Origin of the sequence: Paenibacillus sp. JJ-223 (assembly GCF_927798175.1) — a bacterium.
Classification (GTDB): domain Bacteria; phylum Bacillota; class Bacilli; order Paenibacillales; family Paenibacillaceae; genus Paenibacillus; species Paenibacillus hubeiensis.
The window spans coordinates 56,451-114,121 of the sequence record NZ_CAKMMP010000013.1 but is presented as its reverse complement, the minus strand read 5'-3'; the positions used below and the strand labels follow the sequence as shown (position 1 = coordinate 114,121).

At 50.3% G+C, this 57,671-nt stretch carries 58 protein-coding genes (2 of these 58 cut by a window edge); 14 read left to right on the top strand and 44 right to left on the bottom strand.

Annotation, left to right across the window (positions count from 1 at the left end; all coding sequences use genetic code 11):
- Together L6H98_RS21805 and L6H98_RS21800 are read right to left on the bottom strand one after the other, a co-directional pair.
- Positions 1-566: the 5' end (the start) of a multidrug effflux MFS transporter gene (locus tag L6H98_RS21805; RefSeq protein ID WP_236419427.1), read on the bottom strand. The gene continues 661 nt to the left of window position 1, outside the view; the window shows 566 of its 1,227 coding nt (coding positions 1-566); its start codon is at positions 564-566; its stop codon lies beyond the left edge, outside the window.
- Positions 567-610: 44 nt separating this feature from the next.
- The gene (locus tag L6H98_RS21800) at positions 611-1,354 is read right to left on the bottom strand and encodes a GTP pyrophosphokinase family protein (protein WP_236419636.1); all 744 of its coding nucleotides are present in this window, start codon (positions 1,352-1,354) and stop codon (positions 611-613) included.
- Between the two features lie 254 nt (positions 1,355-1,608).
- Here L6H98_RS21800 and L6H98_RS21795 point away from each other — a divergent pair, with 254 nt between their 5' ends.
- Positions 1,609-2,331 (top strand): YoaK family protein, encoded by a 723-nt coding sequence (locus L6H98_RS21795; RefSeq protein WP_236419411.1) that lies wholly within the window; start codon positions 1,609-1,611, stop codon positions 2,329-2,331.
- A gap of 81 nt (positions 2,332-2,412) precedes the next feature.
- Here L6H98_RS21795 and L6H98_RS21790 read toward each other — a convergent pair whose 3' ends face one another.
- Complete coding sequence (locus L6H98_RS21790) at positions 2,413-3,318, bottom strand: LysR family transcriptional regulator (RefSeq protein ID WP_236419409.1); 906 nt, start codon at positions 3,316-3,318, stop codon at positions 2,413-2,415.
- Positions 3,319-3,464: 146 nt separating this feature from the next.
- Between L6H98_RS21790 and L6H98_RS21785 the strand changes: the two genes are divergently transcribed.
- On the top strand, positions 3,465-4,151 hold the full coding sequence (locus L6H98_RS21785) for an O-methyltransferase (protein WP_236419407.1): 687 nt from the start codon (positions 3,465-3,467) through the stop codon (positions 4,149-4,151).
- A 104-nt stretch (positions 4,152-4,255) separates the two neighbouring features.
- Positions 4,256-5,578 (top strand): MFS transporter, encoded by a 1,323-nt coding sequence (locus L6H98_RS21780; RefSeq protein WP_236419397.1) that lies wholly within the window; start codon positions 4,256-4,258, stop codon positions 5,576-5,578.
- Positions 5,579-5,766: 188 nt separating this feature from the next.
- On the opposite strand, the gene L6H98_RS21775 is transcribed toward L6H98_RS21780, so the two are convergent.
- The 5 genes from L6H98_RS21775 to L6H98_RS21755 form a co-directional block, all read right to left on the bottom strand.
- The gene (locus L6H98_RS21775) at positions 5,767-6,030 is read right to left on the bottom strand and encodes a YkgJ family cysteine cluster protein (RefSeq protein WP_236419388.1); all 264 of its coding nucleotides are present in this window, start codon (positions 6,028-6,030) and stop codon (positions 5,767-5,769) included.
- 80 nt (positions 6,031-6,110) lie between these two features.
- The gene (locus L6H98_RS21770; protein ID WP_236419386.1) at positions 6,111-6,959 is read right to left on the bottom strand and encodes a chemotaxis protein; all 849 of its coding nucleotides are present in this window, start codon (positions 6,957-6,959) and stop codon (positions 6,111-6,113) included.
- Between the two features lie 251 nt (positions 6,960-7,210).
- Positions 7,211-9,226, bottom strand: a complete 2,016-nt coding sequence (gene treP / locus L6H98_RS21765; RefSeq protein ID WP_236419384.1) for a PTS system trehalose-specific EIIBC component — start codon at positions 9,224-9,226, stop codon at positions 7,211-7,213.
- Positions 9,226-10,983, bottom strand: coding sequence for an alpha,alpha-phosphotrehalase (gene treC / locus L6H98_RS21760; RefSeq protein ID WP_236419369.1), 1,758 nt, complete (start codon positions 10,981-10,983; stop codon positions 9,226-9,228). Before treC ends, treP begins: the two co-directional genes overlap by 1 nt.
- Positions 10,984-11,147: 164 nt before the next feature.
- Entirely contained in the window at positions 11,148-12,446 is a 1,299-nt protein-coding gene (locus L6H98_RS21755; RefSeq protein ID WP_236419353.1) for an MFS transporter, read from the bottom strand.
- Between the two features lie 143 nt (positions 12,447-12,589).
- Between L6H98_RS21755 and L6H98_RS21750 the strand changes: the two genes are divergently transcribed.
- The gene (locus tag L6H98_RS21750) at positions 12,590-14,419 is read left to right on the top strand and encodes an ABC transporter substrate-binding protein (protein WP_236419343.1); all 1,830 of its coding nucleotides are present in this window, start codon (positions 12,590-12,592) and stop codon (positions 14,417-14,419) included.
- Positions 14,420-14,639: 220 nt separating this feature from the next.
- Here L6H98_RS21750 and L6H98_RS21745 read toward each other — a convergent pair whose 3' ends face one another.
- From L6H98_RS21745 to L6H98_RS21730, 4 genes are all read right to left on the bottom strand, one after another.
- Positions 14,640-15,332, bottom strand: a complete 693-nt coding sequence (locus tag L6H98_RS21745; RefSeq protein ID WP_236419341.1) for a metal-dependent hydrolase — start codon at positions 15,330-15,332, stop codon at positions 14,640-14,642.
- Between the two features lie 137 nt (positions 15,333-15,469).
- Entirely contained in the window at positions 15,470-17,164 is a 1,695-nt protein-coding gene (locus tag L6H98_RS21740) for an alpha-glucosidase (protein ID WP_236419323.1), read from the bottom strand.
- 159 nt (positions 17,165-17,323) lie between these two features.
- On the bottom strand, positions 17,324-17,779 hold the full coding sequence (locus L6H98_RS21735) for a VanZ family protein (protein WP_236419321.1): 456 nt from the start codon (positions 17,777-17,779) through the stop codon (positions 17,324-17,326).
- A gap of 44 nt (positions 17,780-17,823) precedes the next feature.
- On the bottom strand, positions 17,824-18,693 hold the full coding sequence (locus L6H98_RS21730; RefSeq protein WP_236419319.1) for an effector binding domain-containing protein: 870 nt from the start codon (positions 18,691-18,693) through the stop codon (positions 17,824-17,826).
- A 188-nt stretch (positions 18,694-18,881) separates the two neighbouring features.
- Between L6H98_RS21730 and L6H98_RS21725 the strand changes: the two genes are divergently transcribed.
- Entirely contained in the window at positions 18,882-19,583 is a 702-nt protein-coding gene (locus L6H98_RS21725; protein ID WP_236419317.1) for a pentapeptide repeat-containing protein, read from the top strand.
- A 295-nt stretch (positions 19,584-19,878) separates the two neighbouring features.
- On the opposite strand, the gene L6H98_RS21720 is transcribed toward L6H98_RS21725, so the two are convergent.
- The 6 genes from L6H98_RS21720 to L6H98_RS21695 form a co-directional block, all read right to left on the bottom strand.
- Positions 19,879-22,311: a glycogen/starch/alpha-glucan phosphorylase gene (locus L6H98_RS21720; protein ID WP_236419315.1), complete on the bottom strand. Its 2,433-nt coding sequence runs from the start codon at positions 22,309-22,311 to the stop codon at positions 19,879-19,881.
- Between the two features lie 143 nt (positions 22,312-22,454).
- Entirely contained in the window at positions 22,455-23,558 is a 1,104-nt protein-coding gene (gene glgD, locus L6H98_RS21715; protein WP_236419313.1) for a glucose-1-phosphate adenylyltransferase subunit GlgD, read from the bottom strand.
- A 26-nt stretch (positions 23,559-23,584) separates the two neighbouring features.
- Entirely contained in the window at positions 23,585-24,748 is a 1,164-nt protein-coding gene (locus tag L6H98_RS21710) for a glucose-1-phosphate adenylyltransferase (protein WP_236419283.1), read from the bottom strand.
- Between the two features lie 507 nt (positions 24,749-25,255).
- Positions 25,256-26,407, bottom strand: a complete 1,152-nt coding sequence (locus L6H98_RS21705) for an iron-containing alcohol dehydrogenase (RefSeq protein ID WP_236419280.1) — start codon at positions 26,405-26,407, stop codon at positions 25,256-25,258.
- A 343-nt stretch (positions 26,408-26,750) separates the two neighbouring features.
- A complete protein-coding gene (locus tag L6H98_RS21700; RefSeq protein WP_236419276.1) occupies positions 26,751-27,611 on the bottom strand; it encodes a GNAT family N-acetyltransferase in 861 nt (286 codons plus the stop codon).
- Positions 27,612-27,771: 160 nt separating this feature from the next.
- Complete coding sequence (locus L6H98_RS21695) at positions 27,772-29,466, bottom strand: M3 family oligoendopeptidase (RefSeq protein WP_236419247.1); 1,695 nt, start codon at positions 29,464-29,466, stop codon at positions 27,772-27,774.
- Between the two features lie 692 nt (positions 29,467-30,158).
- Between L6H98_RS21695 and L6H98_RS21690 the strand changes: the two genes are divergently transcribed.
- A complete protein-coding gene (locus tag L6H98_RS21690; RefSeq protein WP_236419232.1) occupies positions 30,159-30,893 on the top strand; it encodes an LPXTG cell wall anchor domain-containing protein in 735 nt (244 codons plus the stop codon).
- Positions 30,894-31,029: 136 nt separating this feature from the next.
- Positions 31,030-31,242, top strand: a complete 213-nt coding sequence (locus L6H98_RS21685; RefSeq protein WP_236419223.1) for a hypothetical protein — start codon at positions 31,030-31,032, stop codon at positions 31,240-31,242.
- Between the two features lie 209 nt (positions 31,243-31,451).
- Here L6H98_RS21685 and L6H98_RS21680 read toward each other — a convergent pair whose 3' ends face one another.
- The 5 genes from L6H98_RS21680 to L6H98_RS21665 form a co-directional block, all read right to left on the bottom strand.
- Positions 31,452-33,959, bottom strand: a complete 2,508-nt coding sequence (locus tag L6H98_RS21680; protein WP_236419210.1) for a PAS domain S-box protein — start codon at positions 33,957-33,959, stop codon at positions 31,452-31,454.
- A 456-nt stretch (positions 33,960-34,415) separates the two neighbouring features.
- Positions 34,416-34,544 carry a hypothetical protein gene (locus tag L6H98_RS31280; protein WP_290371474.1) on the bottom strand — a complete coding sequence of 43 codons (129 nt, stop codon included), beginning with the start codon at positions 34,542-34,544 and terminating at the stop codon, positions 34,416-34,418.
- Positions 34,545-34,702: 158 nt separating this feature from the next.
- Positions 34,703-34,981: a YolD-like family protein gene (locus L6H98_RS21675; protein WP_236419208.1), complete on the bottom strand. Its 279-nt coding sequence runs from the start codon at positions 34,979-34,981 to the stop codon at positions 34,703-34,705.
- A gap of 15 nt (positions 34,982-34,996) precedes the next feature.
- On the bottom strand, positions 34,997-35,290 hold the full coding sequence (locus L6H98_RS21670; RefSeq protein WP_236419205.1) for a helix-turn-helix domain-containing protein: 294 nt from the start codon (positions 35,288-35,290) through the stop codon (positions 34,997-34,999).
- 13 nt (positions 35,291-35,303) lie between these two features.
- Positions 35,304-35,495, bottom strand: a complete 192-nt coding sequence (locus tag L6H98_RS21665) for a hypothetical protein (protein ID WP_236419191.1) — start codon at positions 35,493-35,495, stop codon at positions 35,304-35,306.
- Between the two features lie 232 nt (positions 35,496-35,727).
- On the opposite strand from L6H98_RS21665, the gene L6H98_RS21660 reads away from it, so the two are divergent.
- From L6H98_RS21660 to L6H98_RS21625, 7 genes are all read left to right on the top strand, one after another.
- A complete protein-coding gene (locus L6H98_RS21660; RefSeq protein ID WP_236419175.1) occupies positions 35,728-36,585 on the top strand; it encodes an ATP-dependent DNA ligase in 858 nt (285 codons plus the stop codon).
- A 27-nt stretch (positions 36,586-36,612) separates the two neighbouring features.
- Positions 36,613-37,281 (top strand): SOS response-associated peptidase, encoded by a 669-nt coding sequence (locus tag L6H98_RS21655; protein ID WP_236419173.1) that lies wholly within the window; start codon positions 36,613-36,615, stop codon positions 37,279-37,281.
- 100 nt (positions 37,282-37,381) lie between these two features.
- A complete protein-coding gene (locus L6H98_RS21650; protein ID WP_236419159.1) occupies positions 37,382-37,717 on the top strand; it encodes a zinc ribbon domain-containing protein in 336 nt (111 codons plus the stop codon).
- 170 nt (positions 37,718-37,887) lie between these two features.
- On the top strand, positions 37,888-38,220 hold the full coding sequence (locus tag L6H98_RS21645) for a zinc ribbon domain-containing protein (RefSeq protein ID WP_236419123.1): 333 nt from the start codon (positions 37,888-37,890) through the stop codon (positions 38,218-38,220).
- Positions 38,221-38,905: 685 nt separating this feature from the next.
- A complete protein-coding gene (locus tag L6H98_RS21635) occupies positions 38,906-39,370 on the top strand; it encodes a hypothetical protein (RefSeq protein WP_236419103.1) in 465 nt (154 codons plus the stop codon).
- 215 nt (positions 39,371-39,585) lie between these two features.
- Entirely contained in the window at positions 39,586-40,503 is a 918-nt protein-coding gene (locus L6H98_RS21630) for a hypothetical protein (RefSeq protein WP_236419100.1), read from the top strand.
- Between the two features lie 111 nt (positions 40,504-40,614).
- Positions 40,615-41,508: a hypothetical protein gene (locus tag L6H98_RS21625; RefSeq protein ID WP_236419097.1), complete on the top strand. Its 894-nt coding sequence runs from the start codon at positions 40,615-40,617 to the stop codon at positions 41,506-41,508.
- 258 nt (positions 41,509-41,766) lie between these two features.
- Here the strand turns inward: L6H98_RS21625 and L6H98_RS31430 are convergent, their stop codons facing one another.
- The 21 genes from L6H98_RS31430 to L6H98_RS21520 all read right to left on the bottom strand — a co-directional run.
- Positions 41,767-43,101: a GH25 family lysozyme gene (locus L6H98_RS31430; RefSeq protein WP_356723902.1), complete on the bottom strand. Its 1,335-nt coding sequence runs from the start codon at positions 43,099-43,101 to the stop codon at positions 41,767-41,769.
- Positions 43,088-43,516, bottom strand: a complete 429-nt coding sequence (locus L6H98_RS21610; protein ID WP_236419094.1) for a phage holin family protein — start codon at positions 43,514-43,516, stop codon at positions 43,088-43,090. Before L6H98_RS21610 ends, L6H98_RS31430 begins: the two co-directional genes overlap by 14 nt.
- Positions 43,517-43,584: 68 nt before the next feature.
- Complete coding sequence (locus tag L6H98_RS31220) at positions 43,585-43,710, bottom strand: CD1375 family protein (protein WP_253074919.1); 126 nt, start codon at positions 43,708-43,710, stop codon at positions 43,585-43,587.
- A gap of 58 nt (positions 43,711-43,768) precedes the next feature.
- Positions 43,769-44,158, bottom strand: coding sequence for a hypothetical protein (locus L6H98_RS21605; protein WP_236419084.1), 390 nt, complete (start codon positions 44,156-44,158; stop codon positions 43,769-43,771).
- A 14-nt stretch (positions 44,159-44,172) separates the two neighbouring features.
- Complete coding sequence (locus L6H98_RS21600; RefSeq protein WP_236419053.1) at positions 44,173-45,846, bottom strand: pyocin knob domain-containing protein; 1,674 nt, start codon at positions 45,844-45,846, stop codon at positions 44,173-44,175.
- Positions 45,839-46,162, bottom strand: a complete 324-nt coding sequence (locus L6H98_RS21595; protein WP_236419050.1) for a hypothetical protein — start codon at positions 46,160-46,162, stop codon at positions 45,839-45,841. The genes L6H98_RS21600 and L6H98_RS21595 overlap by 8 nt, the downstream gene beginning before the upstream one ends.
- Entirely contained in the window at positions 46,162-46,815 is a 654-nt protein-coding gene (locus L6H98_RS21590) for a hypothetical protein (RefSeq protein ID WP_236419048.1), read from the bottom strand. The genes L6H98_RS21595 and L6H98_RS21590 overlap by 1 nt, the downstream gene beginning before the upstream one ends.
- Positions 46,812-47,636, bottom strand: a complete 825-nt coding sequence (locus L6H98_RS21585; RefSeq protein ID WP_236419045.1) for a baseplate J/gp47 family protein — start codon at positions 47,634-47,636, stop codon at positions 46,812-46,814. The genes L6H98_RS21590 and L6H98_RS21585 overlap by 4 nt, the downstream gene beginning before the upstream one ends.
- Complete coding sequence (locus L6H98_RS21580) at positions 47,633-48,076, bottom strand: DUF2634 domain-containing protein (RefSeq protein ID WP_236419042.1); 444 nt, start codon at positions 48,074-48,076, stop codon at positions 47,633-47,635. The genes L6H98_RS21585 and L6H98_RS21580 overlap by 4 nt, the downstream gene beginning before the upstream one ends.
- A 3-nt stretch (positions 48,077-48,079) precedes the next feature.
- Positions 48,080-48,403 (bottom strand): DUF2577 family protein, encoded by a 324-nt coding sequence (locus L6H98_RS21575; protein WP_236419038.1) that lies wholly within the window; start codon positions 48,401-48,403, stop codon positions 48,080-48,082.
- A complete protein-coding gene (locus L6H98_RS21570) occupies positions 48,403-49,383 on the bottom strand; it encodes a hypothetical protein (RefSeq protein ID WP_236419035.1) in 981 nt (326 codons plus the stop codon). The genes L6H98_RS21575 and L6H98_RS21570 overlap by 1 nt, the downstream gene beginning before the upstream one ends.
- Before the next feature lie 12 nt (positions 49,384-49,395).
- Positions 49,396-50,055, bottom strand: coding sequence for a hypothetical protein (locus L6H98_RS21565; RefSeq protein ID WP_236419020.1), 660 nt, complete (start codon positions 50,053-50,055; stop codon positions 49,396-49,398).
- Between the two features lie 3 nt (positions 50,056-50,058).
- Positions 50,059-53,484, bottom strand: coding sequence for a tail tape measure protein (locus tag L6H98_RS21560; RefSeq protein WP_236419007.1), 3,426 nt, complete (start codon positions 53,482-53,484; stop codon positions 50,059-50,061).
- Between the two features lie 158 nt (positions 53,485-53,642).
- Positions 53,643-54,053: a hypothetical protein gene (locus L6H98_RS21555; protein WP_236418990.1), complete on the bottom strand. Its 411-nt coding sequence runs from the start codon at positions 54,051-54,053 to the stop codon at positions 53,643-53,645.
- Positions 54,054-54,112: 59 nt separating this feature from the next.
- Positions 54,113-54,556 (bottom strand): phage tail tube protein, encoded by a 444-nt coding sequence (locus L6H98_RS21550; protein ID WP_236418987.1) that lies wholly within the window; start codon positions 54,554-54,556, stop codon positions 54,113-54,115.
- A 3-nt stretch (positions 54,557-54,559) separates the two neighbouring features.
- Complete coding sequence (locus tag L6H98_RS21545) at positions 54,560-55,912, bottom strand: phage tail sheath subtilisin-like domain-containing protein (RefSeq protein ID WP_236418984.1); 1,353 nt, start codon at positions 55,910-55,912, stop codon at positions 54,560-54,562.
- Positions 55,893-56,141, bottom strand: coding sequence for a hypothetical protein (locus L6H98_RS21540; protein WP_236418981.1), 249 nt, complete (start codon positions 56,139-56,141; stop codon positions 55,893-55,895). Before L6H98_RS21540 ends, L6H98_RS21545 begins: the two co-directional genes overlap by 20 nt.
- The gene (locus L6H98_RS21535; protein ID WP_236418976.1) at positions 56,138-56,605 is read right to left on the bottom strand and encodes a hypothetical protein; all 468 of its coding nucleotides are present in this window, start codon (positions 56,603-56,605) and stop codon (positions 56,138-56,140) included. The genes L6H98_RS21540 and L6H98_RS21535 overlap by 4 nt, the downstream gene beginning before the upstream one ends.
- Positions 56,605-57,021 carry an HK97 gp10 family phage protein gene (locus L6H98_RS21530; protein ID WP_356723890.1) on the bottom strand — a complete coding sequence of 139 codons (417 nt, stop codon included), beginning with the start codon at positions 57,019-57,021 and terminating at the stop codon, positions 56,605-56,607. Before L6H98_RS21530 ends, L6H98_RS21535 begins: the two co-directional genes overlap by 1 nt.
- Positions 57,022-57,118: 97 nt before the next feature.
- On the bottom strand, positions 57,119-57,442 hold the full coding sequence (locus L6H98_RS21525; RefSeq protein WP_236418954.1) for a hypothetical protein: 324 nt from the start codon (positions 57,440-57,442) through the stop codon (positions 57,119-57,121).
- On the bottom strand, positions 57,439-57,671 hold the 3' portion of the coding sequence (locus L6H98_RS21520) for a hypothetical protein (protein WP_236418950.1). The gene runs 154 nt beyond the window's last position; 233 of the gene's 387 nt are visible here — the last part of the coding sequence; its start codon lies beyond the right edge, outside the window; its stop codon occupies positions 57,439-57,441. The genes L6H98_RS21525 and L6H98_RS21520 overlap by 4 nt, the downstream gene beginning before the upstream one ends.

The following is a 57,671-nucleotide window of genomic DNA, read 5'->3' as shown; positions in this document are numbered from 1 at the left end:
ATGACGGCAAGCAGCGTAAGGACTCCGATCAGCGACAGCAATATGAATACGCCTCTCCATGACGTAAATGCGAGCAATTGCCCGCCGATAATAGGCGCCGCGATTGGAGCCACCCCGTTAACCAGCATCAGCAGCGAGAAAAACCGGGTCAGTTCCGGTCCCTCGTAAGCATCCCTGGCCACCGCGCGGGAGATGACGATGCCGGCAGCCCCGGCAGCTCCCTGGATGAACCGCAGTACGATGAACGAACCCATCGTTGGGCTAACCAGACACAGCACGGAGGCGAGCGTATATAGAATCAGTCCGAAAATAAGAGGTGTGCGTCGTCCGCGAACGTCGCTCATCGGTCCGGCCAGCAGCTGCCCTGCGGCCAAACCTACCATGCAGGCCGTCAGGCTAAGCTGGGCATAGGATGGCGAAGATTGAAAATCCTCGGCCAGCACGGGCAGCGCAGGCAAATACATATCGAGGGACAACGGTCCAAAGGCGGACAAGGTTCCCAAAATCAGTGCCATGCGTACCCGCGACGCAGGCTGGGGAGTTAATGAAACCAACGTTTTTTTCATCAATTGTTACAAATTCCTTTCCGCGGTCACCATTCCTGCTTGTGCTATTCCCCGTCTCCGAGCAATCTCAGCAAATTGGAAGGCAGCGTAAACTGCTGATTGTTGATGATGATGCGCCGCATCTGTTCTTCGTCGCGTTCGCTCTCGGCATCCTTGATCTCCTGGATTTCGTTATGCAGCCGTTCCATCTGTTGATCCAGGGCATTCGCCGAATCGGCCGCGCTTTTCAGTTCCTTGAGCAGACGCTCGGGCACTTCTTTGTTGTATTTATAAAAAATTTTGTGCTCCAGGCTGGCCCAGAAATCCATGGCGATGGTACGAATCTGGATTTCCACGCAGGCGCGCTCTTCCCCGTTGGACATATAGACCGGAATTTCCACCAGCAGGTGCAAGCTTTGGTAGCCGTTCGGTTTCGGGTTTTTGATGTAATCCTTTACTTCCAGCACGCGCAGATCGCTTTGGTTGCATAACATATCTTTGATCCGGTAAATGTCGGAAATGAACGAGCAGGTAATGCGCACGCCCGCAATGTCCTTGATGTTCTTTTTGATGCTCTCGAACGTCAGCTCATGATTTTTGCGGAACATTTTGTTCATGATGCTCTCTGGCGATTTCAGTCTGGACTTGGTATGCTCAATCGGGCTGTAGTCATGCAGTGACTGGAATTCTTCCTTCAGCACCTCGATTTTCGTTTCCATCTGATCCAGGGCGAATTTATAGATCATCATAAATCTCGTAATTTCGTATTTAAACTTCTTGAACTGGTCAATCGGATTTGGAGCGTTCATCATGATAGCTCTTCCTTTCTCTAAGCACGCAAAATGGTTTGGAGACAAGCCAGCACGCTTCTCTCCCGCTCTATTATAAAACATCTTGAGCCAATAAACGAATTTACAGCGTCATCCAGCTCCCCGCCAAGGCCGATGATGCGCCCTCCCTGTCCTGCTTTAGAGAGATCACCGACAGTTTGCACCAGCCTTTATTTTGGGCCTCATTGCGGTATACTTGAATGGTTAGCGCTTCTCAGGAAAGGAAGATTGGCATGTCCCGAACGGCTCAGCAAAAATTCGCGCTATTATCCCTATGTATGGCAGCCGGGATGGCCGACGTCATCGGTTATCTTGGACTTGGACACGTGCTCACGGCAAACATGACAGGCAACATCGTGCTGCTTGGCATCGCGATTGCCCATGCCCAGGAAATCGTCGTGATCCGCTCTCTGCTCGCTTTGGCAGGTTTTATCGCAGGCAATGCATTTGCGGCAAAATTGATCGGTCCAGGCCAAAGCGGCTGGTCCAAACGAGTTACGCGTGTATTGATCGCGGAGAGCCTGCTGCTGCTTTTCTTTGCAATCGTTATGATGACTCATTTCAGCATGCACTGGCCTGGCCTGGTTATTGTTGTGCTCGGCGCAGCCATGGGCATGCAGACGACGGCAGCCCGCAAAATCGGCATGGCCGGCATTTCGACGACGGTGCTGACCAACAATTTGGCTGCGGTCGTCGAAGACGCGGCCAACATGTTCCGGCGTTTCGGCAAGGTGGACAGACAGGCTGCGCGAAACCGTCTGTCAGGAGACGACAGCCTGCGCGTTATGGCCGTAGCCATTTATTTGACAGGCGTCATCATCGCAGCATTTTTGTTCCACCATGTTCCGAAAGTGGCAGTCTGGCTGCCCGCTTTGCTCGTCGGCGGCGTGGCGATCCGAGCCCGAATGGGCTTTGGCTCGGATCGACGGCAACCCTCCGGAGCTTCGGGCAACTAACGGACTACGCATGAAGCAGCTGGCATCTACAGTCCAAGCACGAGGTTGGATTCCACCGGCATAAGCATGTGCCGGGGTTCATCACTCTTTCCGATGCAGCTCGGCTGCCTCCTGCCGGATCAGTTCCACGAGATGTTGGGCGGCGGGAGACAGCTTCTCCCCGGCCCGGGTACAGACGGCCAGTTTGTTTTTCAAATGTACGCCCTTTACCCGCACGCGGGCCAGCCTCCCGTGCCTCACATCCTCCTTCACCACCAGTGAAGATATGAAATTGGCTCCGTACCCCGCTTTGACAGCACTGATGGTTTCGTTGAGTCCGTTGAACTGCAGCGCGATGCGGGGCGCCGCCACATTAAACGTACTGCACAGGGAAAATAAACGCTCCCTCGTCGCACTGCCTTCCTCGCGCATGATGAACGGCTCTGCCACCATATCGCCAAGCTCCACCTCCTGCCCGGCATACCGGTGATCCGGATGGACCACAAACCACATATCGTCTTCAAACAACTCATCCCAATGCACGCCTGGTTGCGAAATTCCGCTTCCGCCATACAGCGCTACTTCGGCTTCATAACTGAGAAGCTCGTCGAACGCTTTTCGGGTGTTGGTCGTGCTGATCACCAATTCCACGTCTTCGTACAATTGCTTGAAACGGGCAATCCAGGCCGGCAGCAAAAAATTGGAAGGCAGGTACGTTGCCGTAATCCGGACGAGTCCCTTTTTGCCTGAGCGAATACCTGCTATATAGCCGTCCACTTCCTGCTCCAGCTTGAACAGCCGTTCCGCATACTCCATCAGTTGTTTTCCCGCGTCGCTGGCCTCCCTCTTTCTGCCTACCGCTACAAAAAGCGTAACTCCGAGTTCCTGCTCAAACTTCCGAAGCTGGGAAGAAACGGCCGGTTGGCTAATGCTGAGTTCCTCCGCCGCCCTCGTAATGCCGCCGTGCTTGACGACAGCATGAAACAATCGCAACCCGTGCAGATTCATCCTTTGGGCCTCCTTACATCCTTTTAACCATAACTTTAATATATGTTTACATATATAATATATATTTTATTTATATTCAATCAAGCGATATAGTGGTATCAGGAAAACAAAAACAGCTTCTTTGCTCGCAGAAAGGAAGATGAGCCATGAACCATCCGCATGAATCTGTCTCACAGCAAACCTGGACGCAAGTTGACGAATATCTCAATCATATCCTGATCCCGTCTGATCCTTTGTTGGAAAAAGCACTGCTTGCCAATGCCCAGGCCGACTTGCCGACCATTGACGTAACCCCGAATCAGGGACGATTGCTGCAGCTGCTGCTGAGCATTCAGCATGCCGAACGCGTGCTGGAAATCGGCACGTTGGGCGGATACAGCACGATCTGGATGGCTCGGGCACTGCCGGAGCATGGGCGGATCGTCACATTGGAATCGGAGCCCCATCACGCCGAGGTCGCTCGCACCAATCTTGAGCGTGCAGGACTCGCAGGCAAAGTTGACATGCGCGTCGGACCTGCGCTAACGACCTTGCCGGACGTGTGCGAAGACTACCGCGAACCCTTTGACTTCGTTTTTATCGACGCGGACAAACCGAGTAACCCGGACTATCTCCGGTGGGCACTGCGCATGACCCGTCCGGGCAGCCTGATCGTTGGAGACAACGTCGTCCGAAACGGCGAAGTTGCCGATAAACACAGTACCGATCCGCGCGTGCAAGGCGTGCGTACCTTCCTGGACATGATCGGAAATCACCCCCGTCTGGAAGCGACGGCATTGCAAACCGTGGGCAGCAAAGGATATGACGGCTTTGTCATAGCACGCGTAATCTGATGACGTGACCCGCCCCGAAAAATAAACACCGGTCAATTGTTCCGAAATCCCCCTAATCCTGTTACACTTGAATGATCGCATGGGAGATGACTGGGGGAGAAGGCTTGAGAATTCCACGACAAATTACATCTGAGATTCGGGGTTGGCCCCGCAACATCCAGCTTTTTTTTCTGGCAAGCCTGCTGTATCAGATCGGAAACGGCATGTTTTCCGTCCTGTATAACTTATATATTCAGGGGCTTGGCTACAACGATACGATGAACGGCCAAATCATTAGCGTGCAATCGCTCGCAACGGCGATCATGTTCGTGCCGATCGGGCTGTGCGGCGACCGCTTCAGCCGCAAGCTGCTGCTGATTGCCGGCGCGCTGTTCAGCGGCATTTTTTTGGTCGGGCGCTCGTTCGACTACTCGGATAGCGGCCTGATGTGGTTCGCGGTATGCTCCGGCCTGTTCGCAGCCGTGTTTCAGGTGCTGGCCATTCCTTTTCTGGCCGAAAACGTGAAAAAGAGCGAACGGCTCAAAATGTTCAGTTATTATTCATCCTTGGTTCTGGCTTCACAGGTGCTCGGCAGCTTGGGCGGCGGAGTGCTCGCCGATCTGTTTCATTCCATGGGCATGGCCAAGGTCGCCGGTCTGCAGACCGTGCTGATCGCTGGCGGCATCGCCACCTTTGCTGCGTTCATCCCGCTGTTATTTGTCACGGAAAACAAGGAGCTGCCTTCGGCTTCCGAGCCTGAGCCGCTTTCTTCTGCAGCTGGACCGGACACGTCCGGATACAAGGATCGTCATCCAGCATCGATCAACCCTGAGAAGGCAATGCTCAAGAAGGATTCTCGACTGATCGGTCAGTTTGTTGTTACGCAGCTGTTGATCGGCTTTGGCTCCGGACTTGTCGTGCCTTACCTGAACCTGTATTTCACCAACCGTTTCTCGCTATCCGTGAGCGGCATGAGTCTGCTTATTTCGCTTGGGCAGATCATGACGATTGTGTCGATGCTCATCGGACCAACGCTGGCAGCCAAAGTTGGCAGCGTGCGTGCCGTCGTGCTCTTTCAGGTCATGTCGCTGCCGTTTCTGCTGCTGACCGGTTTCACCAACCTGCTGTTCGTTGCTTCGGTGAGCTTCTTGTTCCGGCAAGCGCTCATGAATGCGGCCAACCCGATCCACTCGGCGATCCTTGTGGACAAAGTATCCGACGAGCGGCGCGGCATTGCCAATTCCCTGATGCAAACCGCCTTTATGATCGGCTGGGCCACGATGGGCCCTGTGCAATCTTATCTGGTCACCACGTACGGAACATACTGGGGGTATGCCGTCACGTTCAGCATTACGGGCGGGTTATACGTGCTTTCGTCCTTGCTATACTTCATGATGTTCAGAGAGCCCAAACCTTCGGCCAAGAGTCTGTACAAATTCAACACATAAACAATGCATGGGCCATTTTTCAGTCAGAAGTAGTAACTAACCATGGGAGTCACGCCAAATGAAGAGATCCACAGACCCACAACCCAGCGTGACGATCCGTTTTATTGTTCAGGCATGACCAAAGAGCATCCCCGGAATGTGCCGAAGGATACTCTTTGGTCATGATCATTATAGGAGTGTTTTCAGTCCTATTGTCCTATGGGGGACGTCTCCCGTTCCAGCCAGGTCAAAATGTCGAATGCCTCCTGGTCCGTACTGCCGCACATCTCCATCGAAGCTTGCAGCTCGCCGCATACGGCAGGCCGCTCCTCGCGCCCAAACAGACGGCATCGGTTGTCATCCGTCAGCTGCACGCAGCGTACCCCCGCAGGTTTGCCGCCTTCCATACCTGGAATCGGTGAACTGATGGAAATAGCGATGCAGCATGCGGCACAACCTGTCCTGCATTCCATATCATCTCGCCTCCTTCAAATGTTTGCTGTACCTGCTTTCTCCTCATATGTCGATCAACCGTCAACCGTCCCGTCAGGGGCTACGATCGATTCACCCATGTCCAGATCCGTGCCAATCCTTGCGCAATCCTGCGATTCATCGTACTGCTGTCAAAATAACCGCTGTGGCTAAGCGGACTCCATTGGACAAGCCATCCTCCCGCATGGATCTCGATGTCCTCCTTGACTGCCGCTTCATAAGCAGGATCGATCGGTTTGAGCGGATAACCCAAAATATCGTTCCGATCATAAAAGTTCACCCATTCCCCTGATATGCCTGGAAGATAGGTATCCGCCAGAGGAGACGGCACGGCAATGGGCCGATTGAATTCGTGATATCGCAGGCTCCAGAGCGGCAGCGTTGTTCCAAAGGAATAAAAGGCGGTTAACGTATCTCCGCGTTCCAGCGCAGAATTGGGATCAATGATGCTGGGCACCCGGTCGGAAGGAAATTGCAGATCATAGAAAAAATTGCTGGCGATCACCGCCCCCAAGCTGTGTGCGATGACGCAAAGCGGCGTTTCCGGGCCATTGCGGCCGGATAAGGCGTGCATGGCTTTGGATAACGTGGCATGTACGGCATCGTAATGATGCCCATGGTTTTCTACAGGCTGATAAGCCACGGCGTCCGCCAGATAGTGAATGATGAAGCGGCGCAAAAGCTGATAATTCAATACCTGGTCCTTGACAAGCTTTTGGTAAAGCTCCTCCTCTTTTTCGGCAAACACATCCGCCCAAAACACCGGCTCGATATCGAGACAGGCGGCAGCCGCCCCAGGCAATACCATGACCTGATCGAATTCCTTGTTCAGCCGGGAGATCAAGGTATCGGCATAATCCTCCTTTTGCATGCCCAGTCCGTGAATGACCATTACCGCCACGCGTGTCATGGCACTCCTCCTCCGCTATTCCATCGATTCATGTGTCCTGATCGGCGTTTGTTGAACCTTATGAGCGAAACGGGACAAACATGCACATTCCGCCCCGAATGACATTCCGGTCCTTGCTGAGAAGCTGGACGAACCTTCGTGATTCTTCATCCTTGTTCCTAAGTGTACCATGCCCGCAACGCAAAACGAACCGGCTTGGGAATCATATGCTCCCATCCGGTTCGCCTGCGTACGACTGCGGTTAAACTCTTTTATTTTTTCAGATGAATATGGAGTACATCTTCACGATTGTGAACGACACTGCCCGTAAACGACTCTACCCGCTCCACCATATCCTGTCCATCCGGCACGATGATCGGGGTAATGAGCGGATAGCCGGCAGCCTCTATCACATCGCGATCGAATTCCAGCAGCGTTTGTCCTGCCTTGACGCGGTCTCCTGCCTGGACATGCACTCGGAAGCCTTCGCCCTTGAGCGAAACGGTATTGATGCCGACATGGACCAACATCTGCACCCCGCTCGCATGCTCCAAAATGACGGCATGCTTGCTCTTGATGACGTGGGCGACCTGCGCATCGAACGGAGCTGCCACGCTGCTGCCGGAAGGTTCGATCGCGACCCCGTCTCCCATCTGCTTCTCCGCAAATGCCGCATCAGGCACCTGTTCCAGCGGCACGGCCGTACCGCTTAGCGGTGCACGTACTTCAAGCACGTTAATCGATTCGTCGTTTGCGTTTTTTTCGCGTTCACCGCCGTTTGCCGCGGCCTGCGATACCTCGGCCCGCCCGGTTTCGGTTGTCGGCGCGGTTGCCGTTTCTGCCTGCGCTTCCGAAGCTGCCGAAGCGTTCGCGACACGCCCTTCCCTTCGGACCTTCATCCTGCCAAAGACCACCGTGAGCGCAAACGGCACGATCAGCACGATCGCCATGCCAATGAAGAACACACCCCATTTATTCGGAAAAATGGATAGAAATCCGGGTACGCCGCCCACGCCGATCGACGTGGCCTGAACATCGTTCATCGTCAGCAGCACGCCGCCGATGGCCGAACCGACCATCCCGAAAATAAACGGATATCTGTAACGGATGTTCACGCCGAAGATTGCCGGCTCGGTGACCCCTAGGAAAGCAGAGATCGAAGACGTGGCGGCAAGGCCGCGCATTTTACGTTCGCGCAGCACTAGCATCATCGCCAATGCGGCTGAACCTTGAGCGATGTTGGATAAAGCCAGCATCGGCCACAGAAAGGTACCGCCCTGGCTGCCGATCAACTGCACGTCCACGGCCAGAAACGTATGATGCATGCCGGTAATGACCAGCAGCGCATACAATCCGCCATAGATCAATCCGCCAAGGGCCGCATACGAATTGTAGATATACATGAGTCCGTCCGTAATCGCGTTTGCGATCGCAAACGTGACCGGACCGATGATCGTAAACGCAAGAAATCCGGTGATCAGCAGCGTAACCGGCGCTACCACGAGCAGTTTCACCGAATCGTGAACCCTTTTGTTCAGGAACGTCTCCAGCTTGGCGAGCAAATACGCCGATACCAGCACAGGCAGCACCTGGCCTTGATAGCCGATCTTCTCGATTTCCCAGCCGAACAGGTTCCAGGTTGGCACGGTGCCTTCGTTGACCGCATCGGCATACCCGTAAGCGCTGAGCAGGTCGGGATGCACCAGAATCAAACCCAGCACGATCCCGAGCAGCGGGCTTCCGCCGAATCTCGTCACAGCCGACCATCCGATCAACGCAGGCAGAAACGTAAACGCCGTGCTTGCGATGGTGTTGATGATCGATGCAAGATCCTTCCAGGCCGGATAAACGTCAACGAGCGAACGCTCATCGAAAAAGATGCCGGGGCCGGTCAAAATGTTGTTGATCCCGAGCAGCAAACCTGCCGTAATAATGGCCGGCAGAATCGGGATAAAGATGTCCGACAGCGTTTTGATGGCGCGCTGGATCGGATGCTGTTTTTTGCCCGCGGCGGCTTTTACGTCGTCCTTGGAAGCACGGTCGCCGCCCGTAATCCCGATCATCTCATCGTATACCTTGTCTACGAGACCGGGCCCGATGACCACCTGGAATTGGCCTTGCGAGGAAAATTGCCCTTTGACCAGGTCGTTCCGGTCAAGCGCCTCGCTGTCGACCTTGCTTTCGTCGATGAGGGCAAACCTTAATCGCGTCACGCAGTGCGTGGCTGCTTCGATGTTTTCTTTGCCCCCGACCGCTTTCACGATATCTTCGACTTGTTTGCGATCCATCAGCTTCGCTCCTTTCCTGTGCCGTGATTCGTGGGCGGTTCCTCTTGGGAAATCAGCCACATGTAAGATGCAAAAGGCTCAAGGCAAAGCGTTGGTTCCAGTTCGGGAATCGCTTTCGTATTGCCGATCAGCAGTTCATGCCGCTTGTCTGCCACATGCGCCTGCCAGACCTCCTCCGGAAACCGGAAGCGGGATTCCTGTTTGCTGAAGCTGGAAACGACCAGCAGCGTTTCCTTCCCGTTCGAGCGGGCATAGGCAAACACCTCCGGATGCCCTTCATCCAGCCGTTCGTACAATCCATCCGTCAGCACCTGCACTTGCTTGCGCAAGGCAATTAATTTTTGGTAGTGGTAATACACGGATTCAGGATCGGCCAATTGTCTTTTCACATTCAACTCGGGGTATCGTTCATCGATTTTAATCCAAGGCGTGCCTGTCGTGAATCCCGCATGCTCGGTGTCGTCCCATGGCATCGGTATGCGCGAGTTGTCCCTTGAACGCGTTTTTACGATCTCGAACGCCTCGGCAGCCGACTTGCCGCCCTCTTGCTGCAGCAGCTTAAACATATTCGTGGACTCGATGTCCCGGAACTCGCTCGCATCCTGCCATACCGGATTCGGCAGGCCGATCTCTTCCCCTTGATAAACGTATGGAGTTCCTTGCAGTCCGTGAAGGGTCGTCGCCAGCATCTTCGCGCTTTCCGTCCGATATTCGCCATCGTCGGCAAAGCGCGACAACGCCCTGGGCTGATCGTGATTGTTCAGGAACAATGCATTCCAGCCTCCCCCCGCCTGCATGCCTGTCTGCCAATCGCTGAGCAGTCGCTTCAGCGCCTCGAAATCGTAAGGCATCAGCTCCCACTTCTGCCCGTTTGGATAGTCCACCTTTAAATGATGAAAGCTGAACGTCATCGAAAATTCGCGCGACTCCGGCCTGGAATACCGGATGCAATGCTCCAGCGTCGTGGACGACATCTCCCCTACCGTAACCAGCTGGTAAGGCCCGAATACGTCCTCGTACATTTCGCGAATGTACTCGTGCACCTTTGGGCCGTCCGTGTAAAAACGGCGTCCGTCCCCGGGCGGCACGCTGCCGTCATCGTCGGGAAAGCGCTGATCCTTCGAGATCAGGTTGATCACGTCCATGCGGAAACCGGCCACACCCTTATCCGCCCAGAACTTGAGCATTTTCCGCACTTCAGAACGTACCTGCTCATTTTCCCAATTCAGATCCGCCTGCGTTTTGTCGAACAAGGTGAGGAAATACTGCCCTGTTTGTTCGTCATACTGCCAGGCCGGGCCCCCGAACTTGGACTGCCAGTTGTTCGGCACGCCGCCGTCCGGCGCAGGGTCACGCCAAATGTAGTAGTCCCGATACGGGTTGTCCCGGGACGAGCGGGCCTGTTTGAACCATTCATGTTCTGTAGACGTATGGTTCACCACGATGTCGATCATCAGCTTCATGCCCCGTGCGTCAAGCCCTTCCAGCAGCGCATCCATATCTTCCATGCTGCCATATTCGGGATTGATTCGGTAATAATCGGCTACATCATAGCCGTTATCCCGCTGCGGGGATATGTATACGGGCTGCAGCCAGACGATATCGATCCCCAAATCGTGCAAATAGTCCAATTTTTCGATCAGGCCGGGGATGTCTCCCGTGCCAGAGCCTGTGGTGTCTTTAAAGCTTTTGGGATATACCTGGTACACCGTGGACGTTCTCCACCACGATGAGAGTGCTGTGTTTTCCGAACTCATGCTGCCGCCTCCATTTCCGTGTGGGGGTGTTATATTTTCCGCCTCTGGTATCCCTTACCCCAAAAACCGGGCAACCGTAACACCAACCTCCTCGTATGGAAGGCATCGCAGCCCGCAGTCATCGGAATTTACACCGGTCCCCTTTGATTAATGCAGCGAGTCTTTTAAGTTCCATATTTCCGCATCGTCTTCTCCGGTTGGGAAAACTCCCTCAGCGGCTTGGCAACAACTCGCCTAATCAACAACGTACCCGTCATACCGATGGCAAATATGAGCCCAGCCATGCCGGCGGACGGCAGAAAAGCGCCGACGGTAATGCCCATTGCGGCAATCATGCGCGCACCCTGCATCATCATGCCGTTCACGGCCATATAGGAGCTGCGTGCTTCCACGCTGACCATTTCAGCCAGCTCCCGCTGGCGCAAGGGCGTGTGAATCAGCTCTCCGACGGTGGCAACCAGCATGAACAACGCGAGCAGCAACGGCTCGTTTGTATAGGCGATGACCGCAAAACCCGCAACGTACGCCACCGAACCCAGCGTCAGCCATTTCACCCGCTGCCATGGCCGGTCATAACGTTTGAGCAATGCATTGATGCCCAGCGCCATCACCACGATCAGAATCGTATTCTCCATTTGGATCAGCCCAAACATATGGATGCCATGGAGTTCCATCGCAGGCAGGAAAGGAAGATCTACCGTAAGGGGAACAAACTCTCGTTCCAATCGGACGCCGATATATTGGGTGAGATGAAACTCGGTCGATAACAACAGCAGCATGCCAAGGCTGTATGCCATAAAACGTTTGTCCTTGTAAACAGACTGGTACGTTTGGAGCATCATTGCCGCCCCCCTAAAGCGCATTCCCCACTTCCCCTGCATCGGTCGAGGTTGATATGTCTCCTTCACCCGAAACGCGGTCAACAGAAGGATGCACAGGCTCACCAAAGCCATGACCATAAACAGCTCAAACCGGTAATCCTTAAACATCCACCCGCCGATGGCCGTGCCGAGCGTGATCGACAGGTTGATGGCCCAATAATTGATGCTGTACATCAGCGTTCTCGTTTCCGGCGTGCTGACGTCGATCAGCATGGCATCCGCCGCAGGAGCTCCAATGCCGTTCGCCGCCCCATGCAGCATGACCATGGCAAAGGTCAGCCAGACCGAATCGATCCCCGGCGCATTGGCTGCCGCCATCAGCACAGCGGCCGCAAACAGCACGCCTTCGGCATAGATCAGTACTTTTTTCCGTCCATATCGATCTGCCAGGTACCCACCCCAGAAGCTTGCGGCTATACGCAAAACGATGAGCAAGACCATCAGCAGGCCAGCCGTTTTCTCCCCCAGCTTTTCCGAAAAATAAATGGCCATGAACGGAAAAATCATCGCTTCGATCGTTCGCGTCATGAATACCGTCAAAATCCGAATACGTATCGTGGGGTGCAATTGCTTCAAGCTCATGTTCATTCTCCTTTGCCAAGTACATACAAGGTCGAGCGCATCGTGGCGCTCTCATGTATAATTGTATCTGGCAAAAGGAGAATAAAAAGTGTACCTTATTGCAACGTAATTTCACCTTTTATCCCATAACAGGAGATCTATCCATGCAAATTCATGAATATTACATGCAGCTTCATCAGCTTCGGGAGCATAGCGATACTGCTCCGGACGGCTCGTATGCCGTCACGATCGAACAGCTTGCCAAGCTGTTTCACTGCACGCCGCGAAACGTCAAGCTTGTGCTGCGCAAGCTTGAGCAGCAGCAATATATCCGTTGGCAGCCCGGCCGTGGGAGGGGAAATCCGTCGAGGCTTGCCCTGATTGGCGAACCCGCAGACGTGGTCCTTCCCGTGCTGCATTCCCTGCTGCTGGAATCGCGTTTCAAAGACGCCTTCGCGCTTGCATCCGATGCGTCGCTCCCTCTCTCCGTAAAGCAAATGGCGCAATCCACAATTGCCCGCCAGCTGGGATTGCGGGTAGAAACCGCGTCCGGAGCACCGCTCGATGTGTTGCGGGTCATGCAGAACCGGGAACTGAAATCGCTGAACCCTCATGCGGTGTTTACCGTATTCGAAGCCTACCTGATCGATAATATATGCAGCACGCTTGTGGAATACGAACCCGACGTACAACGCTTCGTTCCACGTCTTGCCCATGCCTGGGAACATAACGGGGATTACACCTCATGGACGTTCTACTTGCGTAAAAAGGTGTCCTTCCACCACGGCCATGAATTGACTTCGAAAGATGTACGTTCCACCTGGGAACGGCTGCGCGATGCATTGCCTGGGCCGTATACGGAGAGCCAATACGTGAAAAACGTTCAGCTGCATGGGGATTACGCCGTTGAATTCCGCTTCCACCGGAGCAATCGCTTCTGGCTTCATTTCGCAGGCTCCATACAGATGTCCATCCTGCCTTCCGATTGGATGCCCGGGGAAAGCCGGTTGATCGGAACAGGGCCATACCGCATCGCGGAGCAGGACAAGCAAATGCTGCGCCTGGACGCCTTTGACGGCTATTACGGCCTTCGCCCGCTGCTCGACCGGGTGGAACTCTGGTTCCTGCCGGATGTGTACACGAACGAACGACACTACATGCTGCCCGATCCCCGGACTCCGGGCCCCGGCACGAGCCTGGAAACTTCGGGCAAACAAGCTGAGCGCGTTCATTGGCCGCAAACGACGGAATGGCAGCGCACCATGCTCCCCATAGCCCACGGTGCCCGCTATCTGCTGTTTAATTTCAACAGGCCGGGCATCCAGCATAACCGCGCATTCAGGCAGGTGATACGCATGCTGTACGATCAGAAAGCGTTGGTTAGCCAGTTAAGAAAAAATACGATGCGCCCTGCCGACAGCTTCCTGCCGGAAGTTAGCGAAACGGCGCCATTTCCAACCTTTTCATCCGACGAGGCACGCAAATTACTTCAACAAAGCGGATATAACGGGCAGGAAATCCGTCTCTTTTTTCTGGCTAAAGAGGAGGAAACTTCCGAGGCAGAGTGGCTTAAGCAGCGCTGCGCCGACATGGGCATCCACCTGTCGCTCCATCCCATGCAGCAAGTGGATTCATCATGGATTCAGCAGGAGGCGGACATCATGCAGGCGGACGAACTGTTGGAAAAAGATCTGCAGTGGGGAATGTTCAGCTTCTTCATGAACCGCTCCAACTACATCCATCATTTATTGGAGGCGGAACAACTGCGGCAGCTGGGAACGCTCCTCGAAGGATTCGTGCAGCAAGGCGAGCAGGAACGCTGGAACATCCTGCTGCGCGCAGAGCAGCTATTAAAGGAAAACCTCTGGCTGCTGCACGGAAGCCATACCCACAAAAAAAACCATCTGCATCCTGCGCTGCAAGGATTGCAAATGGACTCTTTCGGCCTGATCGACCTGTCTCAAGTATGGATCAAGCACGGAGATGCACTTTAGGAACGGACCGATCCCGGAGATGGCCACCCTTTCGCATGATCATAGAAGCGTGAGAAACGGCAACGTTTGAAGAACCCTCACGTTGCTGCGTTGCCGTTCCTTCATGCTCATTTTGGCACCTCAATCCGAAAAAAAGGCGAACATCCGCCAAAATTGCTGACGTGATATTCGCCTTTTAAACGCATTCTGGGGATGTTCACCCGAATCCATTCTACAGCCCTTACAAGGTGATGGAGTCCCCCGGTGCCATGACGCGTCCTTCCCGTCCTTTGGCAGCCAATTGCTGCACGAAGCGTTCGGCATCCTGGCGAATGACCGGGAACGTATCGTAATGCACCGGAATGGTCAGCTTGGCATTAAACCACTCCGCAGCCTGCAAGGCATCTTCCGGTCCCATGGTGTAGTGGCCGCCGATCGGTATAAACGCCACGTCGATCGAGTGGCGCTCGCCGATCATTTTCATGTCGCCAAACAGGCATGTATCGCCGGCATGCAGGACCGTTTTGCCCCCGATGTTGATGATGTAACCCGCGGGAACGCCCGCATACATGATCCGCTGCTCCTCTTCGAGCACGATGCCCGACGTATGGAAAGCTTGGATCATTTTCGCCTGCGCAAAGCCGAGATCCACCGTTCCGCCCATGTTCATGCCGATCGTGTCCAGCCCTTTCCATGACATGTATGTAGCCAGCTCCACGATCGCCACCACTTTGGCCTGATTGGCCTTGGCAATCGGTTCTGCATCTAGGATGTGATCCGTATGTGCATGAGTCAGCAGAACGACATCGGTTTTGACGTCCTCCGGCTTCGTAACGGCCAGTTCATTGCCGCGCAGGAACGGATCGATGAGCAAAGACTTCCCTTCCGTGCCCAGTTGAACGCTGGAGTGTCCATGATAAGTAATGTTTAACATTGCTGAAACCTCCCGACCTGAGTGAATTTGAGAGTTGCGGGCCAGTACCCAACGTTGTCGCCACATTTGCGGCAAACTCACTACTTATTATAGTGCAAAACGCCTTTTAAGCGCAAAAGCGACAACGCCGGCACCTTTCATGCCTTGTTCATCCGATATACCCTGGCCTCGTAAGGCTGCAGCAGGATGGCACCTTCCTCTGTGGAATAGCGTTTGCCGACATTGCTGATCAGCAGCTTGGCTTCTCCTTCGCTCCATCCTTCCGGCCATTGCATGACCGGCTCCTCGGAACTGAAGTTGAGGATGATCAGCATCTGCTCGTTCTCCAACGAGCGGGTATACGCGTAAATGTGCTCATGATCAGGCAGCAGGAGTTCGTATTCTCCATAAATCAGCACGCGGTGCTTTTTTCGAAGCGCAATCATTTTGCGGTAAAAATGCAGAACAGATTGCGGATCAAGCTCCGCCTCTGCCACATTGATCTCCTTGTAATTGTCATTGACCTGAATCCATGGCTCCGCTTCCGAAAACCCGGCATATTCCGTATCGTCCCACTGCATGGGTGTGCGGGCATTATCCCGGCTTTTGCGCCAGATCGCCTCCATGACCTCATGCTTCGGCCTGCCCTGACCGATTTGCTGCCGATAATAATTCAGTGTTTCAATGTCGCGATACTGGTCGATCTCGGAAAACCGAATATTGGTCATGCCGATCTCTTCGCCCTGAAAGATGTACGGCGTGCCTTCCAGCGTGAGCATCCAGACAGCCAGCATTTGGGCTGATCGAACCCGGTACTTGCCGTCATCGCCAAAACGCGAAACCGGCCGCGGCTGGTCGTGATTGCCCATATAATTGGCGTTCCATCCCCGGCCGTGCAGCACCGTCTGCCACTGGCTCATGATTTCTTTAAGCTCGGGCAGCTTCCAGCTGCGGTACTCCCACTTTCCCGTCCCGGAGGATTGGGCGTCCACGAACATGTGCTCGAACTGGAACACCATGTTCAATTCGTCCCGGTCTGTGCCCACATACGCCAAAGCCTGCTCAGGTCCCAGCCCCGACGTTTCGCCAACAGTCATCGGGCCGTAAGGTTTGAGGACGTTGTCGTTCAACTGTTTCAGGATGGAATGCACCTGCTCCAGGTTGGAAAACAGTTGGTATGCCGGGACGACCGGCAGATTACCGGGATTGTGCGCGCTGGGCAAGCCTTCGGCCTTCGCGATATGGGCAACCGCGTCGAAGCGGAAGCCGTCGACCCCTTTTTCCAGCCACCAATGCACCATTTCGTACATCTCTTGTGCCATCTGGGGATTGTTCCAGTTCAGGTCGGGCTGATGCTCGGAATAAAGATGCAGGTAATACTCGTTCGTTTCCGGATCATGCTTCCACACCGAACCGCTGAAATACGATTCCCAGTTGTTCGGTACCTGCCCGTTTTTGCCCGAACGCCAAATGTAATAGTCGCGCCTTGCATTTTCCTTGGAGGAACGCGATTCCACGAACCAGGGATGCTCGTCCGACGTGTGGTTGAGCACCAGGTCCATCATGATCTTGAGCCCGCGGCGATGGGCCTCCTCCAGCAGACGATCGAAATCGTCCATCGTTCCGAACTTGCGCATGATCGAATAATAATCGCTGATATCATAGCCATTGTCGTGGCCCGGCGACTCATAGATCGGACAGATCCAGATGACGTCAATGCCGAGCGAAACCAAATAGTCCATTTTTTCAATGATGCCTTGCAAATCACCTTGCCCATCTCCGTTGGAATCCTTGAAGCTGATGGGATAGATTTGATATACGACGCTTTCCTTCCACCAAACGATAACCGCCACCTCATTTCAACGATTGCAAATCAACATAGGAGCGTGAACTCCGCGAGCTGATCGGATGCCCTTGATTATGTTTTAGCCGAAATGCCTGGTGTATAAACACCCCCTTATGAATGCATGAAAAAAAGACCTCCCGGGCAGAGGCCTAATTTCGGTATTTCGTCACCGCGAGCCGAACCTTAATCTGACCCACCCTCTGCACATCGCATAGCCCAACCAAGCACCCAGCGTATTCAGCATGAGATCATCCACGTCAAATGTCCCGACGCGGGTGAGCAGCTGGGCAAATTCTACCGCAAGCAGCAGCACGATCACCGCTGCCGTGAACCGGAAAAACGTCCGGAAGCTGCGAAACAGAACAGGAATCCATAAGCCGAGGGGGATAAATAATACGATGTTGCCGAACAGGTTTTTCACCCAAGCTTCGGTCGAAAATTTATGCTTTTCCAGCAGCAGCGGCTTGACCGTCTCAAACGGAATGAGATTGTATCGATAGCTTTCTCCCGGCACCCTTCCGTTCGCGAACAGCAGATTGCCCATGAACAGCAGGTAGGCAGCGGCAAACAGCGCAACGCAAAGCGTCCATCTCCGTGAGCCTGTCCATGTTTTCTTTGGCATGGGGAGAAGTCCTTTCTGCCTGAATTTTCAACAAACCGGTGACTTCATTTTAGCGGAATATAGATTTTCATGTCCAACTGCTGCGGCGTGGATTTCCATACATCCGTCACTTCGAAGTCCGGTCCCTCCCTGCGTTCATAACCGGATTGGGGCAGCCAGCTGCCATAGATCATTTTGCGGATATCCTGTCCCGACCCTTCGACCGTGAATTCGGCATATAGGCCCCCGGGAAGTTCTATCCAGGTGAAACCCGGTTTCAGGTTCTGCCCATCGGCTGCCCCGCTCTCCTCGCCGACGATGAACGAGAACCCGCCATCGTCGGTGAAGCGGCACGCAACGCCATACGCCAGATCGGGACGCGACCGTTCGGGGATGTCCATAAATTTCTGCGATGCGCCGAACTCCTGATAGAACCCGGGGATTTCCGAATAATGCTGGTCATTGTTCAGGTTGGTCATGTACTCGTAGCCGATAATCCGGATCGGATTCAGCGTTAATAAACGGGGTGCTCTCATATACATATCTCCTCCAAGCCGTGAGCGATAATCGTTAAAATCAATGACCGACTGGCTCTTCAAGGAACAAGGCTCCTCCTGCATTTTTCGAAACCGCGCAGGTGTCATCCCCCAATGTCCTGCAAATGCACGCGTGAATGCTTCCTGGGATTGATACCCCCATGCAAGCGCAACATCCAGAATCCCGTGCTCCGATTCGCGCAAATGGCGTGCCGCTTCGGACAGTCGCCTCCTGCGAACGTATTCCAGCACAGTGAATCCCGTAATGGCTTGAAACAGCCGCTGGAAATGGAAGGCCGAGAACCCGGCAACCGCAGCCGTGGCCCGTATGTCGAATTCCTCCTGCAAGTGCTGCTCCAAATAGTGAATGGCGAGCTGAATTCTGGTGTAATGGTCCATACCAAATTGGTTCCTTTCTGTATCGGACGAATGGGTTTAACGATCTCTACATCATTATGGCCGATGGTTTAACGCGTTTTTTGATTTTGCGTGCGAACCTGTATTGGCAAACATCCGTTCTGCTGTTATGGTAATAACAGGATATGTATCGCGCGTCCGAATTCTATTTCAATGCAAAGGAGTCCGACATGAGCCGAAAATCCCGTCCACCAGCGACTTCGCTCGCCTCGCCGGCAGCGGCAGCAGCCGAAATGAAAATCCAGCGCCCCAAACTGCCGCGCCAGCTTGAGCCGCGCTCCTTAGACTCACTTATTCTTCATGACGAAGGCACCATCCTGCCTGGCTTGTATGAAAACGGAACGATATCCGGGGGCGAAGCGGGTAAAGTGATGCTGGAGCAAACGCATTTCAAACATATCGTTTTCGACGACGTTTCCCTGCCCGGAGCGGAGATCACCGACGTCATCTTTGAGCAATGCGACCTGTCCAACGTGAACCTGACCGATGCGATCATGCATCGCACCCATTTCATCCATTGCAAAATGGTCGGGCTCGACCTGTTGGGTTCAACGCTCCGCAACATCCGGTTCACGCATTGCCTGGCCGATTATTCGACCTTCCGTTTTGCCAATCTGAAACAGGTCGCCATGGAAAACAGTTCGTTTACCCAAGCGGATTTCTACAGTGCCACGCTGAGCAAGGTCAGGCTGCACGAGATCAATATCGACAAAGCCCAGTTTTCCAGCACCCCGCTGCGGGACATCGACATCAGCACCTGCGAATTCCACAATCTCGGCATTACGCTGGAAGATCTGCAAGGCTGCATCATCTCGCCCCCGCAGGCCATCCTTTTTACCAAAATCTTTGGCCTTGTGGTGAAAGATGAATGACTGAGTCAATCCACCCTATCGGAAACGAAAATGCACTCGTGCTTAAAGAGCATTTTTTGCGTTGATGCAAAAGGTGGATGCAAAAGGGACACGCTTTCCAATTGAACGAGCTCATCAACCTGCCAATACCTTCAAATGATTCCGGCGACCCGAATCCCGATCCTCCCCGTGTTAACCGGCAAAAAGATCCCCATATTCCTGTACACGATAACAACGCGTGCTGGAATATGGGGATATGAACATGCACCACATTTAGACATACGCTCCATCATTCAACAATGTGGACCGCTTAGCATCAGCCTCTCCAAAATCCGGACACGGGTTCAATGCCCCAAATATCGGTGGCATACTCGCTGATCGTGCGGTCGCTCGAAAAGATGCCGGATTTCGCCGTATTCAACACCGCTTTGCGGGTCCATGCAGGAACATCCCGGTATGCCGCATCAATGGCTGCGTGCGCGTCTGCGTACGAAGCGAAATCCCGAAGCACGAAGTATTCGTCGCCATGGGCAAGCAGCGAGTCGTAGATATCCCAAAATTCGCCGTCCCGGCAGCAGAACGCACCGGGATGCACAAGCTGCTCCACCACTTGGCCGAGACGTTCGTCCTGTTGTGCCACCTCGCGCGGCCGATATTGCCCGGAACGATAATATTCGGACACTTCTTCTGCACGCAAACCAAAGATGAACATGTTCTCTTCCCCGACTTGCTCCGCCATCTCCACGTTGGCGCCATCCATCGTACCGATCGTGAGCGCCCCGTTCATCATGAATTTCATGTTTCCCGTACCCGAGGCCTCCTTGCCTGCGGTCGAAATCTGTTCGCTGACATCGGCAGCCGGTATGATCTTTTCGGCCAACGAGACGGAATAATTTTCAAGAAACAGCACTTTCAAACGGTCCTGAACCGAACGATCCTGATTAATCGTATCGGCGACCGTATTGATCAGCTTGATGATTTTTTTGGCAAAATAATAGCTCGGCGCTGCCTTCGCTCCAAAGATGAACGTGCGCGGTACGAGATCATACGAAGCATCGTGCTTCAAACGATTGTATAAGTGCATGACATGCAAAATGTTCAGCAGCTGACGTTTGTATCCGTGAAGCCGTTTGACCTGCACATCGAAAATCGAATCCGGATTCACGGTAACTCCCGCATGATCCAGAATGTATGCTGCCAGCCGCTCCTTGTTGGCCCGCTTGATCGCATGGAATTGCTGCTGAAAAGCCGCATCCCCGGCATAAGGCACCAGTTCATTCAGCAAGCCCGGCTGCGTGATCCAGTCCGTTCCGATCGTATCCGTAATGAGGGCGGACAGTTTCGGGTTCGCATGCATAAGCCAGCGGCGATGGGTAATGCCATTGGTCTTGTTGTTGAACCGCTCGGGATAGAGCGCATAGAACGGGGCCATCTCGCGCTCTTTCAAAATTTCCGTATGCAAGGCGGCCACCCCGTTCACGCTGTGACTGCCGACGATGGCCAGGTTGGCCATGCGTACCTGATCGTTCGCGATGATCGCCATCTGCTCGATGCGGTTCTGATCTCCCGGATAACGCTCGATCAGCATGGCGCAAAACCGTTTGTTGATTTCCTCAATGATCATGTAAATGCGTGGCAGCAGCTTGCTGACCATGGACACCGGCCATTTTTCCAGCGCCTCGCTCAGGGTCGTATGATTTGTATATGAAACGGTCCTTACTGTAATATCCCATGCCTCATCCCAGCCGTAACCCTGAATATCGATCAGGATGCGCATCAACTCCGGGATGACCAGAGTGGGATGGGTATCGTTAATATGAAAGGCGACTTTGTCCGGTAAGCGGTCATACGGCAGATCTAGTTTGTTAAACGTGCGCAAAATGCTCTGCACTCCGGCAGAACACATGAAGTATTGCTGCTTGAGCCGCAGCAATTTGCCTTCGTACTGCGAATCGTCCGGATACAGAAACTCCGAGATCGATTCGACGGACCGGCTGTAATCCAGATAGCCGTAGTAGTTCGACGGCGTATCCAAAGAAGTTTCGCGCTTCGGTTCGGCGCTCCAGAGCCGCAGCGTATTCACATGGGGCTGGCCGTAACCGATGATGGGGGTATCGTAAGGCACGGCTACGACCGATTCCGCGTCTCTGGTGGCAAACTGCATGCGGCCATCCTGTTCGTACGCCTCCACCCGACCCCAGAACTGAACCTCCACTTTTTTGTCCGGACGGCGCACTTCCCATTCATTGCCTTTGTCCAGCCAATTGTCCGGCAGTTCGACCTGATTGCCATTGATGATCTTTTGCTCGAACAGACCGTATTTATATCGGATGCCGCATCCATGGCCAGCATAACCGAGCGAAGCCAGCGAATCCAGGAAACAGGCCGCGAGCCTTCCCAAACCGCCATTGCCCAGCCCTGCATCGGACTCCTGTTCCTCCACCTGTTCGAGCGAAATTCCCAGCTCGGCCAAGCTGCTGCGTACCAGCTCCAATTCATTCACGTTGAGCAAATTGTTGCCGAGCAGACGTCCAATCAGGAATTCCAGCGAGAAGTAGTACACCTGTTTATCCTGACGCTGCTTGAATCCCTGATTCGACGCCGCCCAATCATGGCCTGCGTATTCACGGATCATGCTCCCGAGCACGTGGTATACGTCATCCAACGTTGCCTCTTCCGGCAGTTTGCCCAATTTGCTGATCAGATTCCGTTGAAAAATGCTTTTGAATGCTTCCTTATTGTCAAACAAAAGTAGGTTCCTCCCGGTGAAACCCTGTATATGCGGAGGGGGTTCGCCTCGCTGTGCGCCGGATGAACTCCGCCCTCCATTCGTCTTTCCCAAGCATATGCAGGATTTTATTTTGTAAAGGTTCAGCAAGTTCGGCCTGAATTTTAAAGGCTGGTGCTTTTCGCCAAAACGTAAGGACTATTCTCGTTGCCGATCAACGTCTGCCCTCCGCTGAGCCTGACGTCTTTATCCAGAATGACGTTCTCGAGCACGGTTCCTTCACCAATATAACATTTCTGCATGATGATGGAACCCTTGATTTTTGCCCCCTTGGCCACATGTACGCCACGGAACAGTATGCTATCCTCCACTTCGCCGCCGACGATGCAGCCGTTCGCAAGCAGCGAATGCTTCACCTCTGCGGTATCCAAATATTTTGCAGGCGCTTCGTATTTGATTTTGGTATGCACCGATTGTTCCTTGAACAATTGCTCATACAGCCCGTTATTCAGCAATTCCATGCTGTTCCGGTAGTAACTGTCCACGGAGTTGATTACGGCATGATAGCCTTCATAGGCGTAGGCTGCAATGCTCAAGCCATCCGGATTCCTCTGGATCGCGTCCCGGAAGAAATGGCTCTCGCCATGCTCGATGCATCGCTGCACCTGGCGCAGGAACAACTCCTTTTCCATGACGAAAATTTCTGTATATATATTCGGGTGGCCAGCTTCTTGGTGAATGTCCAGCACATTGCCGTCCCCGTCATCTTCCACCTTGATGCAAGCTTCGTGTTCAGGCAGCAGCCGATCTACTTTTTTACAAACCAGTGTAACGTCTGCGCCTTTGCGTATATGAAATTGATAAACATCCTGCAAATCCGCCTTGGTGACATGCCGGCTGCCGGCATGAACGACATATTGGCCCGCTCCCCGACGGAAGAAGTCCAGATTGTTGTGAAAATGCTGCAAATCGCCCAGCGAGCTGTCCGTTGGATCGTTCCAATCCGGCGGCAGGATAAACATGCCTCCGTGCTTGCGGTCCAGATCCCACGGTTTTCCATCTCCCAAATGATCCATGAGTGACCGGTATTTGCGGCGCACAAATACGCCGATGCTTTCAATGCCTGCATTCATCATGTTGGACAACACAAAATCGATCAGACGGTAACGCCCGGCATAAGGTACCGCGGCACCGCAGCGAAAGTACGTCAATTCCTTCAGCTCTTCCAGTTCGTGGTCCAGATTGATAACGCCGATCAATGGTTTCATCGCTTGCACCGTCCCCTGTCATCAAATTAGGCTTTGCCTGCCATGCTTATCCGCAAACGTCGTTCCAGCTCTTCCTGGTCGACGAGCAGCACGTCGCTCTCATCCTCCGGAGACAGCCGCGCGCCGTCAGGAATGACCAATCCTTCGGCAACAATGGTTCTGTGAAGGCGTACATTGCGTCCGATCCGAACTCCAGGCATCACTACGGAATCAACGATCAAACTGCCTTCTCCCACCTCTGTCCCGTAGAACAACACGGAATGGTTGATCTCTCCATGCACAACGCTGCCCTCGCTAACGATGCAGCTGCGCAATTTCGCCGATGGAGAAATGTATTGGGCCGGCTGATTGGGATTCCGCGTATAAATCCGCCAATCGGGATCATTCAGATTCAGCGGCGCTTCTTCATGCAACAAATCCATGTTGGACTCCCACAGGCTGTAAATGGTACCGACGTCCTTCCAATAGCCTTTAAAAGGGTAGGCGTATAACGATTTATCATGGGCAAGCAGCAATGGAATGATGTCTTTGCCAAAGTCATAGGAAGTAGATGGCTGCTGTTCATCGTGAATCAAAAACCGTTTCAGCACGTCCCACTTGAACAGGTAGATTCCCATGGAAGCCAGGGTACTTTTCGGCACGGGCGGTTTTTCCTCGAATTCATGGATGCGATACGTCTCGTCCGTATTGAGCAGGCCGAAGCGGCTCGCTTCCGCAAGAGGCACTTCGATCACCGAGATGGTGCAGTCGGCATTCTTTTCTTTGTGATACTGGAGCATGCGCTCGTAATCCATTTTGTAGATATGATCGCCTGACAGGATCAGCACGTGCTCGGGATCGAACTGTTCGATGAAATTCAGGTTGCGGTAAATGGCATCGGCGGTGCCGCGGTACCAGTTGCTGCCGTTCTCACGCTCATGGGGAGGCAGAACGTAGACGCCGCCGTTTTTTCGGTCCAGGTCCCAATCGCTGCCGATTCCTATATATGAATGAAGCACCATGGGCTCATATTGGGTCAACACCCCGACGGTATCAATGCCCGAGTTGGAACAATTGCTCAGGGGAAAATCAATGATCCGGTACGTTCCGCCAAAAAACACGGCCGGTTTGGCCAAAGATTTCGTCAAGCCTTTCAAACGCTTGCCCTGCCCTCCGGCGAGCAGCATGGCTACAACTTCTTTTTTTGCCATCGTTCAGCCTCCTCCACGTTCATTTTTACGCATCTTTCAAGCCTTGCTACGTTTTTCCGATGTGTGGACGCTGATGTGATGATCTGAATTTTCCGCACGAGCCGTGCAGTCTATAATCCATGCGAAGAGTTCAAAGAAAAGCGGGACCATTTTGCGTTTGTGACTGTAGTGGATCGGGATGAATAAAATCGGGTAAGCAAACCTGGAACAGAAACTCGCTTAAAATAGAAAAGGGGAGCAAAGCACAAGGTGTAGTTGCATTGTGGGAAATCGCGATGTTTGCTTTCTCAACATTAAACCGGACTTGCAGAGGATAAACATGCAGATGGATGATCAGGCAATCGTTTGGGTCAGTCAGGATCACTCCCTTCTTCTTGCCGTGGTGATTAATGTAAGTATTCGGTAAGGAATTTCAAAATCCTTTTGGTTCATCCCGAAACCGGGCTGGAAAAATAAGTAATCCAAAAATATAAGCCGGGATTTCTCCCGGCAGCTTTCTTGCGTCATTTATACAATTTTGCGGAACAACTCCATCACTTCTTCTTTGCTCGGCTGGTACGGATTGCCCGGTGCGCAAGCGTCCTTCATGGCATTATCGGCCAACAGTTCGATATCAGGGTCCTTCACTCCGAGTTCTGAGAGCTTTTCCGGAATGCCAACCTCCCTGGACAACTGCCTTATGGCCTCGATCACGTATTCGGAGCATTCCTCGTCCGATTTGTTTCTCACATCCATGCCGATCGCTTTGGCGATATGGCGAAATTTATCCGGCACATGCTTGGCATTCAGTTCCTCCACGTAAGGCAGCAGCATGGCGTTGCATACGCCGTGAGGCAAATCATATACGCCTCCAAGCTGGTGAGCCATGGCATGAACGTAACCCAAACCCGCATTGTTGAAGGCCATGCCTCCCAAGAAACACGCATAGGTCATATGCTCGCGCGCCTCCAGATCGTTACCGTCCCTCACTGCACGGGGAAGATATTCAAAGATCAGTTCCACTGCCGCAGCAGCGGTTGCATTCGTGACCGTAAATGCCCCCGGCGTGACCATCGCCTCGACGGCATGGGTTAATGCATCCATTCCCGTGGCGGCCGTCAGGCTGGACGGTTTGCTGAGCATCAGTTCCGGATCGTTCACCGACAGGGAGGCAAGACAGTTCGGGTCCACCATCACCATTTTAACCTTGCGTTCTTCATCTGTAATCACGTAGTTAATCGTCACCTCGCTTGACGTGCCGGCCGTTGTGTTGATCGCCACGATCGGCACGGATTTGTGCTTCGATTGGTGCATGCCTTCATAATTCCGAATATGCCCGCCGTTGGTTGCCACGATGCCGATCGCCTTGGCTGCGTCCTGCGGGGAGCCGCCGCCGATCGAAATGATGGCATCGCATCCATGCTTCTGGTACACTTTCAGCCCCTCATGCACATTGTGACATGTCGGGTTGGGCTGAACTGCATCATATACGATGTAGTTTAGCCCGGCTTTTCTTAATATAGACAGCACCTGATCAGCTACGCCGGAAGACATCAGCCCGCGATCGCTTACGACAAGCGCATTCCGAATTCCCATTTCTTGAATCATGTTGCCTGCATCCTGCAAGCAGCCTCTGCCCATCAAGTTCACGGGCGGAACATAATATGCATGGGTTGCCATCTGAACCAGCCTCCTGTATCCCCTGATTTACTGTTTTCATTGTACCTGAATCCGTTTTCAACTATAGTGAAATAAATCACAACCATTGCTGCAAATGTTACACTTTCGGGAATTATGGGTACTATATAAACCGCAATCATAAATTACACTAGGCCACTGGCGAGTGCAGTACCCTCTTTCGATGCAGCTTTCTTTCAGAAAGCTTTTAGGCGAACGCTTCGCTTTCCCAGATTGGTTCTGCCTCTCCGTTAACGTGTGTATGTTTTTGTGGTTTTTATAGACGCGAAAAAAGCGGCACCGAAGACTATGCTTCCATGCCGCTAAACCATCATGAATATTGTTCTTATTTTGCCAACAACTCTCGGATCGGCGCATAGTGCACAGGATATGACGCTCCTTGCTCAAATCCCAATTTGCGTGCTATCGCGGCAGAGTCGTGACGAAAATGTTCTGTCGTCCAATGCGGCGTACACCCATGTTTCAGGCAAGTCCGCACATACTCGTGAGCCATCGCTGTAGCAAGCCCCTGCCCCCGATGTTCCGTACTGTACACCACAATGCCGACCTCATGATTGCTATCGTGAACAAATACCGAAATGCAGGTGCCCACCACCTGATCACGATATAACACACAAGTGCCGAATCCATAGCGATAGAAATCGTCCAAGGAGTGCCAAAATTTCAGGATCTCCGTCACGATCACACCACCAGCATCCTGACGAACGCTCTCTGGATCAACCATGCGAAGCTGGTATTTCGGGGATGGTTTGATAGGACCGTGTTCATAATCATGGCTAAATTTCTCGAACATCTCCTCACGGAAACAAAACGGGATCCTCCATCCTTGCCGCAGTGCTCCCCCGAACATTCTGCCGACCGCAGCGTCCCATTCCTGTCCGGGCAGCGGATATGTTTCCAGATTCAAGGTATCTTCACCGGCATGCAGAGCTTCCGGCAAAAGCCTGGATACGATCGTTTGCTCTGCAAGCCGATTAAAGCGTTCGTGACCAGATCGGCCCACCAGGTAAAACATTTCATTTCTCGCCCACACCAAGGCGCTTTGGGGGGCCCTGGCATCGTCCACATAGACCCGGCCGGCCTGTAACCCGGACGCCACACCGCCCATGACCACTTGACCATTAGTGTTCGATATGAGCGGCAGTACCCGTGCCCGGTCGGCAGGAGTCATCAATTCAACTAACATTCGAATAACCTCGCATTCTTTGCATGAGCTGCTTCAGGGATAAAAAAGGCTGATCAGCCGTCTATGCCTCAGAATGCATTCGTGTTATCTTTCGTATCCGTTCACCCCTTTATACGGGATAATCGTCCATTCAACTTGCCGCATTCGGCATTCCATTACCTTACAACGCTTTGTCGTCGACTCCATCGAGCCAAGCTTCGATATCGCCAATGACGGAGGAAACGCATCCGTCCTGGAACGGGGAAATCAATCCGGCCAACTCGACCAGACCTGTAAAGGAACGGCTGCCGCCAGCTCGGCACAAGGTCAGGTAATCCGCCCATGCAGAAGCCATATCCTCGTTGCTGCGCTTCCAGAATTGGAACGCGCAGATTTGCGCAAGCGTGTAATCGATGTAATAGAACGGCGAGGCGAAAATATGGCCCTGCTTATGCCAGAATCCGCCGCGCTCCAAGTATTCGTTATCCTTGTAATTGATATGCGGAAGGTACGTTTTCTCGATATTGCGCCACGCCTGTTTGCGCTCTGCAGGCGTCGCGTCCGGGTTCGCATACACGAAATGCTGGAACTCATCCACGGCTACGCCATACGGAATGAACAGCAGCGCGGAGGACAAGTGGTCGAACTTGTATTTGTCCGTATCTTCCTTGAAAAACGATTCCATCCACGGATAGGTGAAAAACTCCATGCTCATGGAATGGATTTCTGCGGATTCATAGGTTGGCCAGTTGTATTCCGGCACTTCGAAGTTGCGGCTCTCATATACCTGGAAGGCATGGCCCGCTTCATGGGTCAACACGTCGATATCGCCCGATGTACCGTTAAAGTTGGAGAAAATGAACGGCACTTTGTAGTCATTCAGGAACGTGCAGTAGCCGCCGCCTTGTTTGCCTTTTTTGCTGACCAGGTCCATCAGTTCGTTCTCGGTCATCATTTCGAAAAATGCACCCGTTTCCGGCGACAGCTCGTTGTACATTTTTTTGCCGTTTTCGATAATCCAGTCCGGGTCGCCTTTCGGCGTCGGATTGCCTGTAGGGAAGCTGAATCCCTGATCGTAGAAATACAACGTATCCACGCCGATCCGGCTGCGCTGGCGCTCTCTCAGCTTGGAAGCCACCGGCACGATGTAATCGCGGACCTGGGCCCTGAAATTCGCGACCATGTCGGCGTTGTAATCCGTACGGTTCATGCGGTCATATCCCATCTCGACGTACGAAGGATATCCGAGCTTTTTGGCGATCTGCGTCCGCACCTTGACCAACTCGTCATAGATGCGGTCGAATTCGGATTCATGCTCGGCCATGAAAGCATAACGGGCTGCCGAAGCGCGTTCGCGCATGGAGCGGTCCGTCGACAATTCGAACGGAAGCAGCTGCGGAAGCGTGCGCTCTTCGCCTTCGAACGGAATTTTCGCCGACGCGATCAATTGGTTGTATTCGGTCGAAAGCTTGTTTTCCTTCTGCAGGTCTTCAATGACTTCCGGGCTGAACGTTTTGAGCGAAAGCTCGGCCAAGCGGAACAATTGCGTGCCCCACTTCTCTTCCAGCTTGCTGCGGAACTTGGAATTCACCAATGCGCGGTAAAAATCGGTTACATACTCCTGAATGATCGGTGCGCTATCATCCAGAAAATCCTGCTCGGCTTTGTAGAACTCATCATTGGTGTCAATGGAGTGACGGATGTAAACAAGCTGTGCCTGCGTCTCGAAATCGCTGCGCAATGCATTGATTCGATCCATGTACCCGCTCTGTTCTTCGAAAGATTCCGATTGTTCAAACCCTTTCAACAGTTCCCGAAAGGACTCTTTGATCTGCTCGAGATCGGGACGCGTATACGTATATTCACTGAATTTCATTATGTACACCCTTTCCAAATGGGAATATTTCGGGCAAACCCCGAGTGACTCCCCCTATTATACAAAAGAGAAACCTAAAAATCCCATCTTTACGAAAAATATTTATCCAAAGGTCAAATCTTCGGACATGCAGGGTGATTTCTTTTACGCTTTCATGTCAGATTCATCGATAGACCCGCACTTTTCGCATAGCAAACAAGCCACCCTCGCATGAATCGCGAAGCCGGCTTTATAAGCTTGTCCCTGTTTCAACTTTTCAAACAGATAACACTAGTGTTTCTCTTTGTCGACCATCTGGAAGAACCAGCCCATACCAGCCATGCCCACGACCATAATGGCAACCAAAAAAATGATGTAACCCATGAATGACCCTCCTTGCATCCGTTTATTCAACATACATAATATCAGTTTACACGGGGAAACGACATCTGGCTTAACCGAACATTGACAAAAATGCGACATCTGCAATTTTATTAAAAATCAGACGAAAAATCCGCTGCAAAAATGCGGTAGACCATGATGTATCTTTCCCTTTTCGCAGGAATTCTACCCTGTTTTCAAGCAAATCGGCATCATGCGCGAATTTCCATACGGTCCGTGAACGGTGTATACTGGATGTCTGGATCGGGGAAATGGCCATTTCCTCATCCCCGAACTTATATACGAATGATTTTATCAGAAAGGTGAATGCAATGTCGATTCGCTTATCACTGCGCCAATGTTGTTTTGCAATGCTGCTTTCCATGACGATGATCCTTTTGTCGGCCTGCGCCGACGGCGAGGCTCATTTGAACGTCAATCTGGACGGTTCCTCCGACCTGACCCTGAAGCTTGGGGTAACCGACTCCGCGCTTGGAAAGATCGGACAGGACAATTTGCTGCCCCTGCTCGGAGATGCACTGAAACGGAACGGTTTCACCACCGAAGTCACTACCGGAGAGGAACGCAGCCAGTTAACGGCCAAGGCCCATTACGAGAGCAAAGGCTCGACCGACTTTGACCTGTCGAACCTGCCTGCCGGAATTCAGATTGACCATTCCGTAACGCCCGGCTTCTTCTTTAACAGCTATCATATCTCCGCGGTTGCTGACCCCATGGAATCCATGCCAGACGGAGAAATCAAGGATCAGATCAGCAAAGTGCCCGAATTTCTGAGAAAGCTATTGCTGAAAGACGTCAACTTCGATTTCAAGTTAACCCTGCCGATCAAAGCCAAGGATTCCAATGCCGATGAAGTCGAAGATCGGGGCAAGACACTGGTCTGGCACGTCGATCCCCTTGGAACGAATACACTGGACATGACCGTGCAGGTCCCGAACATCCGCAATATCATCATCATCACCGCCATCGGCTTGGCTCTGATCGCAGGACTGCTCACGTGGTGGCTGGTTCGACGCAAACGAAACAAGGGCCGGCATCAAAGCTAGGTTAACCGAAAAATGCACGAGAATGACAGCATTCGATTTGCGACTTGCCAAACGTTGTAAGGAATAGTAGAATACACCCGTACTGTGTGAACGGTCAATCGATGAAGGAATCGTTAAAAAGAGGTGAACCTTTTTCATGAACATCCGGGAATGCCCATTGCCTGGCATTGGAGTAAAGTATCAATTCTCCACCAAAAGCGGCAACCAGCTGGTCATCATCAAACATGAAGACGGACGACGCGAATTGTTTGCAGTCGATCCGGACGACCAGGACGAGCTTACTCTCATCGCGGAATTGGAGGACGACGAATGCGTAACGCTCTCCGGGCTTATCGGAGGCTGGTCCTAAATCCACGATGATCGCATCCTGAGGATGCTGCCGGACAATGTCCCTTTATCCAAACGATATGCAAGATCCGTTGGGCAATGCAGCCCGTATGCGGCGCTAGTCCTGACTTCCAAACCGTCATTCTGCATGCCGGACTGACCACGCAAAAACCAAGCCGATCTCCTCAGCGATCGGCTTGGTTTTTGATTGCGCAGATATGCATATGTGCCTTAAAGCTGTTCTGCATCTATGTCATACATCCCGCCGGGTTTGGGAAGCATTTCTTCCTCAGACGGACGTTTCAAGGACTGGTCTTCCGCAACAAGGATATGGAGTTCGGGTGCATGCGACTCCAATTTTTGCTTTTGCTCAGGCAAAGCAGCTTGCCGTCGATCTGCTTCAGATTCCTTGGCACCTATTGAAACGGATTCCGTTTCGCAGTGGTCGTCGGACCTTCGCTCCAATTCCAGCGTGAATTGAAATTCGGCTCCTTTGTTGGTTTCGCTCTGCACGCCGATGGCGCCGCCCATCAATTCCACCAGCTTTTTGCTGATCGCAAGCCCGAGTCCGGTTCCTCCGTATTTCCGGTTAATGGCCGGATCCAGCTGCGAAAAGGATTGGAACAACTGGTGCTGTTTGTCCAGCGGAATGCCGATGCCCGTGTCCTTGACCTTAAAGACAAGCCGTGCCTTGCTTCCATCCGAGCCATTACCATGCAGATCTACGCTCACTTGAATGTTACCTCGATCCGTAAATTTGACGGCATTGCCGAGCAGGTTGATCAGCACTTGTTTAATGCGCGTCTCGTCACCGAACATGGCATCCGGAACGTCCTCCCCGATCTCATAACCGATGGCGACTTTCTTTTCGGCCGCCTTGGGAGTGAACAGATTCACGACGCCCCGAAGCATCGCTCGAATGTCGACAACGTCGTGGATCAGCTCCATCCGACCTGCCTCGATTTTGCTGAAATCAAGAATTTCGTTAAGAATGTGCAGCAAAGATTCCCCGCTCTGGATCATAATATCCACATAGCCTTGCTGCTCCTCATTCATTTCCGTGTCTTTCAATAGATGGGCCATGCCCATAATTCCGTTAAGCGGTGTTCGAAGCTCATGGCTCATCACGGCCAGGAACTCCGATTTAGCCCGGTCTGCATGCTCGGCCGCTTCCTTGGCGCGAATAATCTCGTTCACCGACGTCATGTCGCGAAAAACGAGCACGCCTCCGCGAACTTTTCCTTGGTCCATAATCGGCTTCAACTGGAATTCAGCCAGGAAACTGGACCCGTCCTGCCTCCAAAATATCGCCTCCGACCGAGGCAGGCTCCGGCCGTTCTTCACGGCCTGCAAGATCGGGTTGGAGCGTGCCGAATACGGAATGCCCGCGCTTTGCATCTGCAGCATAATTTCCTCAAGCGGTCTGCCGTTCAGCGTTGAGGGGCAAAATTCCATCATTTGAACCGCGGCCGGATTCGCAAAAATCAAATGCCCATCCTGATCCAGGCCGATGACCCCTTCAGACATCGCATTCAGGATCAACGCCCGTTCATAGCTCAAATTTTCGATTTCTTCCACATACCGCTTGGATTCGGTAATGTCACTGGTAATGCCGTATACGCCGACCACCCTGTTTTCCATCACAATCGGCAAGTTGATCACGCTCGCTTCAATCCGGTGGCCATCCTTGTGAATCAAGCCGATTTCATAGCGCTGGGCCTTTCCCTTTACGGTCTCTTCAAAATGGTATTTCGTCTTGTCCAGGTCAGCGGGGTCGATCAGTTGTTCGAAAGAGCTCATCAATAATTCCTCGCGGGTATGGCCTGTCAATTGTTCCTGCCCCATATTGGCTTTGAGCAGTTTGCCATCCAAGTCCAATGAGGCGACGCCAAGCGGATTGCAGTCGAACAAGGAGCGATATTCTTCCAGACTGAGCTGTTGTTGTTTGCTCGCCGTAATATCCCGAGTCACCGCTATAATTTCCTTCAGCTCCCCGTTTGAACCGTAGACGTAATGGGTGATGGTCTCCGCCCAAATACAGCTTCCGTTTTTTCGGACAAGGCGATACGTGATCCGTTCGGGAACCAGGCCTTGAATTTGCGCATTAAGATACGTTTGCACAAGCGATATATCCTCCGGATGAATGCAGAACATGCCAGGCATGCCCACCATCTCTTCAGGTTCATATCCGAGCATATGGCGACAGGCTGGCGATACGTATTTGAAGGTCCGCTGTGCATCGGCTTGATGAATGGCAATGAGGTCTGGCGAAACCTCCGTGAGCATACGGGAGATTCGGCCGCTCTCTTCTAGCTGCCCACGTTGTTCGCACATTCGCTTCTCCGCCTCCTTCTGCTTGGTGATATCTACAGCCTGCACAAGCAAATAAAGCGGTTTGCCGGATGTTTCATCTTTGACGATGCAGGCACGAACCGTCGCCCATACCAAGCTTCCGTTTTTTCGGATCAATCGCAGTTCCGTTTCAAACATTTGCGTGAGTCCGTTCGCCATGTCCCAGCATTCGCAGCGAAAGCGCTCCATGTCGACATCTTCAGAAAACAACAGATCAGTAACCGGAGTATCCGTCAACTCCGCTTCCTCATATCCAAGCATTTGACAGAATGCGGGATTCAATTGAAGCCACAGTCCATTCACATGTGATGCCACAGCAATGCCGATGGGTGCATGCGTATATAACTGCTCAAAGAGCGAACGGTTTTCGCTAATCGAATTCGACATTGCTCATCCCCCTTCTTTCCGAATCGGTTTTTCCGTAATCAACTGTCAGGATCAAACATAACATCATCTATAGAATATTATATTTCGATTCGTCCGCGTACGCCTACGTTCGTTTTCCCTTAATCAAAGCCTTTATACGGTTTCGATTTTAACATTTTCATTCGCAAGCATTCACCTGTATTCGCAGAGATCGTGATTTATTTGTGATTTTTTTAAACGTATTTATATCACCTGAACCAAATAGAAGGAGTTCTAAATAATGAGTTTATCATTAGAAGAAGATTAAATCTCTTCTAATTTATAAGTATGTGGTAATCACGTTGCCTGTATAAAATCAATGTGGTAACATAAAAATAGAAATAAGGAGAGGCGCTACCCTCTCCCTGGACAACAAAGTGCCTCACGGCGCGCATCTGTTACGATGAACAGCAAAACCCACCGAAGGCGGTCAACCTTTTAGCGGTGGGTTTTGTGCTTGTTACGCCTTTTGCGGTTCCATCGGTACAGCTTACGAACACTGAACCATAGGCTCAGCAGCGTAGCGATTACTTTCAAAAACCAGTAAAGCGCAACAATTACAGTCATGGCGTCACCTCCTTTACAGAAGGCTGCGCCGTGACCCCCACCTGTTGTCCATTGAAAATTATACCAAAGAGTGCCCCGGTCATAAAGACCAGGGCACCTTTTTATATGTCCGCGCTGATAATCTCTTCTATTTTAATGAAGCTGTAGTCTTCTTCCCCTCAGACAAGTTTGATACGCCTGCTTGGCTTGTCGATCGATGCGACAACTCCCCGCAATACTTCATCATCAAATGGGCTGAATACGGTCAATGTGACGGATCGGCATTCCTTGTATGATTCCATGATCGCTTCCTCAATCAGCTGCACTTCTTGTTCATCAAGAACCGGCTTTCCGCGACGTTCTTGTTCCCTCTTTTCTTTCAAGTATGCATCCCTAAATTCCGGCAGTATCAGGCGGGATGATTCGAATAATCCGTTATCGATCAATTTCTTTGCCATCGTTTCATTCCCTCCTTAATATTCCGTCCAATAGCTTAAATCGGTTGGTCTCGCCGGCGGCGGTACTTTCGGAAGCTTAGGCTTCTCGGTCTCACGTTCCCAGCCTTCCACTATGACGATGTTTTCCGTGTCCGACTTGTTGTCCCATGATATGTAGTTCGCAGCAACTAGACCGTCCAGAGCTGCCATGATATCAGCCTTGCTCCTTCCAGTCTTTACGGTCAGCTCCTGAAGCGTGGGGAATCTTCGCCGCACGTTGCTGTAGTTATACAAGATCCTCAACACTTTCCGTTCGTAATCGTTCAGCATGAAATAGCCCTCCTTACGCGGTTTTGATGGGATGCCATGCCAGCAGCCCCGATTCACGGAATGTACGCGGCTGGCCAGAAAGTAAATCATCTGCCTTGATCAGCCCGGACCGGATGCTTTTAACCTGAATACGGCGTTTTGTAATCTTTCCAGACTGATCTTGGTAAATTATTTCAACCAACCATCCTAAGTATTTAACTGGCATGTTCATCCCTCCAATAAGAACGTTTGTTTGTATTATATGCGAATATACGTTCGTTATTCAACAGAAAAAATACCCAGTCAAATGACTAGGCATCATCTATTTAGCACTCATGGGAGAAGAGTCTATCCTTTATTTTTGCCTGATAAATAGACCATTATTCATCTAAGAAGTCCATAACTTACCGCCTCATTCTCGGATAAACAAACGCTATAATGGCATTGAGGTGTTTTTTATGTTTATTTCTCCAATGCTTTTAGAAACATCACCGGTCCCCTTCTCTCATTCGAACTATATTTTTGAACCAAAGGTCGATGGGCATCGGTTAATTTTTTCGCAGCAGTCCGGAGACATCCGGTTATATACGCGTCATAACAATGACTGCACACGGCAATATCCCGAGTTGTTGATCCCATTTGACGATGACATCAGCTTAGACGGAGAGGTTGCTTGCACCGATCCGGAGACAGGCTTAGATGACTTCGAGGCAGTCATGAGCCGATTCAGTACTCGACAGCATTCCAAGGTGCTGCAGCTCACCAAGACACTTCCGGTCACATATGCCATTTTCGATATCCTCCAGTATAAAGGTAGCGACCTTCGCAGCTTGCCGCTGATAGAGCGCAAAGCGATCCTTCACGGCCTAAAGCTGCCGGCCAGCAGTTTCGGGATTGTCCCTAATATAGAAGGCGCAGGAGAGGCGTTGTTCGCCCAAATAGAGGCTATGGGAATGGAAGGGGTAGTCGGCAAGCGGAAGGACAGCCAGTACGTCAGCAGGCGGTCCAGAGACTGGCAAAAGGTCATTAACTGGTCCTATGCCGAAGTATTTATCACCGGATACAAAAAATCGGAGTTCGGCTGGCTTGCCGCCGTTCCCGATCCGTCTGGAAAGCTCCGGCCAGCAGGAATTATTGAGCACGGACCGAATCAAAAGCATAAGCAGGCATTCCGCGGTGTATGCCGACAGCTTGTGACTGGAGAGGACAAGAATCACGTTTACCTGGAGCCGCGTATACAAGCTCGGGTAAAAATGAGAAACTGGACAAAGTCGGGCTTGTTGCGAACGCCGGTGTTTGAACAGTTTATCGTGTGATTAAAGATTTGCAGGAGGTGCATTCATATGTGTGGTAGGTTTACGATCATAGACCCCATAGAGGAAATCATGGACCGTTACATGGCGGCCATAACCGATGGATTTGAGTACAAGCCAAACTACAATGCAGCACCCATGCAATACATTCCGACGATCATAGGGAGCAGCAACGGTAATAGGTTGGGTTACCTTCGCTGGGGCCTCGTACCGTCCTGGGCCGATGATCAAAAAATTGGAAACAAGATGATCAATGCTCGAGCTGAGACACTTGCAGAAAAGCCGGCTTTCAGACGCCTGATTAGTTCCAAACGGTGCATTGTTCCATGCTCAGGTTTCTATGAGTGGAAAAAGGTTGGATCCGGAAAGCAGCCAATGCGTATCCTGATGAAAGACGAATCGATTTTCTCGCTTGCCGGCCTCTATGATACCTGGACAGATCCGGACGGGAACAAGCTGAGCACATGCGCTATTATTACAACCGAACCGAACAGCCTTATGGCGGACATCCACAACCGCATGCCGGTTATCTTGCGTCCAGAGGATGAGTCAGAGTGGCTAAACAAGGATTCAGATAAAGATAGCGTCTTGGGGCTTCTCAGGCCGTATCCTGCCGATGAAATGCGTGCATACAAGGTGGATTTTGCAGTAGGGAATGTGCGGAATAATAACGGGGAATTGATCAAAGAGGTCGGTTAATATCATTAAGTTGCTCTATTGGCTTATGCCAGTGGAGTTTTTTTATTTATAAGATTATTATATAATTTATATGGATTGAGATTCTTGATCATAGGGGGAAATGATGCTCAAGGATGTAAACGGATATTTTGAAATGGTAATAGCGGGGGCCGTAGTACTTGCATTCCTTCTTGGTGGATTGTTTTCATGGGTTTTGGTTGTTAGAACCATTTACTTTAAAATCACAAAACAGTTTTCAAAAACAAGATCATGCGATACCTGTGGTAAGCGAATATCTAGCTCTGCTTTAATTTGCCCTAGTTGTGGTCAGCATTACCCAGAAGGTGCGACCAGTCCTTCTGCCTTAATTGTAGGTGGGGTATTTGGAGGTGTTATGTTCTCTTACGCAGGCTTGAAAGGAATAGAAATTTTTATTGAAGAATTTTTGAATAAGTAGTGTAGCAAGCGGGTTATACATGAACCTAAGATACTGCAGCGACAAAGAATTCTACACCTGTTTGCAATACTCGATATGTATTTAAAATTCCACATTCTAACATTTTTACAGGAAAATATTCCTGTTTCTGATAGACTACACTGGATTAACTACATAACCGGAGGAATGGAATGTTTGATAATATGGCGTATTACTCAGTTTTGGTTATCGCCGGTCTCATCACAGCCTGTTTATTCATATTTGGTTTGGTATGTCTAATTGCATTTTTTCTCAATATCTTTAGATTGATCATGGGGCGATTTAATCGGAAGCTAGAACGATGTCACTCCTGTGGCAACACTATTTCAACATCAGCAATCGTTTGCCCTCATTGCGGACATCACTACGGTAAATCTAAAGGGGCACTCAATACTATTCTCGGTTCATTATTTGGTGCAATATTGTGTACTGGTGGGGGATTCGTAGCATTAGCAGAACTTGTAAATCTGTTTAATGATAAGTAATAAGATAAAAAGGAGCCCCTCAGCTTCTGCAGAATTCAGTGAAGGATGACCTTGGTATTAAATAATAGAGCTAAAGGCTTACGGGTCGCCTTCTCTTTACATATTAGCTCTAAGACAGTTTAAACCGGAGGAATATCATGGAGATATTGACTTTAATAATCGGAATTGCCGCCCTAATCATAAGCGTGATTGCACTAGTAAAGACTATTCGGAAATAAAAATATAAAGGGACCCTCAGTCATATTATGTTGAAGTGGTCCCTTTTACTTGCACCCTAAACTCAAACTTATCTCTAAAATACCTACTCCCCGCAATTTTTACGGATACATTACTGTAAGCTTCGACTACCCCACCATAGTCCATAATCTCCTCTCGATCCTGTAGAACTATCCAAACGGATACACGAGTCTGGGATAAAGCTGCGACAAAAAAGTCTGTGTCTGTTTCTAATTTACGATATGTATTATTCATATACTCTTGGGCCACCTAACATATAAAGATATCTCCAATATTACAATCAGTATAACAAATCCCACTATTTTACACAAAACTATATACAAATAACGATAAAATATGGTATATTTATCCATGGTCGGCCGACCATAATTTATCTCTCCATATTTCAAATAAGCATCTATCCAGAGTCCTTATTTCATTGATTCTAGTATATTTGGGAGGTTTGAATATGAAAAGATTAAAAAAATTCTCTTTATCTGTTATGGCAACGGCATGTTTGATGGCTTTCGGGTCAAGTTCTGCTTTTGCAGCAACGGGTTGGGCAGATACTCCTGAAACCGCGGAAGTAATGTATACAAGTATTAGTCCAACTTCTGGATTCAGCGCTACACAGTATTTAGACAGCATGAGTGATAATGATTATTATCTTGTGGACAATACAAATGGATCTTCTGTAATCACATTTGGCGTCATTGCTACCCCTCCACCTAATTTCGATATTGTTATGATTGTTTATAAAATGAATGCAAGCGGTGGAATAGAGTTCATTAAAACGGATAACTGGAATGGGCCTGGATACGCCGAGGCAATTGGTATGAGTGCTAAACCTGGTGAGAAGGTTTACTTTAGAATCATGGATAACGGTATTAACAACTACAACCAACCTTACACAATTCAATTTACAAAATATTGATCACAGCAAGGTATAAGGCTTCCCCTGAATTTTCAGGGGAAGTTTTTTCACAATCATTTTGTCCTAGTCCTGCGTCCATTGTCCGTATGCATCGGCAAGCATATGTCCTCTATAGGTCTTCACATTTCCACATCAAACATTTGTATAGAAAAATATACCTATGTCTGATAGACTATATCCTGTTGTTAATTATTACTATATCAGGAGGAAGAAGATTGAAAAAGCCTATTTATAAAAAATGGTGGTTTTGGCTTGTTGTTGTGATTGTGGTAGGTGGTATCTTTGGTAGCCAAAACGGTAAAACAGGTGAAACGACTGCTCCTGCAACTAAGACAGCCACCCAAAAAGAAACTGAAGTTAAAGCTTCTATTGAAACTAAACCAACTGAGACTGAGACAGATTCACAAAACGTTTCATCTGAAGATTATACAGCGGATAATGCTTATACTTGGTTGAAAGATTCCGGTTTAATTTCAAGTGAAGCTAAAGATGTAACAGAAAAATTCAAGGGATCTGAAGGCTTAGTAAAAGCATTAAGATCAGATGAAGCGGACATTATCGAATTTGAAAAAGATGAAAATGCAGCAAAGTACCATAATCCAAATTTGAATTCATATGCAGTTAAAAATATCTATATATTGATTAAAAAAGGCCAAGATAATGCTGATAATTTTGTGAAAATATTAGAATCAGGTAAAGCCTTAACGGTAGAAACACTCTATGCTTCTGATGAGCAAAAGAAAGTCGCGGAATTAATAGAAAGTGATGCTGATTTCTTACCAACAGTTGAAGCATATTTTGAGTTACAAAAGGACCAAAAATCATCCACATGGGATACCTTTATGGCTAAGAAGATTGTAACTTGGTCAGGAACCATTGCTGATTTAGATGCGATCGGAGATAGCCTTGTTGTGTATGGCGGTGAAAACTATAACGGGGAAGATTGGCTAACCATAAGTACGGAAAAGAAAGACATGATGCCATATACATTCATTGTTGAATTAAAAAATAAAACTGTGAAAGACGGCTTGAAAAAGGGTAATCAAGTGAAGTTGAAAGCATCGCTTGATTCTCGCGGTGATAAAGAATTGCAATTCAACTGGAAGTTGTATGAAGGAGAAGTAGTAGAGTGAAATCTTAAGCCAGTTAACGAGACATTGATGTTTTTGTTCGCCTTTTTACTTCTATCTCATGAAAATTATTTAAAATAATTTTACTATATTTGAAAGTTGGTGTGCTACATAATGCGAATCATAGGATCAAAGAGCAGGTATAAGAAAAAACGGGATAGTATAAACAATGGTCTCAATGCTCGCACACGAAGAGTAGTAAAAAGGGCAAAGTTTAAACATAATTTCATCCTTCCAACAATAGACGAAGGAGAATATCTTAATGAAATTACACTCAAAAAGGATCTGGAACCTTATGTATTTGGAATCAAACTAGCGATCAATGTTGTGATTGAAGCATTTTTAATTCCTCCCGAAATTGAAATAACAAAAATCAGAAGCTCGCGCTTAGTTTCCCAAACTCTAATTATAAAAATTATTAACGACTTACGCACACTTTTGATTATAGGAACTAAAGGTTATCCAATTCAAGCTGCTACTATTGCTTCTTCACTATATGAAACATCTTACATGTTAGGATTATTAGGAGACGACGACGAATTATCAGACAGATGGATAGAACACTCTGATCCAGCATCGATGAGCAATGTAATAGAAAGCATTAATAAAATGACAAAGAAAACAATAAAGAAACAGACCTCCGATCTAGATATCGATTACGATCCGATAAGCAAGGCTGAGTATAAAAAATATCAACAACTTTGTATGGCAAAGCATAGTAATCCATTAATACAGAAACATATTGGAATATTTTTCGAAAACAACAGTTTTATTGGAGAATTTGGGCCTGACAAAACACAATATGCACTTCGTTTGATTTGCTTTTCACTTGAAAATTCAATTGGCTTTGTAATGTCTGGTTTAGTAAATTATGTTAATGATCATTTGCGTGAATTCGACACAAGGCAATTTGTTAGTTTGTATAACAAAACTGCTGACCATTATAAAAAACTCAGGCTTTATTCATTAAACAAATGGGGGTCAGAATCTATAAGTGATACTGACTAGCGATCAATAAACAATGTTCTTTCTAATGCTAGCCTGGAAGAACATTGTTTATTGATATGTCCATAATCAGCACTTGCTGCAAGCCCTGTAAATTCAAGTCGCCAGGGCTTGTTTAAACTGTTACCATTTCATTGGGTCAAAGCGATCATTTAATATTTTTGGCAGCTTTGCTCTGTTAGCAAAGGCCCTATATTTAACTATCCTATAGAAATATATCAGAAAGGTCCAAGATGTTTTTTTACAACAAGGCCGCTTCGTTTATAAGTGTTTTTTTCTTATCTTTTCTTTGCGATAAGAGACAACCAACAAACGCCAGAAGTCGTAACTGCCGGTGGTGTCCGAAATGTATTCCTTGTAGTATTCATAGGCCGTCTTCGCCCATTCGGGGCATTCCATATTGGCCTTAGCTTTCTCCGCTTGAATCCACTTTGATTGGGCAGCCACGGTGGCCTTCAGCTCGTCCATCTGTTTCTTTTCATCTGCTGTCATCGGTAATTCCTCCCCATAGTAATCAATCAGGTATTTCGTTGGCTCAACGACTCCCGCTTCCGTGGCCGTGTAACCAAATTGTGGACTCGCTGCCTTACGGACCTCGTAATGCAGGTGTGCACCGCTGCTGATGCCGGTACTGCCCTGCTTACCGATCAAATCGCCCTGTTTGACCTTTTGGCCAACCTTGACGGCAGCCGAGGATAGATGCGCGTAAACGTGCAGACAACCCTTGTCATCTTTGATGGCCACGACAATACCATAATTTCCGAAGCCGGATCCGGACACGCCCATTTTGGCGTGCATGACCTCGCCGCCGACAAATGCATGAATGGGGCCTTCTGCAGGAGTTACAACCAGGTCGATACCCCGATGGAATTTCTTCACCCCTGACACCGGATGTGTCCGCATACCAAACGGGCTGGTGATCCGGTATCCCTCAAATGGATTGTTCATTTCCTTCTCCTTCCCGTATCTCGCCTTCAGGTCAGCCAACGATCCATTGAACTCGTTGAGATCCACCGCCCCGCTGATACCCGACACCTTGCCGACATCGCTGTATTGCCAGATGGTCCACGACTTCCATGCAGGCTGATCGTCCGGAACCTTTGAGTTGCTATAACGTGCGATCCACAAATCATATCCAGACAATCCCACGTCAAAATTGCTTGCGAACGAATTCCCTGTGTAAATGATAGGTTTACGCCCCGTGAGGCGTTCCAACTCGGTCAAGAAGGCTTTGGCCACAACATTGATCTGCGCCTTGGTCAAGTTACCTGGGTTGTTCTCGTAGTCCATAACAGGCGGCAGCTGCAGGGCTTTTGCTCCCCCGATCGCCTCGAGGGATTTTGCATAATGAGCAGCCTCGGCTTTGGCTCCGTCGGTCGATGTGGCCCGGAAAAAGTGATACGTTCCGACAAGCATGCCCGCCGCCAGCGCACCTTTCACGTTGGTTTGGAAGTTTGGATCGGTGTACGTTTGGCCCTCGGTCGCCTTGATGAACACAAATGTCATACCGCTTGCCTTCACCTTGGCCCAGTCGATGCTGCCTTGGTATCGCGAAACATCGATGCCTTGGACATTGCCACTTTTACGTGCTTGCACCTGTACCGCCCCCTTTATCGTTGTCATTGCCGCCCTTGCCTTTCAAGACCTCAATTGCCTGCTTGATCACAGAAGGGACAGGAGCTCCTAATTTCCCGCCATTTTCAGTGATCGACAATAACTCATTAGCTATATAGAAAAAAGCGACAGTATCACGGAATAGATGGCCATCACCAAGAACGCCATCAACCAAGTGCCCTACGGCTACCATCGTAAAAATAAATGCCTTACGTGCAATTCCAACAAGGCCGATTTTGCTTTTCAATTTGCCTTCAACGGCTGCCGCCGCGATCCCGGTCACGTAATCGAGGATGACAAATACAAGAAGCACGCCAAGCACTCCGGACCAGCCCCCGAAAAGATATGATATTGCACCGCCCCCAAGGGCCAAAAGCCATTTTCCTACTGTTTCCAATGTGTTTCCCCCGTCTCTTTTTTTATGTGAAAAAGCCCCCTGACCACTCCAGAGGGCATAAAGAATGATTATTGCTCGTAACCCAGCGCTGTCAGATCGGCGTTGACATCCTCCCGGATGTTTGCCGGAACCTGTTCAATCGTCCGGCGGCCGGCCACGATCAAAGATACATAAATCGTTACGAATACCTGCATTAGCTGCTCACCTCCTTTCAGAAACAAAAACAGAAACAAAAAGAGCCGAACCAGGATATTAAGCATCCGGTCCAGCTCCTAACTGCATTTCGTATAAAGCCGCTATGGCTTCCTTGTTCTCAATGTCCGCCAGTTTCAATGTCTCTACTTCCTTGCTAAGTGCTGGGCGCGGCTCTTGCGGCGCCTCTGGATCAGGGTAAATAAATAAAGGTTCCATCGTTTCCAGATTGATCCGTGTAATGACGCCACCCTCAGCGTAATCCGCTGCATACGCGCCGTATTCCAGTTGCAGCATACCCACACTTTCTGGCACCCGCTCTGCCAAGAAAGCATACGCAGCAAAGTCCTGTTCTTGCGTGGTTTCGACGACATCGCCGGATCGCTCACCCGTGTTTAAGATGACGTTACCGGTTGCCCTGTCGTAATAAATTTTTGCGCCGATATCCATGAAAATCCTCCTTTTTAACCGTAGGCGTGCCAGCGGTATTGTGTGTTTAATTCCCGAACCGCCAACCTAAACCCTAAATGGTTTACGTAGGACTGCGTACCATCTACACGTATGGACGCGCCTGTGTAGTTTGCGGCAGCATAAATCTGGTACCCATTATATGTGTTAGCGCTACAAGGAAACGTTGTTACCGCAGTTGCTGCGGATACTGGATTCACTATCTCCACAACGATTCGTGTAGGAGTAAAACCCAGCCCTGAGACAGCCATAAAAGGCATTGATAAAGTGCTACCGTCACCCAGAATAAAATTCGAAGAAAAGCTCAGGGACGTAACCGTACCCGTAGCATATTTCGGCCCCACCTGAATTGCGTTGATATTCGCCGCCATCGTTGCAAATGGCGCGTCTGCCGCTGTTGGTACTCCTTTGCCAGTAATCGCAGCGGCAATTGATGCTTTACCGTTACTGACAGATGTAAAAAGGTCAGGACTCCACGGTGTCCACACACCATTTTGCTTTAAACGTTGTTGGTATGTTGTCCTGTTAAAGTTGTAAGCATTTTGGACTTCCCACAAGTCGTTATGACGAATGATTTCGAAGTAATGCCAATCCGCACTTGGAGCATTAACTACTTGGCTGCCCATATACCATCCGGTTTTTCGAGGATCGTTAAGGTTTGCATTAGAGATGTCAAGGGCAAATCCTGAATCACTGGTTACAGCTACCTTTTGCCACGGGTCACCTGTATTAGCAATACGGTGTAGTGCTGGGGTGAACGCTGCGCCTGCTGTGGTTGCGACCGGGCCTGTATCAAACATGTATACTTCTGGACCAGCGCCGCCCGTATACCTCATATAGATTCCGCGAGCGCCTAAGTCGGCATGAGTATTCTCAAATTTGAATACTGATCCGTCTAGGTAACAATTACTGCCATACAAAACCATACCATTTGGGGAAGCAGAAAACGTACCCCATTGCTGCATAGTTAGTCGTCCAGTCATATTGACGCCGCCTGTGCGCGGCACGCTAGCAATTTTAGCATCTCTTACTGCTTTCTCCGTCGCGGCCAGCGTCTCGGACGTCCCATCCGTTTTGTTCGATAGCTGGACAATCCCTTTTTTCATAAGAGACGCGTCCGGAATCTCAACGTTCTCGATCTTCTTCAGAATTTCTTCCAAGCTGATATTTACCCGCTGATCGGCTGTAGAAATAACCCCACTGGTATCTGTGGCCACATAAAAAAGCAACAAGCCAGATTTGGCCGTTGCTTCTGATGTTGTCTTTTTAACCACGCCACCAATGTCCACGTACAAATATTGTCCTTGTGTTGGATTCAAAGCCATTTCCCCTGCAGATACTTCGTAGCGTTTCCCACCTACATAAGCCACGCCCGCCGTCCAGGTCGCTTTTAACCCTTCCGCACTACACGTTAGCCCCATCATGCCGTCGATCACAGCAACAAAGTTGCCACCCATCTCCTTGGCCAACTGTTCAACCAATGTGTGAGCTGCCTCGATGCCGCCTTCTATTGTGTTCAGTCTGGACGATGTGATTCGAGTCCCTTCCTGTACAAGTTCGAACAATGGCCGTCCCGTTTGCGGATCCGTCTTCTGTTTCCCAGTTGATGGGTCCATGATCGGCCTGGTTAGGTCGGGGATCTCATCCTTCCAATCCTGCTTGTTATACAAGTGCTCTCACCTCCAGTTTGATATTAAATTCAAAACCAATGAGAAAACCGCGATCGTTCTTGATCACGTTCAGCGCCTGGTTGGCCAGTGTTCGTCCTTGACCATCCATGAGCGATGCGCCAAGAATCTGCTTACCGACCAATTCTACATCGCTCAAGAACACATATTTACGAACGCTCCTTCCGGAAATGATCGTGTTATGAACGGGGTATCGAACAAGTTCACCGCCGACATTGACCAAGGCATGGTCGAAGTATGAATCTACGCTGTTGACCATATTATCAAGTAGCAACGGTTGAATAACCTCAGCAGCCATTATGTTGTTCCTCCTTGCATGGGTATTTCAAAACCTGTAATCGGACTATCTATTCGGGCAACCGTGGTTACTGCCCCCGCTGTTATCGTCCCTTGTGCCAAAGTTCCGCTTGTTCCAAGCTCGATCGGCATTTCAAAACCGCAGATTGGGTAATCTACGCTGTGGCCGTAGGCTTTTGCCCCTACTGTGATGGTCGATTTGGGAGCTTGGACAACCGGCACAGCCCTGTTAATATGAACCGGGCGAATATATTCGAAATCGGTAAACAGCCCCGCAATATTGATTGGGGTACTGCTGTCATACTCAAAGTGGATCTCTTTGGTCATAAACTCTTCCGTCACACTCAGCAGCTTGCCGTATTGCAAACCAATCTGTCGAAGAATCGGCAGCTTGAACGGCTTCTTGGCCAATCTTTTCCTTCGGATCGCCTCACGCCGGTTTGCCACTGAACCGATCTGTTCCGTCCGGAAGTAGATCCATTCCCAAAGGCCAAGCCCCCAGGTAGCACGTTGCAAAAGAAATTGATTCACGAGCTCGTCCATTTTCTTTTCCCGGAGGTTGATTTCTTCTTCCATCACGCCGAAATGCCAGCCTGCTACCGCGTTTTCATACCAGTACGGGGGCAAAACTTTGCGGTATCGCAACGGAATCATGACAGTATCACCTCAACCTTCAGGAGGGACACAGCAGGAACGTCCACATCCTGAACGTCATCGTTAAGAGTAAATTCGCTGTAGTTTTCCACACCTGGAACGAGTAAGAGAGCTGCAATGTAGTTGTATAACAGCTTGCTGCGGCCATTGGCGTATGCCATCACCCGTTGACGGATTTGTTCGGCCAGCTGATGCAGGTCTTCCGTCGTCTCCAATGTTGCCTTCACGGCCACAAGGAAGATTGGGGCCGGATGCACCGCTAAATCATGGCCAGCAATACGGTAATCCTCCCACATCAGTTCCTTGACCTGTTCAGCGAACTCTGGCGTGATTGGTTGGCCGTTCATGTCCGTTAAATACAAATCAATGGAATTGTCGTGGCGTTCCTTCTCACGGGCAACAGCGGCGCCCACACCCTGAATCTCTTTGGCCCAGCTCTCATAATCCTTGCGTCGGCCGCTCCCCTCTTCGGAAAATGCTCGATCCAAGATCCGCAAGCGATAATCATCGTTGGATTCACCATCTTTACGGACCATACCATCTGCCCAGCCATGCGCATCCAGAAACTCATCATCTGCCCAGATTGGTGTGGACTGCAATACGCCATAGCCCCACAATTCTTGCTGTTCAGCAATCTCCTGAGCGATAGGGTACCAAAGGTCATAAAAGTATTCTCCTTCGCCCACGGGAGGCGGTGGAAGCCCTCTCTCATTGGCCATCGTAACCGCTCGGTTGACCCACCGTTGATAGATCATATCGGGGGTTTCTTCCAAGATCGGGATGGAAGGAAACTTCGGTAAATCATTGATGGTCAAACTCATGTATCGATCACCTCACTTAATTCAGCGGCACCAACCAGCCCGGTTATCTGTATGGTCAGATCCATTCCGCGATCGACACGCGTCATCGATGTTACTTCGGCTTGTTCAATCTCAGGGTGAGCCGTTAACGCCTCTTCAATATCCCGGATAATTTCGTGGTCTTCCCAGCCCGCCCATTCCGATTTCTCAACACCCACGTCCGCACCGTAGACAATATACTGGAAACGTTCAGTGCAAAGGATCTTCATGGCCGTTTCAACAAGGAATTCCTCGTAACTGGTTGTCCGGACTGGCCGACCGTACTCATCTAAGACTGCTTGCCGGTTGTAATAGTCCATTTTATACGTCCATTTGGTCTCCGAAGGGATGTTATCCACCAGATCCGTGACGTCTACCTCTTCCAGTTCCATTTCAGGGAACATCGACTCTTCCTCGTCCATGGTCTATCGCTCCTTTCCCAATACATAATATCGTTGGCCAGTCATCCGCGACACCAGGAGTCGGTCCCCCACTTGAAGCGGGCTTGGAATCAAGAGTTTCCCCTTCATGGTTGTTGGAGCAGGCTCTGTCACGTCAAACGTGACTTCGATTTCACGTTCCTGCAGATAGTCGGCAATGACCAAACTTGGGGACTCATAAGGATACGGATCGCCATCCACCTCAATTTTGGCATTCGGCCAGCTAAGGAGCGTTGCACGTTCGGTATCTCGTGCATCGATGTGATCCTTTGTTTTACTCCGCAACAGCTTTATCGCATCATTCAGCATCAAGCTTCCCTCCGTTCCAGCACCATCTTGACGGTGAATATGCCATTGCTCCAGCTCGTATCGGCGCTCTCCACGATCCATTTAGTGACAACCGTCGTCTTGATCAGCACAAGCCAGCCGGCACGCAGCCCCGACAAAGTGTGGTCCTCATGCCGGACGGTGATCTTTTTGATCTGCTTGGGCTTTGCCATCGCCTTCAACCTTTGTGTTGCAACGGTGGTCGGATTCTCTTCTTCCTCGACTTCAATGATCTCTTCCATTCGGCCAAACGTCTTCAAGGCGCTGGAATCGGTTTTAGTGACGGATGCCGACAGTTTGTCATCCTTGTATTTCTGCGCAGTCACCACAGTGTACGTGTCTTCGATGTTGTATCCTGCGCTGCTGGCCTCCATTTGCTCGGGAACAAAAATAGGCACCTTCTCGTTGGTACCCTCTCTCACGACCTGGAAGTAAAAATGTTTCTCCGTCCGGACGACATCCACATGATAACGGTAGCCGCTACGCTCATATGCTTTTTGCAACACATCCAAAATGATTTCGGAATGTGCCATTGTCCCGTAACGTTCATCGATATTGAACCCGAGTTTGGGACAACGAAAATCGACCCCAGTCGTCTGAATGTACTTCTGCAGCTCGGCCCCCGCTTCACCCTTCAGATATGGGCGAGTCCCTTTGTTCTTGGCCAGATACCACCCGATCTCCCGGGCTTCAACCTCCCAAACGTCCGCAAATTCATCACGTTCATATTTTGTGATTGGTCCGTGAAAGAACTGGTTTTTGTGATGAAGGAGCGCCTTGCCGATCCGGTGGGAAAAGCACATCAGCATACCGGCCACACTGATCGTCGGGATACCGCGCAGCCGAACCGTCATGCTGCGCGCGATTTCGTCCCGTTGGGATGACCAGGATATGTCCATAATTGCAGGAGTGAGGGCAGACCTGGCATCGTTCTTTCCGTATATAACTGCGAATTTATCCATGGTCCCTCTCCTTTACTTAGCTTTGTTCAACGCTGCCGAAATTTTATTTTTCTGCCCAGTGTAGTCAAACGCTCCTTTTTGATTGTCGGAAGATTCTTTAGCCGACTTACTTTTCTTTTTATCTTCTGCCGCTTTTTGCTTTTTGGTCTTATCCTTTTTGTCCTTCTTATCTTTCTTATCCTTCTTGCTGGTCGTGTTTGGCCTGCTTTTGCTGGCTTTGGTGATAATCACGCCAGGCTTCAGGAGCTGCTTCGTATTACTGTATGAAATAATCTTTACTGGCTTATGCTCGACCAAGCTCATTGTCATGTGAATATTGCCTTGGCCATCCTTATAAACAATCTCCATGTTCTCGATCAACATGGTCTGAGAAAACAATTCTTCGAAGTTCAACACAACGGGCTTAGGCTTCCATTTTTCAAGCAGTTGCCACGTCGTTTCTGGCCGCTTGTAAGTGACAGTTTGTTTCTTATCCGTTTCCCAAATATCCCGCCATTCACGCGGCAAGATGGTTGAAAAAGAAACCTTCTTCAGTTTGGAAGTAGGTTTCCCTGTCCGCTCTTGTCCGGTGATGACGTTGAATGTATCCACTTCATTACCAGTTGTGATTTGGATCTCGGCCGGAGTGATCGGGAAGGTTAATCGGATAGCTCCTTGCGACATAGCCAGCATGACTTAACCCCCTGTCTCCAATGCTTTGTATAATTCCTCTCCGAATACGTCCCGGATTAACGCTCGACCTTCAGGGCTCGTCAAGGCTTTGGCAAACGATTGGAAATCCGTAATGTCGGCGGCCAGACTACCAAAATCCATTTGGATATTACCAATGGTCACGGATTTGGCTCCTGTTGATGCCTGAGCCGCCAGCGGGATCGTCCGAATCGGAAAATTCCCGCCTGACAAGCTTGGCCCCTCTATGCCGTCCACGCCGTCTCGCATCGTCCCAGCGATCAAGCTCATGCTTTGCTTCACGGAATCCGGCCGCAAGCCATCATTGAACATCGTCATGAAATTGGGTGCCCACTTGTCCGACTTGCTTGCAGGTCCCTCTTTGGTTGGAGAACTAAATCCGAGGTAATTCTTGATTACTCCGGCAGCCTTGGACACGATACTGGTCAGCGTTGGAAACTTACTTTGCATCCCTGCAGCCATCATGCTGATCAGGTTGCTGCCCCAGGTGCTTCCTTTGCTTGAAACAGTAGAGAGCGATTCAAGATGTTGTCGGGTAAGATCGATCGCACTTTTGGCCGATGAACTCACACCACTAAAACTTAATGCAGCCTGGCCATTACCACTCACAATGTCTTGTGCGGCATTCTTGGACGAAACGCCCAAGTCCTTCGCTTGCTTCTCGCTTTCTTTTGCCGCTGTTCCTACGGCTTTCACATTGTTCTCGGCATCCTTGGAATCGGTGCCGCGAAACATCTCCACAAGTTTGTTTTTGATCTTATTTGCTGCCTGGGTGACGCCGCTCTCGTCCATAGCATCTTTCAAACCTTGCTTCAAACCGCTTTTCTGTACATTAGAAACGACGCTTTCCATCGTCTCCTTGATCTTCTGTTCACCTTCCTTAGTTGTGGATGAGGTCGTCGTAATGAAAGATTCTTTAGGCAGCTCCGGCATAGCCGGGATGCGCTGAGGCTCTTCTTTCGGCCCAAAACCGAACCACCCTTTCACAGAATCAGTCAAATTGGATACAGCGTCGACTACTCCCCTGGTCAATCCGCTTGAATCAGCAAGCGAGCCCAACTTTTCGCCTGCCCAGTTACCAATCCATGCTCCAGCAGCAGTACCCAAGGGGCCTGCCAACGAACCAACAATCCCGCCAAGCGTACCCCCAATTGCTCCACCTGCGACCGAACCACCCGAAGTTGATATCGCTTCCTTCCATCCGGTTTCTTTAGCTGTTTCGTATAGTTCGTAGGCACCAAAACCTAAGGATGTCGCAGCCCCGACAATACCGCCAGCTTTAAGCATTTTAGCGTTTGACTTTAAAAAGTTCCCCAACTTTCCACCGTTCGGTACATCAGGTTCAGGCGGAGTTGGAGGAGTTGGACGGGGAACACGGTAAGGATTGTCCCTCGATCCCCTCCGGTTTGGATTCGGGTTGTCTGGTGGATTGTTCCGATTCCGATCACCGCTCGGGCCTCCATTTCTTCCGCCACCTCGCCTGCCATTTCTGCCATTCCTACGATCTCCTCGGTTCCCACCTCCACCTGAGACTGAACCGTTAACATATACGTTTCTGGCATTTATGGTCATCGATGATGCGCCACGCAACCCGCCGCCTAAATCGTCTCGGGAACCTCTATTCCGATCGAAGTCACGTCTGATACCTCGCCCGCCCATTCGGTTACGGATTCGTTCAGATCGTTGTGCAGGGGTTTCTTCAGTCGGATCAGGGTTTGACGTTTTCCCTCTTAGGCGATCCCATCCATTTTTTAGTCCTTGCCCAGTAGCCGTAACGATGCTTTTCCCTTTTTGCCCAACCCAGCCAGCAGCCCCAGCCAGGTCGGAATTAAGTTGCTTCACTCCTTGTGCAAAGGAAACTAGCCCTTTAACTACGAGCACGCTAGCCAAACCGATCAGAGCGCCATTAATTAAGCCAGCATTGTCTTGATAAATGCTGGTCACCTTTGTTATGGCATTAGCAACACCCACTCCAAAAGCTTCAATGCTGTCTTTGTTCTCAGTGATCAAGGTGTTAAATTCTTTTAATGCAGGCAAAGAGGCTTGCATGATGTTCCCGCCAATATCCTGCATTTGCATTTGTAATTGGGCACGCGTTTGATTAAATTCGATTAACGGATCCGCAGCTTGTTGTTGGGAAACCAGTCGATCAGTTGTTCCAGTCATGTCCGGTGCTTTTTCGAACGCGACACCGAACGTTTTCAGGATCGAGTCTGCATTATCTTCACCTGCTCCGGAACCCAACAAAACTAAAGACTCTTTCAATTCGCTTCGTGACTGACTTGCTAGGTCAGCGACTAAAGCAGCAATTGCGCCTTGGGCTTGTTGCTGATTGCCTGAGTTAATGTCTGTGGTAAATGCCGCTGCCTGTCGCTTTGCTTCTTCTTTTCCTGCGCCGCGATGACCAAAGTAACTTTCCATATCACCAGCGTTGAGGGCTTTAACGCCGAAAACTTCTTTGAAAAAGTCACCCGGCTTATCGAAATTGAAGGCCCCTTCTTGAACCGTCTTTGAAAGGAAATTACTCATTTGAGCCGAGCTGGTACCAGCGCTTGAGAAATAGGGGCTATACTCCCAAAATGTATCCAACAAGTCCTTTTGCGGATCTCCTACTGCTGCATAAGAATAAGCAATGCTGTCAGCGGCTTTCGAATAGGATTCTTTGAAGCTTTTAGCTGTTTGGGTGACTGCCCGTTGCGTTTCCTCAGCCCCTGAATCCGGGATGACGGCTTGTAATTTTGTTGTGGCCGAAAAAGCCTCTGCGACTTTCGATTTATCTTTGACCATAGGCACGAGGGTAGATAGCTCACTCGCACCTGTTGCTCTATCAGAAATGAGACCTTGGGCAACCAATTGATCATTGGTGGCCAATACTTCAGATCGTTGTTGAGCCGACAAATATGGTGCGAGTCGAGCGGCTTCTTTGTAATAATCACTAACCCCACCGAACATGGCATCTGATGCCCCACTACCGAGTACAATCCCCCCTGCAACTGCTGCAAGACTTGATATCTTTGCAGATATCCCATCAACTAACGGGCTGATTTCATCAGTTGCACGAAGCCGGACATGAGCATCACTTATTCCGCGGATTTCACTGTCTGCCCGTGATGCTGATCGTAGCAAATCGTCAGCTCCGGCACGAGAACGACGGAAGATGTCGTCGACACGAATGCGATTGAAATCTCTCACGTCATCAGCAGCACCTTGAATTCGGCGCCCCAAATCGTCAGCAGCATCCTGCGCCCTACGGCTACTGGAAACCAAATCATCGCCCATGGTACCAGCAATTCGTCTGAATTCCCGCACATCATCCGTGGCCCGTTGGATCATCTGACGCATTCCCCGGACCGCTCCGGATATCAAATCTCTAGCTTCAAATGGAACCGTCACCCGGCTAGCCATTGCCATAGTTTGCACCCCCTCCCCGGCCTATTTCTTGTTAAGTTTCTTCATTTCTTCCTCGGCCAGCATCGATGCGGCAAGACAGAAATGATACTGTCTGTTCTTATTCACTTCATACGGCAAGACTTCGGAAGGCAATCGCTTCTGGTTGATCCAAAAGGATGCTACCCAGCTTGCTTCTCCGTCTCGCCGGATGAGTTTTTTGCTTCTTTGAGCAGTGCTTCCTTCGTTTCTTGGAAGTTCCGGACAGCTCGGGATAACACTGTGTAATGATCAGGATTGTTAAACATGCGTGGCGGCAACTCGTTTTTATTTACGCAGTTGTATGCCTTCAAAAGCTCGACGTTTTTCCAATCAAAATCATGTTCTGTTGCACGAACAATCATGGCATCAGTCTCGTTAAATGTTTCTTTTACAGTCCCGTCATCATTGAACGAAGCATCGATACAACGACGAATATCCATCGTGGTCAATCGACGAACGGACCATTTCTCACCATCCACTTCCACTTCGATTTGTTCGGGCTTCGCATCAGCCGTACCGGCCGCAAGATATTTTTGTAGTTTGTCGCTCATTGTAATTCCTCCAGTGATTTTATTTTTTTGTTGAATTGAAAAGGAGCGCTAATGCGCCCCTATGCCATGTAATCAGGGAACTGTTCTACAAATTCGAAATCTGTAACAGTACCTTCCAGTGTAATGTCAATCCCGGTGTTACTGTCGATCTGAGCAACTAAGATGTCCATATTACCGTGGATGTGGATACCAGTAAGCAAGACTCGCTCAACATTACCAGTGATCATGTCCTCCAGTGCCCCGGTTATGCGATCCAAGAACATAGTCTTACCGGCTTTAAAATCATTCAACAGCCGGTAACGCAACCGCGATTCCAACTTGGACATAACCAGTTTGATCGGGATTTCATAACCCACGATTTGTTTGGTTTTGGTCATTCGACGCGCTCGGACAATATCTAATGTTTCCGGATTCAGTGTGACCTCAATTTCTTTGATGGTTTGAATGGAATCCCCATTATCGTCTTCAACGGAGAGATTCCGACCAATAAGTTCGCGTTCCATCTACTATGCCACCTCCCATGTGATGTAGAATGCTTCGATGGCATCAAGCGGTTTAGCATAAAGCTTGAAATAAGCATAATCGAAGTCACTAATATTGTTTGGATCTTCCGTGAATGTGTACCCCTCGTCAATGGCCTTCTGACTCCTGCGGATCGCCAGGTACTCCAGCACGGCGGCAATAAACATCCCTCGGCCGTCCTTGTCGTTGTCCAGTTTTGCCTTCCATTTCTTGGCTGTGGAATAGATATCGTTCAGAATCTGATCGATTGTCATCGATACCCGAATCTTACCGAAGTCCTCACGTTCACCTGCACCCATCGTTGTCAGCGTATTGACCGCCGACTCAATGATGTAATCATATCCATCCCGCGTTGCCATCAGTGTACCCTCAGCCAATCCTTTGATAACTTCGCTGTGGCTCCAGTCAATGGCAGCCTGAGTCATTGGCACTTTCACACCGGTAAAGGACTTATTCGCAGGTGTACCAGCCATAAGGCCAGCCACCCAAGCACCCCATTGCACCGAATTGTATGTTTTGCCATTGATGTGAGTACCAGCAAGGGAACAGTTGACGATGTATCGGGCATTCATAGCCCGGCTGCGTGCATTGTGCTTTTCAATGTCGGTATCATCCAGTGCAAGCCCTGCAACGACCAACTGAGCAATCCTACGGGCTTTCGTGCGCCGATCCAGCAGCCACTGTTTCGCCGCGGCTTGGACTGCCGCATCCGTTGACGGCAAATAAAACACGTCGAAGGTCAGACCGTCCACGCGGTTAAAAACTCGGCTCCATTCGGCCGCTGTAATCGTCGCGGTACCGGAGACGGCTCCTGTAATCGGCGTGTATGCCACATCTGCCAGATCTACCGAACCCGTAGATTTAAAGCGGACCATATTGGATTTCTTCAACGTTTCCTCCGCAGCGGCCTTGTCCGCCACCAAGAATGTCTCCGTGTCGAAAATACCCTTGGTATCACGGACGATGATTTCTTTTTTGTTTGCATCGACCAAGCTGGCCCGGATCATGTATTCAAAATCATTTCCGCGAAGACCTGGGTAACGCGCTTCAATCGTGTAACTGTCGGTCACGGTAACAGCGGCAGCTTTCTCAGCCCCATTGGTGACCCGATAGCCGACCACCGTTGCCCCTGTTTCGGATGCCAACTCCAACTCATCCACCTGCAGGCCGCTCTCCTTCAACCGTTCGGATGTGTCGGCCATATCGACGGCAAAATTAGGTGCGCCCCATTCCGCTTGGTACGGAATCAGCACACGCCCTGTCACCGGCACCACTCTGGCTTTGGCCAACGCGATCAAGTCAATATAGGCACCAGGTCTAACTCTCTGAATCGACATTCAACGTTTCCTCCTTTTGGGCCGTACCAGGACGCAAAAATGCATCCAGTCGGCTTTGTACTTCCTGTTGGGATAGCAGGACATCTTCTTTGCAATCAAAAAGGGCGCCCGCAACCTCAAAGCGTTCATGCTTCAAAGCAGATGCACCCTCAATCCATTCCTTCTTGGTCCGCTTATTCAGATCTTGCTGAGCTGCGGCCGCAAGCTTTTCCTTGCGTGTTGTGCTCATGGGTTGAGCTCCTTTCCATAACCGATGTGGAATTCATTGATCTTCGGTACCGGAACCTTCGGCACTGCCAGAAGATACGAATACCTGCAGGTGACCTCAATCCGGTCCTTTTCAGGTCGGGTATGCGGCGGTTCCATCACCAAGGCCGCGCCGAATTTCTTCGAAGCGTAACTATACCGCTTCTGGCGCAGGAATGTGAAAAATGGTGTCAGATTAAAGGGGATAGGCTCCCCCTCGTCTTCCTCCGTCAGCCGTTCTTTGTCAAAGTGAAACACCAACCCCACGTCCTCCACGATCCGGTCGGCCCGCGGCGTATGAACCTTATCCGATACAAGGTCCGTCTCAATAAAAACGGATGGTGTATCAAAGTTTCCCGCAAGCCATTGCGTCCGGTCCCGGAGGATCGCCAGGTCCGGGTATACATGCCGAACAATCTCTGCCCATGCTTTCAACCCTTCATCCATTAACCCAACACCCTTTCCATTTCCCTGTCCAGGCGTCGTATGATGAGTTGATTCATCCCGCCTTCAAATTGAGTCAAAGCAATGTCGAAATACTTTCGTCCAATGAAGGTTCGCGGCTTGGCCATGAACCCGCCTCGTGCATTCCGGTCATACACAAAAGACCCACCGCTGTTCCAGTACCCCGGAACAAAGTGAGCCTTATGGATAGTGTATCCTTCATTAACCAATCGCGGGTAACCCCATGCATTCTGATCATTTGAACCGGACCCGAGATCCGATCCGACTTCCAAGGTAATCGCATTTCGATCAACGTCCCATTCCCACACGTTGCCGTCACCGCCTCGAGTAAATGAGTTCCACATCAAGCCGGTATCAATCAGGCCTTGCCTGTCGATTTCGTCAATGATGTGGTTCAACAAACTTTCTCCCAAGGCTTCTGCAATATTTCTGAGAATTCGATCCATGTCTCGGTCAACAAGTTGACGGAACCGCCTGGCCAACCCATCAAAGTCGTTAACGATCATTGCCTTTCACCTCACATGTCATCAACAGCTCCATCCAATAGCGACGAGGATTCGCATCGATAACGAGATAACGACGGCCAAACAACACAACCTCGTCACTGATTCGCACGTCGGCCGTCTTTGTTACACCGATCGTCTTCTTGACGATGTACATCACAGGCTTTGCATCGGATTTATCGGATGTCTCCGTCTTGATCACATGACATTTAAGGTCCGCAATTTTCCCGCTCTTACGATCGTTAAACAGATCGTCGCCATCACGCTTGCTTCCTACCCGGTAAACAGCAAGCGGTGTTTTAAACCGATGATTCACAGCAAATAGGCCGTGATGTTGCCATCATCCGGCCCCTCCTGCTGTTTCTTAACCCACAAGAACAAGATCGCATCCACGTCCGGGTTTCCTGTAGTCTTGCCAGCGATGGCCTGCCGGGTATATGTCCAAGCCCCGTCACTCTCAGATGCATAGTTCCGCGCGACAGCAGCCAGGTATTCCTCACTATCCTGCAAAGCCAGCCCTTCGGCCAGCTTCACCCATGCAAGCA

Coding starts and splice junctions, on each gene's coding strand:
- L6H98_RS21570 (WP_236419035.1), bottom strand. CDS start 49,383: ATGGATAAATTCGCAGTTATATACGGAAAGAACGATGCCAGGTCTGCC.
- L6H98_RS21705 (WP_236419280.1), bottom strand. CDS start 26,407: ATGGCAACCCATGCATATTATGTTCCGCCCGTGAACTTGATGGGCAGA.
- L6H98_RS21735 (WP_236419321.1), bottom strand. CDS start 17,779: ATGCCAAAGAAAACATGGACAGGCTCACGGAGATGGACGCTTTGCGTT.
- L6H98_RS21775 (WP_236419388.1), bottom strand. CDS start 6,030: ATGGAATGCAGGACAGGTTGTGCCGCATGCTGCATCGCTATTTCCATC.
- L6H98_RS21745 (WP_236419341.1), bottom strand. CDS start 15,332: ATGTTAAACATTACTTATCATGGACACTCCAGCGTTCAACTGGGCACG.
- L6H98_RS21695 (WP_236419247.1), bottom strand. CDS start 29,466: ATGAAATTCAGTGAATATACGTATACGCGTCCCGATCTCGAGCAGATC.
- treC (WP_236419369.1), bottom strand. CDS start 10,983: ATGAGTTCGGAAAACACAGCACTCTCATCGTGGTGGAGAACGTCCACG.
- L6H98_RS21595 (WP_236419050.1), bottom strand. CDS start 46,162: ATGGCTGCTGAGGTTATTCAACCGTTGCTACTTGATAATATGGTCAAC.
- L6H98_RS21645 (WP_236419123.1), top strand. CDS start 37,888: ATGTTTGATAATATGGCGTATTACTCAGTTTTGGTTATCGCCGGTCTC.
- L6H98_RS21565 (WP_236419020.1), bottom strand. CDS start 50,055: ATGCTGGCTATGTCGCAAGGAGCTATCCGATTAACCTTCCCGATCACT.
- L6H98_RS21670 (WP_236419205.1), bottom strand. CDS start 35,290: ATGCTGAACGATTACGAACGGAAAGTGTTGAGGATCTTGTATAACTAC.
- L6H98_RS21750 (WP_236419343.1), top strand. CDS start 12,590: ATGCAAATTCATGAATATTACATGCAGCTTCATCAGCTTCGGGAGCAT.
- L6H98_RS21575 (WP_236419038.1), bottom strand. CDS start 48,403: ATGCTGAATGATGCGATAAAGCTGTTGCGGAGTAAAACAAAGGATCAC.
- L6H98_RS21535 (WP_236418976.1), bottom strand. CDS start 56,605: ATGGATGAAGGGTTGAAAGCATGGGCAGAGATTGTTCGGCATGTATAC.
- L6H98_RS21690 (WP_236419232.1), top strand. CDS start 30,159: ATGTCGATTCGCTTATCACTGCGCCAATGTTGTTTTGCAATGCTGCTT.
- L6H98_RS21555 (WP_236418990.1), bottom strand. CDS start 54,053: ATGAGCGACAAACTACAAAAATATCTTGCGGCCGGTACGGCTGATGCG.
- L6H98_RS21650 (WP_236419159.1), top strand. CDS start 37,382: ATGATGCTCAAGGATGTAAACGGATATTTTGAAATGGTAATAGCGGGG.
- L6H98_RS21560 (WP_236419007.1), bottom strand. CDS start 53,484: ATGGCAATGGCTAGCCGGGTGACGGTTCCATTTGAAGCTAGAGATTTG.
- L6H98_RS21685 (WP_236419223.1), top strand. CDS start 31,030: ATGAACATCCGGGAATGCCCATTGCCTGGCATTGGAGTAAAGTATCAA.
- L6H98_RS21635 (WP_236419103.1), top strand. CDS start 38,906: ATGAAAAGATTAAAAAAATTCTCTTTATCTGTTATGGCAACGGCATGT.
- L6H98_RS21585 (WP_236419045.1), bottom strand. CDS start 47,636: ATGAGTTTGACCATCAATGATTTACCGAAGTTTCCTTCCATCCCGATC.
- L6H98_RS21580 (WP_236419042.1), bottom strand. CDS start 48,076: ATGGACGAGGAAGAGTCGATGTTCCCTGAAATGGAACTGGAAGAGGTA.
- L6H98_RS21770 (WP_236419386.1), bottom strand. CDS start 6,959: ATGACACGCGTGGCGGTAATGGTCATTCACGGACTGGGCATGCAAAAG.
- L6H98_RS21725 (WP_236419317.1), top strand. CDS start 18,882: ATGAGCCGAAAATCCCGTCCACCAGCGACTTCGCTCGCCTCGCCGGCA.
- L6H98_RS31280 (WP_290371474.1), bottom strand. CDS start 34,544: ATGACTGTAATTGTTGCGCTTTACTGGTTTTTGAAAGTAATCGCTACG.
- L6H98_RS21790 (WP_236419409.1), bottom strand. CDS start 3,318: ATGAATCTGCACGGGTTGCGATTGTTTCATGCTGTCGTCAAGCACGGC.
- glgD (WP_236419313.1), bottom strand. CDS start 23,558: ATGAAACCATTGATCGGCGTTATCAATCTGGACCACGAACTGGAAGAG.
- L6H98_RS21590 (WP_236419048.1), bottom strand. CDS start 46,815: ATGATTCCGTTGCGATACCGCAAAGTTTTGCCCCCGTACTGGTATGAA.
- L6H98_RS21710 (WP_236419283.1), bottom strand. CDS start 24,748: ATGGCAAAAAAAGAAGTTGTAGCCATGCTGCTCGCCGGAGGGCAGGGC.
- L6H98_RS21550 (WP_236418987.1), bottom strand. CDS start 54,556: ATGGAACGCGAACTTATTGGTCGGAATCTCTCCGTTGAAGACGATAAT.
- L6H98_RS21665 (WP_236419191.1), bottom strand. CDS start 35,495: ATGCCAGTTAAATACTTAGGATGGTTGGTTGAAATAATTTACCAAGAT.
- L6H98_RS21660 (WP_236419175.1), top strand. CDS start 35,728: ATGTTTATTTCTCCAATGCTTTTAGAAACATCACCGGTCCCCTTCTCT.
- L6H98_RS21545 (WP_236418984.1), bottom strand. CDS start 55,912: ATGTCGATTCAGAGAGTTAGACCTGGTGCCTATATTGACTTGATCGCG.
- L6H98_RS21675 (WP_236419208.1), bottom strand. CDS start 34,981: ATGGCAAAGAAATTGATCGATAACGGATTATTCGAATCATCCCGCCTG.
- L6H98_RS21605 (WP_236419084.1), bottom strand. CDS start 44,158: ATGGATATCGGCGCAAAAATTTATTACGACAGGGCAACCGGTAACGTC.
- L6H98_RS21680 (WP_236419210.1), bottom strand. CDS start 33,959: ATGTCGAATTCGATTAGCGAAAACCGTTCGCTCTTTGAGCAGTTATAT.
- L6H98_RS21540 (WP_236418981.1), bottom strand. CDS start 56,141: ATGAGCACAACACGCAAGGAAAAGCTTGCGGCCGCAGCTCAGCAAGAT.
- L6H98_RS21655 (WP_236419173.1), top strand. CDS start 36,613: ATGTGTGGTAGGTTTACGATCATAGACCCCATAGAGGAAATCATGGAC.
- L6H98_RS21755 (WP_236419353.1), bottom strand. CDS start 12,446: ATGAGCTTGAAGCAATTGCACCCCACGATACGTATTCGGATTTTGACG.
- L6H98_RS21700 (WP_236419276.1), bottom strand. CDS start 27,611: ATGTTAGTTGAATTGATGACTCCTGCCGACCGGGCACGGGTACTGCCG.
- L6H98_RS31220 (WP_253074919.1), bottom strand. CDS start 43,710: ATGCAGGTATTCGTAACGATTTATGTATCTTTGATCGTGGCCGGCCGC.
- L6H98_RS21625 (WP_236419097.1), top strand. CDS start 40,615: ATGCGAATCATAGGATCAAAGAGCAGGTATAAGAAAAAACGGGATAGT.
- L6H98_RS21800 (WP_236419636.1), bottom strand. CDS start 1,354: ATGAACGCTCCAAATCCGATTGACCAGTTCAAGAAGTTTAAATACGAA.
- L6H98_RS21795 (WP_236419411.1), top strand. CDS start 1,609: ATGTCCCGAACGGCTCAGCAAAAATTCGCGCTATTATCCCTATGTATG.
- treP (WP_236419384.1), bottom strand. CDS start 9,226: ATGGATCGCAAACAAGTCGAAGATATCGTGAAAGCGGTCGGGGGCAAA.
- L6H98_RS21730 (WP_236419319.1), bottom strand. CDS start 18,693: ATGGACCATTACACCAGAATTCAGCTCGCCATTCACTATTTGGAGCAG.
- L6H98_RS21785 (WP_236419407.1), top strand. CDS start 3,465: ATGAACCATCCGCATGAATCTGTCTCACAGCAAACCTGGACGCAAGTT.